Genomic DNA, 54,382 nt, shown 5'->3' on the forward strand with positions numbered 1-54,382 from the left:
CGCCCGTGTTGTTGATGACCCGCCGGATGGTGCCGACGCCGCCGAGCGACACCGTGACCATGTTGTGGAACCGGACGCCTGACCGGACCGGCACCTCGAAGGCTCGTGCGTTCGCCACCGCCGGGTTGACGTTGAAGAACGCGTAGCTGCCCAGCCCCCAGGCCTGGTGGTCGGTCACGGCGTCGCCCACCTTGTACGCCGCCCAGCCCTCGGTGGAGCCGTTCATGTAGGCGGCCTGGTTCGGCGGGTCGTACGGCATCTCGTTCTGGTAGAAGTACGTGCGCCCGCGCTCGCCGTTCCAGATGGTCTGGTACTGCTGGTAGTGCTCGACGAACAGGCCGTACATCGTCACGTCGTCGCCGTTCACGATCAGGCCGTTGCGGCCGGTGTTGACCGTCCAGCCCACCGTCCCGTTGTTGCCGTGGTCGGCCCGCCAGATCCAGGCGTGGTCGCCGATGACGTCGTCGCTGTTGACCTCCATGCTCACCGCCGCCTTGCCCGCGATGGAGCCGCCCACGCGGATGAACACGTCGGACAGCACCGTCGGGTTCGCCGCGTGGTCGGCGGACGAGCCGGTCGGGCCGACCTGGAGCAGCACGTTCGAGCTGGTGGTCCCGGCGTCGAACATGATGCCGGCCAGGCGCACGCCGTCGACGTCTGCCACGTTCATGGCGTTGATGCCGCCCTGCGGCACGAAGGTGGCCAGGCCCAGGCCGAGCACCACCGTGTTCGCCCGGTTGACCTGGAGCGTCTGGTTGAGCTGGTAGGTGCCCGGGGTGACCAGGAGGTTCTTGCCCGCGGCGAGCGCCGCGTTCATGCTCGCGGCGGTGTCGCCGGGGCGCACCACGTGGAAGTCGCTGATCGGCAGGGACTGTCCGGCGGGGTTGCCGTTCGCCCAGGTGGTACCCGTGGATCCGGTGCGCACGGCCGGGACGAACACCCGGTAGGAGCCGTTGTCGTCGACGTAGAGGTACGGCTTCTCGGCGACCTTCGGGGTGGCGGCGATGGTCGTGTATGGCGGGTTCGGGAAGCTGTTCGACGGCGCTCCCGTGCTGCCCACGAAGACCTGGTTCCAGTTGGAGCCGGCCCAGCTCGACATCGTGGAGTTCCGCGTGAGGAACTGCTGCTGGGTGCCGGAGTTGATCTGCCCGTCGATCTTCGAGTCGGCGATGAGGCCGCCCGACGACCAGCCGCCGTCGGACAGGGCGAGGTTGCCGCGCAGGTGCATGCGCCGGTAGGGCGCGGCCTGGGAGACGGACCAGCGGTCGTTGCCGTCGGCGGGCGTGACGGACAGGCCCTCGGCGGCGCGCCAGAAGTTCTGCGTGGCGTTCTGCGAGCCGTCCGGCCACCAGTCGGCCTCGACGTGCACGTGGCCGTTGATGTTCACGTCGTCCGGCACCAGGCCGAGGCCCGCGACCTGCGTGAAGAAGCCGACGTTGGCGTCGACGTCGTACGAGCCCGGGTAGAACAGCATCGCGTGCCGCTGGGGGCCGAACTGGTTGGTCTCCTGGGCGTCGAAGACGCTGTTGAGCTTGGCCTGGACCGCCGCGTCGGACATCGAGGTGTCGAAGACCGCGACGTTCGGGCCGAGGTCCGGGTTGGCCGGGTTGGGCAGCACCGGGTCAGGGTTCGGTCCAGGCACGGAACCTCCGTTGTGGGACCACTTCTGGTTGGCGGCGCCCGTGCAGCTCCAGAGCTGGACCCGGGTACCGTTCGCCGTCGCACCACCCGCGACGTCCAGGCACTTGTTCGCAGCCCGGTTCACCAGGTCGCCGGCCGCGGTCAGGGTCCACTTCTGGCTCGCCAGCGAGCCGAAGCAGTCCCACAGGTGGACGACGGCGCCGTCCGCCGTCGAGCCGTTCGCGACGTCGAGGCACTTGCCGAGGCCGCGGACGGAGCCGTCGTCGGCCAGCGTCCAGGTCTGATTGGCGTTGTTCGGCGTGCAGTCCCAGATCTGGGGCCGGTTGCCGTTCGCGGTGGACCCCTCCGCGACGTCGAGGCACTTGCCGCTCGCCGAGCTGACCAGCGTGCCGGTCGTCGCGGCGACCGCCCCCGGCGGGGCCACGACGCCCAGCAGGCCCGCGAGCACGACGGCGGCGAGGGCGCCCACCGCTTTCCGAACAGATGACATGACGGCCTCCGGCGAGTTTCCGCCGCCGCGTCGGTGCGGCAGCACCTCACCATAGAGAGAAACTTACTGACCTGTCAGTTGTGGAAACCCCCTATGCGCGGGCGACCGACAGCGTCGCGCCAGCGACGCTGTCGGTCGATTGGAATGGGGCAGCGACTGCCTGTCAGCGCCGCCGAGGCAGCGGCCGCGGCTCCTCCGGGTCGCCGTCCACGCCAGCACCGACACCCGCGCCGACACCGACCGGGGTCCGGGCCGGGGCGAGCTCCGCCTCGTCGGCGGTCGCGCGGCAGTAGACGCGCTTGCCGCTGCCCTTGCAGAGCTCGTTCAGCCCGGCGGCGAAGGCGTTCAGGTCCTCCGGGTCGGCACGGCGGAAGCGGCGAGACAGCGACCAGTGCTTGACGACGTCGTCCAGCGTCGCCGGGCGCACCATCCCGAACAGGGACACCAGGTGGTTGGACAGGCGGATCACCAGCCGGGCCCCGTCGGCGCTCTCGGCGACGAGCTGGGCGCTGCGCAGACCGTCGTCCCCGACCGGGCCACCGAGCAGCCGCTCGAGCTGGCCCAGCACCGATGCGGGGTCGACCACGTGGGATCCCACGCTGCCGTCGATCTCGCCACCGTCGATGGTCAGGGCTGCTGTCTCGTCGTCCGCGACCGCGAAGTACTCGAACCTCATGCGCGCATCTTTCCGCATGTCAGGGGGTGCTCGGTGCCACTTTCCGCCTGATGCCTTCGCATCCCGCGAAACGGGTCGCCGAGATCAGCCCTCCGCGTCGAGCACCGTGACCACGATCACACGCCGGCCCAGGCCACGTACTCCTGGCGCTGCCGCCCCAGACCGTCGATCTCGGTCTCCACCACGTCTCCCGGCTGCACGTACGGGAACCGGCCCGACAGCGCCACACCCTCCGGCGTACCCGTGAGCAGCACGTCGCCCGGCTCCAGCACCAGGTACTGGCTCAGCGTGTGCACGAGCACGTCGACGCCGAAGATCAGGTCCGCCGTCGTGGAGTCCTGGCGCGGCTCGCCGTTCACCCACGACCGCAGGCGCAGGCCCGCGGGGTCGGCGCCGTCGGCCTCGTCGGGCGTGACCAGCCAGGGGCCGAACGGGGTGAACCCCGGCGCGCACTTGCCCTTCGACCACTGGCCGCCCGATTCCTCGAGCTGCCACGTCCGCTCGGACAGGTCGTTGGCGACGGCGTACCCGGCGATCACGTCCCGGGCCTGCTCGGGCGAGTCGAGGTAGGAGGCGCGACGGCCGATCACGACCGCGAGCTCGACCTCCCAGTCCGTCTTGGTGCTGCCCCGCGGGATCGTGACCGTGTCGTACGGCCCCGCGATGGTGTTCGGCGTCTTGAGGAAGATGACCGGCGCCTGTGGCGGCGCGGACCCGGACTCCGCGGCGTGCGCCGCGTAGTTCATGCCGACGCACACGATCGCCGACGGCCGGGTCACCGGCGAGCCGAACCGCACGCCGTCCGTCTCCACCACGTCGAGCGTCCCCGCCGCGAGCGCCGCCCGGGTGCGCGCGACGCCGTCGGCCTCGAGGAACGCACCGTCGACGTCCGCGGTCAGCGGGGTCAGGTCGTACCAGCTGGTGCCGTCGTGCACCACTGGGCGTTCCTGGCCGGGGGTTCCGATCCGGGCGAGCTTCATCCTTGCTCCTCTGTCTTGGGCTCCGCGATAGCGGTGGGAGCTGACCCACCGGGCACGTCTTCGGCGCGTTCGGCCGGCAGACCGTAGACGCGCCGGGCAGTACGGTGCCAGACAGCCGCCTGCTCGGTGGACGTCAGTCCAGCCAGCAGACCGGTCAGCGTGTCCACCCACTCGGCGTAGCGCGTGGCGAGGAGGCTGACCGGCCAGTCCGACCCGAACATGAGCCGCTCGGGTCCGAAGGCGTCCAGCGCACGGTCGACGGCGGGCCGCAGGTCCTGGCTCGACCAGTCGGTCCAGGATGCCTCGGTGACGAGGCCGGACAGCTTCGCGGTGACGTTGGGGTGGGCGGCGATCTCGCTGAGGGCGTCCGCCCAGCCGGCGAGATCACCGCCGTCGGCGGGTCCCGGGTCCGCGAGCGGTGGCTTGCCCAGGTGGTCCAGCACGAACGAGACCTCTGGCAGGTCGCGCACGAGCCGGCCCACGCCGGGCAGCTGCTCGTGCCTGGTCACGAGGTCGATCGTCAGACCATGCTCGGCCACTGCCCGCATGCCCCGGCGCAGGTCCGGGCGGTCGAGGTAGCCGGGGTCGTGCTCCGCCTGGACCATCGACCGGACGCCCACGAGGTGTCGGCCGCCAGGCCCGGAGCGGAGCCGGGTCAGCGCGCCGGCCACGCCGGGGTCCGCGAGCTCCACCCAGCCGACGACGCCCCGGATCACCTGGGCGGCCTCCGCGACGGCGAGCAGGTCGACCGTCTCGGCCTCGGTCGGCACCGACTGCACCACGACGGTGCCGGTCACGTGCTGCCCCGCCAGGGCGGCCGTCAGGTCGTCGGTGGTGAAGTCGGCGTCGATCGCCCGCATGGTCACCGGGTCGATCCAGGGCTGCGGCGTCCGCGTGCGGACCCACAGGTGGTGGTGCGCGTCTATCCGCTCCATCGAGGCGTCTCCTGTCTCCGTGCCCGGAGCACAGGCTAACGGCGCGTGCCTCAGTTCGTGCGGGAGGCCCGGACCAGCGCGACGCCCAGCGCCACCAGGATGGCCGCGGCCAGGCCGATGGACCCGACCGTCGCGCCGGTCGCGGCGAGGTTGGCGGAGCCCGGCCCTCCCGCGCCCGATCCCGGGGCCGGACCGGCCGACGGCTCCGGCGTCGGGCCCGGAGTGGGGCCCACGCTCGGAGTCGCACTCGGAGTGGGGCTCGGTACGGGCACCCGCACGACGGCGAAGTGCTCCTCGAGCCAGTTCTCGCCGGCACCGGTCACCTCTACCGAACGCTCGGTGACGTCAGCGGTGTACCCGTCGGGCACGGTCAGCGTGATCACGTAGTCGCCGGGCGCCAGGTCACCGGTGAAGTACCCGCCGGCGTCGTCGGAGGCCAGGGTGATCGACCCGCCGGGACCGGCCACCGTGACCGTGGCGCCGGCCACGGGGGCGTCGGCGTCGTCGGTCACCGTGCCGCCGACGGAGCCGGGACGGGACAGCCCGAAGTCCAGGTCGGCCAGGTCTTCGGTCGCGACGGTGACGTCGCGTGCTTCCCGCCCGTCGGCGCGGTACCCGTCGGGCGGCGTCACGCGCACCGTGTGGTCGCCGGGGAGCACACCGTCGAAGACGTAGGCGCCGTCGGCCGCCGTCGTGGTGCCGACCGTCCCGTCCGGGCCGGTCAGCGTCACGACGACCCCAGCGAGCGGTTCCTCGCCCACCGTCACCGTGCCGGAGAGCGACGCCGGCGCCCGGACGACGAAGTCGTTGCCGGTGCTGGCCTCCTCCTGGCCGACCGCCACCGTGATGCCGGCCGGCGAGGTGGCCGTCACGTACCCGTCGGGCAGGTCGCTCAGTGCGAACGTGTAGTCCTGCGGCCGGTCGTCGCCGGCGTCCCACCCGACGTCGTCGATCAGGTACTCGCCGGCCGAGCTCGTCACGGCGGTGAGCGGGGTGCCGCCGCCGACCGGCGTGAGCGTGACGGTCGCACCGGGGACGGGGGCGTCGTCGTCGGTGAGCACCGTGCCGCTCACGGCGACGGGCCGGACCTCGCGCGCCGGCAGGTCGACGCCGGTGGCGTCGGCGGAGCTGAGGTCGATGTCGTCGACCGCCCGTTCGCCGAAGGGGATCAGCCCGTGCGGGTAGGCGTCGCCCGCCTCCGGGAGGGTGGTGAGCTCCACGCGGTAGCCGGGCGCCGCGACGTAGCCGGGGAAGATGTACTGGCCGCTCTCGTCCGACGTCGCGGTGCCGAGCTCCGTACCGTCCGGGCCGAAGAGCGTGAGCGTCGCACCGGGAACGACCCCCTGCGGCGCACCGCCCGCATCGACCAGGTTCACGGTCCCGGCGATGTCGCGGGCCAGGGACGCCAACCACGTCTGGTACACCGGGAAGCCGCTGCGCTGGTAGAACTCGACGGTCAGGCTCGCGATCGGCGCGGTGGGCCGGAACCAGCCGGCGGCACCGGACGTGTCGGCGGCGGCAGCGTTGCCCAGCAGCTCGCCGGTGGCCGGGTCCCAGGTCGGCACGTCCTCCGGCGCCCCCGCGCAGGACGGCGACCCCGCCTCCTGGCAGTAGTTGAAGCCGCCCTGCCAGCCCAGGTCCGCGCCCGCGAGCAGCCGGCCGTCCGCGCCGCGTGCGGTCACCACCGCACGGTCGGCGTCGATGTCGCCCAGCATCAGCGCCCAGCCGCCCGCCGGCGTCGGGCGGGTGAAGGTGTAGGTGGTGGTCGACGGCGTCGTCGGCCGGTCGGCCTGCGGGCGGAGGTTGAGGTACTGCTGGTCACGGCTCGATCCGAAGGCCTCGCCCGGAGGCGTCGCCGGGCCGAGCCACGACGACGCGCCGGAGACGACGCCGACGCCGCCCCGCGAGTCGGAGGTCACCGTCGCGACGGGGAAGCCGCCGGCCGGCAGCCGCACCGTCGTCGACCAGTCGCCCGCCGATCCGGCCAGCGGCTCCCAGTCGGCCCATCCGGCGGACGTCTCCGCGGTCGCGGACATCGCTGGGACGACGGCGCTCAGCGCGGCAAGCACTACCGCCGCGAGTACGCCCAGGCCCGCTGGGGTGTGCTTCACAGTCGAAACGCTAAGAGAGAACCGGCGCGGCCGCGCGCGGACGGCCGCGCCGCGCCTCACCCGCCGTTCGACTGGCGGATGCCGTCGGCGAGCGCCTCGAACTCGTAGACGAACCCGCCCGCCGTCCCGCTGACCGTCATGTAGGCCTCGGTGGTGCCCGGTCTGATGGCGATGTTGGTGGCCGAGGTCAGCCCCTTGGCCCGTGGCGGCAGGGAGACCGTCGTGAGCAGCTCGCCGGTCGGGCTGTAGACGAAGATCTTGGCCTGGCCGTGGACGCCCTGGTAGACGTTCCCCGCGGCGTCGACGGCGTTGGAGTCGATCTGCGTGTGCCCGCCGTCGACCTGGACGGCGGGGTGGGCAGTCGTCACCTCCGTCAGGCCTGCATCGAGCCGGAAGTAGTCGAGCCGGTTCTCGGTGTGCTGGCTCACCCACAGGCCGTCGTAGTCCGGGGTGAACGAGATGCCGTTCGGGGCAGGCAGGTCCCGCGCGAGGACCGTCGCCTCGGCCGTCTCCTTGTCGATCCGCACGACACGGCCCTGCGGCTCCCACGAGGGATCCGCGTACCCGGTCGTGTCGGTGACGAAGAGGTTGCCGGACTCGTCGAACGCGACGTCGTCCGGCCGCATGGGCTCGCCCTCGACGTCGCCCGCGAAGAACGCCCGCCGATCGTCGCCGTCCGCGGTGATGCTGTCGATGCCGCCGCTCACGAAGTCGGTGAGGTAGAGCCTGCCGTCGTGCGGGCTGAACTGGGCGGACGTGTACGCGCTGGTCTCGTTCGTGTACACCGGGTCGACGTCGCGGGTGTCGACGTTGATCCGCAGCACCTTGGGCTCGCCCGCCGGGGCGGTCACGTCGACGACGAACAGGCTGCCGTCCGGGCCGAAGGTCGGGCCCTCGAGCAGGGTCATCCCCGTCGCCTCGTGCACGGAGGTCACCTGGACCAGCCTGGCCGCCGTCCGCTCCGGCGCGGGGTCGGGATGCCGCCCGCCCGCGGCGGCGTCGGCGGTGCCGGGGGCGGCGCAGCCGAGCAGCAGGCCGACCGCCGCGAGGGCGGGCAGGGCGCGGGCGGGCAGGGCGCGGGCCGGCAGGGCGGCACGGACCGCGCGGACACGCGCGGAGCAGGCGGCCGGCGTCCGGTGCACCGTCACCGGCCCGCCACCAGGACGTCGCCTATCTCGTTCGCGCGCCACTCGCGCAGAAGGCGGTGGAACGCGACGGGTCCAGGGCCGTAGGAGAAGCTCGGTCCCGTGCTCGCGCCCTCTCGGTTGTAGTAGCCGGGGGTGCACTCCGCCTGGAACGCGCTGTTGTCGTGGGCGGCGTCCCGGATGGTCTGCGCCCAGCCCGCCTGCGCGTCCTCGCTGGGCTCGATGTAGCGGGCGCCGGCCGCGCGGCCCTCGGCGACGACGGCGGCGATGTGCTCGGCCTGCTCCTGCAGGATGTGCGTGAAGTTCACGGAGTTGGCGTTCTGCAGGGAACCGAGGTGGAAGAGGTTCGGGAAGCCGTGGCTGTAGAAGCCGTGCAGCGTCTGCGGGCCGCGCCCCCACGCCTCCAGGAGCGCCTGTCCCCCCTTGCCGCGCACCGGCATGGTCCCGGACAGGACGCCGGAGACCCCGACCTCGAAGCCGGTGGCGAAGATGACGCAGTCGACCTCGTACTCGACGTCGCCGACCACCACCCCGGTCTCGGTCATCCGGGTGATCCCGCCGAAGTCCGCGGTGTCCACGAGGGTGACGTTCGCGCGGTTGAACGTCGGGAGGTAGACGTCGCTGAACGTCGGCCGCTTGCACATGTAGCGGTACCAGGGCTTGAGCAGCTCGGCGGTCGCCGGGTCGGTGACCTCGTCGTCGACCCGGGCGCGGATCTGGTTCATCTTCGCGAGGTCGACGAGCTCGTCGATCCGCTCGCGCTCCTCGTCGGACACGCTCGTGTCGACGGCTCCGGTGACGACCTTGCGCTGCAGCTGCGCGGTCGACGTCCAGCCGTCCTGCGTCAGGTCCTCCTCGACGGGCTCGCCGGAGACCACCGACAGGAAGTTGTCCATGCGCTCGCGCTGCCAGCCGGGCCGGAGCGAGGCCGCCCACTCCGGGTCGGTGGGCCGGTTGTCCCGGACGTCCACCGATGACGGCGTCCGCTGGAAGACGAAGAGGTGCTCGGCGTCGCGTGCCACGAACGGGATCACCTGGACCCCGGTCGCGCCCGTACCGACGACGGCTACCTTCTTGTCGGCGAGCCCCGTGAGGCCGCCGAACTGGTCGCCGCCGGTGTAGCCGTAGTCCCACCGGCTGGTGTGGAACGTGTGGCCCCGGAACGTCTCGATGCCGGGGATGCCCGGCAGCTTGGGCTCCGTGAGGGTGCCGGACGAGGTGATCACGAACCGGGCGTGGATGCGGTCGCCCCGGTCGGTCTGGACGACCCACTCGTCGGCCCCCTCGTCCCAGTCCAGGGCGGTCACGCGGGTGTGGAAGACGGCGTCGCGGTACAGCTCGAACTTCTGCGCGATCGCGACGGCGTGCTGCCGGATCTCCTCACCGGGCGCGTAGCGCCACTCCGGCACCGCGCCGACCTCCTCCAGGAGCGGCAGGTACACGTAGGACTGGATGTCGCAGTGGATGCCCGGGTAGCGGTTCCAGTACCAGGTGCCGCCGAAGTCGCCCGCCTCGTCCATCATCCGCAGGCTCTCGACTCCGGCCTCGCGCAGGCGGGCGCCGGTGACCAGTCCCCCGAATCCGCCGCCGACGACGAGCACCTCCACGGAGTCGGTCAGCGGCTCGCGCTCGACGCGCGGGGTGTAGGGGTCCTTGGCGTAGTAGCCGAAGGAGCCCGCAGCGCGACGGTACTGGGTGGCGCCGTCGGGGCGGATGCGGCGGTCGCGCTCGGCCGCGTACCGCGCGCGGAGCGCGGCGACGTCCAGCTCCTCGACGACCGGTGACTCCTGGGGTGAAGTTGTCATGGGACGGACGATAAACTTAACCCGGTCCTAAGTAAATAGGTTAGCCTGATCCTAAGTAAATACGGCCGGGCGGCGGCGCACGAACTACGGTGGGGACGTGACAACGACCGGGGACGACGCCGAGCGCGCGCGCCTGACCGAACAGATCCGGACGCTCAGCGTCGCGTTCGAGACCGGCGCGCTCCCCACCCTCCTCAGCCCCTTGCTCACCGTCGAGCTCACGATCCAGCAGCTCAAGGTCCTCACGATGCTCGTCACCACCGACGACGGCATGACGAGCAGCGGGCTCGCCGAGGCTTTCGGCGTCTCGATGGCATCGATGTCCGGGCTGCTCGACCGCCTCGTCGCACAGGGCATGGTCGAGCGCACGAGCGACCCGCACGACGCGCGCGTCCGCCGGATCCACGCCACCGAGCACGGGCGGTCCTCGATGCGCCGCCTGGTCGCCGCGCGCCCGGAGCTGGCCGACGAGGTCCTTCTGCGCATCCCGCTGGACGACCTGCGGGGCCTGGCCCGAGGCATGGCTGCGCTGGGCGAGGAGCTCCGCCGCCTCCACCACCCCGACCGTTGAGTGCTGGATATTCGCCCCTCCGGCACGTCCGGAAGGGCGAATATCCAGCACTCAACGAGTCCGGACGGTTATTGCGCGAACTCGCGGGCCCGGATCTGGGCCAGGTGGGCGTGGACCAGCGGGAGGACCGAGGCGCCCTCGCCGCTCGCCGAAGCGACCCGCTTCATCGAGCCGGCACGTACGTCACCGACCGCGAAGATGCCCGGCACCGTCGTCTCGAGGCTGGCCGGGGGCTGGCCGTCGACCCAGAACTCCCGCGGCACGTCCCGGCCCGTGAGCACGAACCCCCGCTCGTCGAGCGCCACGCCGTCGGGCAGCCACGAGCAGTCAGGCTCAGCGCCGAGCAGGCAGAACAGGCCGTCGGCCAGCGTCTTGAACGGCTCGCCGGTGTCCAGGTTCTCGAGCCGGAGCCATTGGAGCCGCCCCTCCCCGCCGCCGTCGGTGACCACGGTCCGGGTCCACACCTGGATGTTCGGCGTCGCCTCGATCTCGCGGACCAGGTAGGCCGACATCGTCTCGGCCAGGCTCTCGCGCCGGACCAGTATCGTCACCGCGCCCGCGAACTTGGCGAGATGGATGGCGGCCTGCCCCGCTGAGTTGCCGCCACCGATCACGTAGACGTCGCGGTCCTGCAGCTCGCGCGCCATCGACGTCGCTGCGCCGTAGTAGACGCCGGCGCCCACGAGGTCGTCGACGGCGGGCACGCCCAGGCGGCGGTACTTCACGCCGGTGGCGATGACGACGGTCCGGGCGCACATCTGGGCGCCGGCGACGTGCACGTGCTGGTGCTCGGGCTCGTTCGCCGGTCCCGGCTCGATCCGGATCGCCGGGCGCCCGGTGAAGAACTGCGCGCCGAACCGGCCCGCCTGGATGCGGGACCGCTGGGCGAGGCGCATGCCCGAGATCCCTCGCGGGAAGCCGAGGTAGTTGCGGATCATCGAGCTCGACCCGGCCTGGCCACCGATGGCGTCGCGCTCGAGCATCACCGTGGCCAGCCCCTCGGACGCCGCGTAGACGGCCGCGGCGAGACCCGCCGGGCCGCCACCGACGATGGCCACGTCCGCGATCACGCCGTCGGGGATCGAGTCGAAGCCGCCGTAGATGGCCTCGGTGACCGCGGCGGGTGTCGCCGCCGAGAGCACGCGGCCGGTATGGGTGCGCACCAGCGGTAGCTCCGCGCCCACCCCGGCGGCCTCGACGATCTCCTGCGCAGCGTCGTCACCCGGCGCGAGCGACCGGTACGGGAAGCCCAGGCGCTCCAGGAGGTCCCGGACCGCCGCCGCGGCACGGTCGCCAGGCTCCGCGACCAGGTCGTTGATGGTCACCAGCGGCCGCCCGACCGACCACCCCCACTCCGACAGCAGCTCGATCAGCGCGGTGTGGAACTCCTCGTCGCGCGGGCCGCGCGGGATGACGACGAACGTGTCCATGTCGCGCCGCAGCGCCGCCGCCCGCAGGTCGTCGATGGCGTCGGCGAAGTCATCGAACCACACGAGCGCCACCCGCCGTGCCGTCGCGACGATGGCGGGCACGTGGTGCAGGAACTCGATCGACGTGCCCTCGTCCAGGACGTGCTCCGCCGCGACCATCGCGATCTGCGCGCCGTCGCGCACCAGGTCCCGCGCACGGTCCAGGCCCGCGTCGAAGCCCGGGGCGACCTCTATCCGGTAGTCCCGGTCGTACCGGGCGCGGAACTCCTGCTCGACGACGTCGGCGTGCTCGCCGACGACCAGGAGGATGACTGGCCTGTCGCTCATGGCGCAAGACTAGACGCGGCTGGGCTCGGTCGTACGGGCCGGGGCGCTCAGGCGGCGGCGCCGGGCGGGGTACGGCAGCGGGTGGGCCACCATGTACGCCGCGCCCTTGCAGATCAGCTCCTTGTACCTGGCGGCGAGGCGCCCGCCGGGCGCGGCCGGCTTGGCCCGGTCGTCGGCGGTGACCAGCTGGATGACGGCGTCCTGCCGGCCCAGGCTGATGCACTGGTGCACGTAGCCCAGAGGCGCGTTCGGGAGCTTCCCGCCGGTCAGGCGCGCGGCGATGGAGTCGGCCGCCTGCCAGGCCATCGGGATGCCCGAGGCGCACGACATCCGCAGCGGCGTACCCAGCGGGCCGTCGGCCAGCGCCGCGTCGCCCACCGCGTAGACGTCCGGGTGGGAGACCGACCGCATGGTGCCGTCGACGACGACCTGGCCGCTCGCCGAGACCCGCAGGCCCGTCGCGGCCGCGATCGGGTGCACCGCGAACCCCGCCGACCACGCGGTCACGTCCGCCGGGATCGTCGTGCCGTCGCCGGTCAGCACCTCGGTGGCGCCCACCTGCTCGACGTCGGCGTGCTCGTGCACGGTGACACCGAGCCGGTCGAAGACCGTGCGCACGTGCCGCTGCCCGGCCGGCGAGAGCCAGTCGCCCAGGTCGCCCCGGACCGCGAGCGCCACGTCCAGGTCGCCACGTGCCTCGGCGAGCTCGCTCGCCGCCTCGATGCCGGTCAGCCCGCCGCCGACCACGACCACCCGGCCGCCGGGGGCCAGCTCGGCGAGCCGGTCGCGCAGCCTGAGCGCGCCCGGTCGGCTCGCGACCTCGTAGGCGTGCTCGGCGACGCCCGGCACACCGTGCTCGGCCATCGAGCTGCCCAGGGCGTAGACGAGCGTGTCGTAGCCCAGCTCGGCCGAGCCGCCGTCGGCCGTGCCGCCGTTGGCATCGCCGCCCTCGGCATCCGTCAGGGCGACCACCTTGCGGTCGACATCGACCGCGGTGACCCGCGCGACGCGCAGGGTGACTCCCGTGCCGGCGAGCATGTCGGGCAGCGGCCGCGGGCGCAGCTCCTGCCCGGCCGCCACCTGGTGCAGGCGGACCCGTTCGACGAAGTCGGGCTCGGCGTTGACGAGGACGAGGTCCACGTCGTCGGCGTGCAGGCGCCGTGCCAGGCGGCCTGCGGCGGAAGCGCCGGCGTAGCCGGCGCCGAGGATGACGATGCGGTGCTTCATGTGATCACTCAGCCTGTCGCGGGATCGGGTCACGGGATCGGTCATGCCACCTGAACCAGATGGCCGGCCGATCCCTGACACCCGCGGCTGTGAGCCCGGTCACCAGCCCTTGATCAACGGCTCCCCGTGGTCCGACGCCGCCCACTGCCGCGCGGCGCGGCCGAGCTTGTCCCGGTTGACCTGGCTGAGTACCGCTGCGATGCCGTCGGTGGTGGCCTCCAGCGTCATGACGCCGATGAGCTCGCCGTCCACGACGGCGACCAGCGCCGGGCTGCCGTTGGCGGTCCAGGCGTAGATGTCCGGGCTGCCGCCCAGCGCCGCCCGCTTGGCCTCGGCGGGCTTGAAGAGCCCGCGCAGGAACTTCGCGACGGCCTCGGCGCCGAAGAACGGCTTGGTACGCGCCGGGACCTTGCCGCCGCCGTCGCCCACGCCCATCGCGTCCGAGGTCAGCAGCCTGATCAGCGGCTCCGTCCGGCCGCTCGTCGCGGCGGCGAGAAACTCCTCCACGACCTGCCGGGCCGCGGCCTGGTCGACGTCGGCGCGGGACCGCTCGGTGGCCAGGTGCTGCTTGGCGCGGTGGAAGATCTGCTGGCTGCCGACCTCCGTGATGTCGAGCATCTCGGCGATCTCCGCGTGCGAGTACGCGAACGCCTCCCGCAGCACGTAGACGGCGCGCTCGTTCGGGGTGAGGCGCTCCATCAGCACCAGCACCGCCGTCGACACGGAGTCGCGCTGCTCCGCGGTGTCCGCCGGACCCAGCATCGGGTCGCCGCCCAGCACCGGCTCCGGCAGCCACTGGCCGACGTAGACCTCCCGCCGGGCACGCGCCGACCCCAGCTGCGTGAGGCAGAGATTGGTCAGCACCCGGGTCAGCCAGGCCTCCGGCACCCTGATCTGCGCGCGGTCGGCGGCCTCCCAGCGCAGGAAGACCTCCTGGACGGCGTCCTCGGCCTCCGCAGCGGAGCCCAGCAGGCGGTAGGCGATGGCCTCGAGACGCGGGCGGAAACCTTCGAAGGCCTCCAGCTCGTCGGGCCGCAACGACTCCTTGGTCATGCGCCCGACCCTACGACGTCGGCGGAGCGGGCCGCTGCGGCCCCGAGCGACCGGAAAGTTCGCCCGCGGGCAAGGGCCGGTTCCACGCGCCACGGGACGGCCTGCGGCTCTACGCTGATCCCACCATCGAGCCGGGCTCGCCGGCCCGGCTCCAGGTCGCCCGGACGGGAGTCAGCATGTCCTTCACCACTCGTGGTTTCTCCGGCCGCAGACGTGAGCCGGACGCACGCCTCCCACCCGGTCAGACGCTGGTCCAGGACTGGCCGGTGCTCAGCGCCGGACCCACCCCGCGTGTCGACACCGCGGACTGGGAGCTCACGATCCGCGACGAGACCGGCGCCGACCACCGCTGGAGCTGGGACCAGTTCCTCGCGCTCGGCGTCGAGGACGTCACCGTCGACATCCACTGCGTCACCCACTGGTCGAGACTCGACATGGCGTGGCGTGGCGTCAGCCTCGACAAGGTCTTCGAGAACGTCGAGTCCGAGCACGAGTTCGTCATGGCGCACTCCTACGGCGGCTACACGACGAACATCCCGCTGGAGGACCTGCTGGACGGCAAGGCCTGGATCGCCACCGAGGCGGACGGCGGGCCGCTGGACCCCGAGCACGGCGGCCCGGCGCGTCTGCTCGTGCCGCACCTGTACTTCTGGAAGAGCGCCAAGTGGCTCCGCGGGTTGACGATGATGCCCGACAACGACCCGGGCTTCTGGGAGCAGTACGGCTATCACCTCTACGGCGACCCGTGGAAGGAAGAGCGGTACTGGTGAGCGCGCAGCCCGCCGCCTCGGCCCGAAGGTCGCGGCCGCGCGCCGCGTGGCACGTCGCGACCGTCGTCGAGACCCGCCACGAGACGCCCGACGCCGCGCGGCTCGTCCTCGACGTGCCCACGTGGCCGGGAAGCGAGGCGGGCTCGCACCTCGACGTGCGCCTCACCGCTCCGGACGGCTACCAGGCGAGCCGCTCCTACTCGATCGCCTCGTCGACCCCGGCGGGGCAGGTGGTCCTCGCGATCGACGAGCTGCCGGACGGCGAGGTCTCGCCGTTCCTGGTCCGCGAGGTACGGCCCGGCGACCAGCTCGAGCTGCACGGCCCGCTGGGCGCGTTCTTCGTCTGGCGGCCGGGCGAGAGCACCCGTCCGGTCCAGCTCGTGGCGGGTGGCTCCGGCGTCGTCCCGCTGTACGCCATGGCCGCCGCCCACGGCGCCACCGGCGACGACTCGCCCTTCCGGCTGCTGTACTCGGTCCGGACCCCGGCCGACGTCTTCTTCGCGGACGAGCTGGCCGCACTCGCCGGACCGGCCTTCGGACTGGACCTCGTCTACACGCGAAAGGCCCCGGACGGCTGGCCCGATGCCGTCGGGCGGCTCACCCGGGAGTCGCTCGCCGCCCGCACGATCCCCGCGGCGGAGCAGCCGCGGGTCTATGTCTGCGGCTCGACGGGTTTTGTCGAGACGGTCGCCGGCTGGCTGCAGGAGCTCGGCCACCCGGCGGCGGACATCCACACCGAGCGCTTCGGAGGTCTTTAGATGACGAACCATCTTGACGGCAATGTTCTCGCGGGCGCGCTCTCCGAGGTGTTCACGGCCGACGTGACCTCCGCGCGCGCCCGCTGCGGCGGCTGCGGCCGGATGGGCGCGCTCGCCGAGGCCATGGTCTACACCAACGCGCCCGGCCTGGTGGCTCGGTGCGCGGGCTGCGACCAGGTGCTGGCCACGATCGTCGACACGGGCGACCGCCTGATCCTCAGCCTGGCGGGCCTGAGCGCGATCGAGCTGACCCGCCCCCTCTCGACTCGTTGAGTGCTGGCTATTTGCGCTCGTACGGGCCGATCCGGCGCAAATAGCCAGCACTCAACGGGCAGCTAGTGGGACGTGAGGTAGGCGTCCAGGCTCGCCAGGTCGTCGGTGTTGATGTGGTCGACGCCGGCGGCCGCCAGCTCGCTCCACACCGCCTCGCGTGCGGCGCCCGGCTGGTCGGGCGTGGCCCAGAACCGGACCCGGTAGCCCGTCGCGTGCGCCTGGCCCACGAACGCGTGCAGGCGCTCCCGCTCGGCGGCGGGCATCGGGCCCACGCCCTGCCAGGTGAATAGCTTGGTCCAGTTGTCGCTGACCAGCGGCATCAGGTTCGCCGGGAGGCCGGAGCCGAGGTCCGTGGAGCGCCCGTCGTAGAACGCGTACCGCACGGGCTGCGCACGCATGGTCTCCAGGGGCCGGTTGCCGCTGATGACGGCGGTCACCGGGCCGGTCTTGACCCGCCCGTGCACGGAACGCGTCATGAGCCGCGCGTGCTCGGCGAGCGCCTCGTGGACGGCGGCGTAGGTGGTCTCGCCCTCGGACTTGATGTCGATCAGGAGCTGCAGGCTGCCGTCCCAGCCGGGGTATACGCTCCGGCCGCGGCCGCGCGTCAGGTCCTGCAGCGGGTCGAGGTAGAGGCTCTCCAGCGTCCGGCCGGGGTCGACGTCGACGAGGTCGTGCGCGACGAGCAGCTCGCCGTCGACCAGCCAGACGTCAGCCTCGACGCTCGTGAAGCCGTGGGACAGCGCGTCGTACAGCGGGCGCTCGTGCTCGTAGTCGTTGTGGGCGTGCGCGGCGTCGTGCGGCTCACCCAGGTCGACGCCCCGTCCGGGCGAGGTGGCCGACGCCGGCGTCGCCAGCCCCGCGAACAGGGTCGCGGCCGCGAGGGCCGCGCCGACGATCGTTCTTCCGCGCATTGTCGTCTCCATGTACCTGCTGGATGCCTGCTGGCTGGTCAGCTCATGCAAGCGCCGGCCGCTGACGAACGGGTGAACTGGGGACGACGGCGAGCCGTCGGCGAGCGGAACCGCTCCGGCGGACCCGATGAGGCCTGATAGAATGAACATCAGTTCATTGAACCTGGCGAGCAGCCACGAGGAGGCGTGATGCCCCGCACCACCGCACAGAACGAGGCGCTGAGGACCGCAACGCGAGAGACCGTGCAGACCGCGGCGATCCGCGTCTTCGCCAGGGACGGGTTCACCGCCGCGAGCATCCGGACGATCGCCGCGGAGGCCGGCCTGAGCGTCGGGTCCATCTATCGCCACTATGCGACGAAGCACGAGCTGTTCGACGAGTTCCTGGTCCAGGCCACCACGGGCCTCGCCGCGGCGGCGGCACGCCTCGAAGGACCGGGCTCGCCGATCGACCTGGTCCGCGAGTTCACTACCGCCTACCTGGCTGACCTGGCCGCCGACGACGGCGCAGCGGAGTTCTCCGAGGTCGTCAGCCAAGGGTTCAGCACCGACACCCCGACCGGGACGAGGGCTCGGCTCCTTGCGCCGCACCGGACGCTCTGGCAGGCCTTCTCCGCCGTCGTACGCCGCGGCCAGGAGGCCGGACAGCTCGCCGACGGCGACCCCGACACCATGACCGTGTGCTACTTCGCGACGCTCTCCGGCCTCACCACGATGCGCGTCGCTCTACGCCACGACGTGAACCTGCCCAGCGCCGAGCTGGTGCTCCGCACGCTCACAGCAGCCACACCGACAGCCACACTCACAGCAGGGAGCGACGATGATTGAGGTCAAGCGCGGCGACGAGCTGGGCGAGCCGTACCGCCGCGGGATCACGGAGGTCCTCGTCCGCGGCTTCGCCGAGGACTTCGCCTATTTCTCCGACGACCCAGGCGTCCTCACGGACGCCTTCGAGCACATGCTCCTGCTCGACCGCTTCTACGTCGCCGTCGTGGACGGTGAACCGGCGGCCATCGCGTCCGTCACCGAGGGCACCCAGGAGTGCTTCGCCCCGCGATGGGACAGGATCCGGCAGCATCTCGGCCCCGTCCACGGGACGATGAGCTACCTCGTCGTCCGCAGCCAGTTCCTCGGGGCGTACGACGGCGCGCGGGCCGGCCTCGCGGAGATCGGCTTCGTCACCACCGCCCCGCGGTTCCAGGGACGCGGCGTCGCCACCGCGCTCATGCGCCACCTGATGGCACTGCCGGAGTACGAGGAGTACGTCCTCCGCGACATCAAGGACACGAACGCCCCAGCCCTGGGCCTGTACACGAAGCTCGGCTTCGCCGAGTCCGTCCGGCGACCGGTCCGGTTCGCGAAGCGGGCAGGATTCGCCGCGTACGTCTCCATGAGCCTCGCACAGGACTGATCGCCAGTGGCCCAGTGGTGACAGGGACGCGCGTCGCCCCTGGGCATGGGTACCTCTTCCCCTTTCGGGATGTTCAAGGAACTGCAAACATCTCCCTAGCCGGTGCGGAATACCGCACCGGCAGGCTGAACCACCGGGTCCGTGACCCGTTGAGGGGAGAACATTCATGAGGAGAGCGCCTGCGCTTCTCGCGGTGATCGCTTTGATGGCCTCGATGTTGGCTGCCGTGGTGGGTGTGGCAGCACCTGCGTCCGCCGCGGCCAGGGATGGCAGCTGCGACAGCGGTGAGTTCTGCTACTACTACAACAGCGACAACGCGGGGTCCGTCTCGGACTTCGCCGGGTCGATCAGCGACCTGGGCGCCACCCAGCCGTCGTGCTACGACTTCAAGAGCTCCGGCGGCGGCCAGGGCGAGTGCGTGAAGAACAACGCTGCCTCGGTGTGGAACCGCTCTGGCGAGACGGTCCGCGTCTACTTCAACACCGCGTTCGGCGGCATCTACCAGAACATCGGCGCGGGGTACAAGGGACAGCTCAGCGCGGACCTGTACAACAACAACGCCTCGCACCAGTTCGTCGGGACCGCCGGGACCGACACCGGCGCCCGCAGCGGCACCTGTGAGACCGGCGAGTTCTGCTACTACTACAACAGCGGCAACACGGGGTCGATCTCCGACTTCACCGAGTCGGCGGGCAGCTACGGTGACGCGCAGCCCGTCTGCTACGACTACAAGGGTGCGGGCGCCGGCCAGGGCGAATGCATCAAGAACAACGCGGCCTCCGTCTGGAACCGGTCCAGCAAGACCGTCCGCGTCTACTTCAACAGCAACTACGGGGGCTCCTACCAGGACGTGGCCGCCGGGTTCAAGGGCCAGCTCAACAGCACCCTCTACAACAACAACGCCTCGCACCAGTTCGTCGGCGCCACGGCTCCGGGCGGCGGCTCGCGCAGCGGCACCTGCGAGACCGGCGAGCTCTGCTACTACTACAACAGCGGCAACACGGGGTCCATCTCGGACTTCACCGACTCGGAGGGTGACTACGGCGCGACGCAGCCGTCGTGCTTCGACTACAAGGGCGCAGGAGCCGGCCAGGGCGAGTGCATCAAGAACAACGCGGCCTCCGTCTGGAACCGGTCCAGCAAGACGGTCTGCATCTACTTCAACAGCTACTACGGCGGTTCCTCGCAGAAGGTGGCTGCGGGCTTCAAGGGCCAGCTGAACAGCACGCTGTACAACAACAACGCCTCCCACAAGTTCATCACGACGGCCGACTGCCCCGTCTCCAGCGGCCCCGTCGACCCGGGCGAGCCCGGCGGGGACACCAGCGGTGACTACGCGCAGAAGGTCGAGCGCGTCATCCAGGCCGCGCTGGCGCAGACCGGCCAGGGCTACACGTACTCGTGGGGCGGCGGCAACAAGTACGGCCCGACCTACGGCGTCTGCTGCAGCCCGGGTGGCTACGACGACCGGAACCGGTTCGGGTTCGACTGCTCGGGCCTGACGCAGTACGCGTTCTGGCAGGGCGCGGGCGTCGACATCGGCACCTACACCGGTGCGCACCTGAGCAAGGGCACCAAGGTCTCGATGAGCAACCTCCAGCGCGGCGACCTGATCATGTGGGGCGGCTGGTCGAGCACGTACCACGTCGCGATATATCTAGGGAACGGAAAGATGGTCGAGGCGTCGTCGCCCCGGACCTCGACCAGCGTGCACGTGACGAACGTCTACGGCGGTGACTTCGGGATCCGCGTGAACATGTGATCCTTGCGCCAGAGCGGACGGCACGGTCCTGTCACCGAATCGGTGACAGGACCGTGCCGGTCCCGTATCCGGGTCCGCTCACTTCTTGATCGCGTACCGCAGCAGCACGAGGCCGTTCTCGAACCCGGTGGCCTCCAGCAGCTCCAGGTCCTGCCGGTCCTCGAAGACGTGGGTGCCCTTGCCCCGCGACGTCGGGCAGACCCGCAGCTGGACCTCGTCCACCACACCGGCGTCGAGCAACGAACGCATGAGCCGCAGGCTTCCCCACAACCAGATGTCCTTGCCGCTCTGCTCCTTCAGCTCCCGGACGGTCGCCACCGCGTCGCTCGTCACCGTCGCGGCGGGAAAGTCGCCCCAGGGGGCGTCGTCCAGCTTTGACGACGCGACGAACTTGGTGAGGCCGTTGAGCTTCTCGCCGTACTCGCCCTGGTCCTTCGCCTGCGGCCAGTAGTCCTTGGACATGGCATAGGTGTTCGCGCCGAGGATCATCGTGTCGACCGAGTCGATGAACTCCATGACGTTCGTCTTGTACGGGCTCTTCTCGTCCTCGGTGAAGGGCGCCACGGTCACGAAGCTGAGCCCGCCGTCCTCCTCCGCCGCGATGTTGTCGACGGTGACCCACTGCTGGACTATGAGCTTTCGCATGGCTTGTTCCTCCGGTTCGGCGCGGCCCCTGCGGCCGCCGTCAACCCTGGGACGGAGCCGACGACGAGTTCTCGACATCCACAGCCCTCAAGATTTTTCTCGGCGCCACGGACGCGGGCACCGCTCCGCGCTACCGGGATCTGGGACGGGGAAGCCCCGCGCCTGGGCCCCGAGGAGCTCACCGAGAAGAGTCGCCACCAGGCCGTGATCCGCTCGGCCTTCCCGCGTAGGGCTTCGGGCGTCAGACGCCGTACAGGACGGTGGTGTCGCCCTCGGTCCAGGCGTTGTCGACGGTGAGGTGCTGGATGACCCAGGCGTCATCCTGGCGCACGAGGTCGACGTTGTACCGGTTGGTCATCAGGACGTGGCGTGAGTGGTCGCCGCGCGGCAGGTGCTGGCACGCCACGATGGCCTCCAGGCTCGCGGTGTCGCCGTCGACGCTGGCCCGCGGGTTGCTCACGGAGTGTGTCGTGTCCAGCTTGCTGAGCGAGTCCGCCAGGGCTGCGGCGATCGTCTCCTTGCCGTTCACCTCTGGGTAGTCGAAGCCGGCCTTCCTCGTGGCGGGCCCGAAGTCTGCCACTGCGTCGTTGGCGAACGCCGACTCGAGCAGGGCTCGGTCGCGCAGGTCGAGACCGGCCGCGTAGCGGTAGAGGGCTTCGACCACGGCGAGCTTGTCCGCTGTTGCCGTCGGGGTGGTGGTGCTGTCGATGACCGACATGACGCTTCCTTGTCTGACGATGCGATGGTGAGACCAACGTATCCCTCTAATCGACACCTGTCGAATAGGGTGTGTGTCGGAAGCGCTCAGGGAGTGGAACGTCATGTACGGTGCGGCTCATGGTGAGTGAACGGCCCGCGGTGACTGGTGAGGACCCGCGGTTCACGCGCTCGCGACAGGCGATCGCGGACACGCTGGCCGACCTCATGCAGCGGACAGACACGTGCCCTTCGGTCTCCACCCTGGCGGAGGCCGCTGGGATTCACCGTGCGACGTTCTACAACCACTTCGACTCGGTCGAGCACGCCGCGGTGCACGTGATCACGAGCGACTTCCGCGCCCTGCGGGCCCTCGACTTCGGTGACCGCCAGCTCGGCGCCGACCCGGCCTCGGTGGCGTTGGCGACGCTGAACACCATGCTCGAGACCCTTCGGCGACGCAGAAGCCTCTTCCTGCTGGCCTCGATCTGGCAGTCACCGAGCGGGCTGATGGGCATCGGGGACCTCCTCGTGGACCAGATCCGGAATTTTCGGCACGAGTTCGGCGGCGAGGATCAGCAGTCCGACGCCGACAGTGCCGTCGAGGACATCTACACAGCCTGCGGGATGAACGGCGTCCTGTCGGCCGCGCTCGGGGACAGTCTCGACGACGAGCCGGAGGAGATCGCTCGCCGCCTGTACGCCGCCCTGCCCGACTGGATGCAGCACCCACGGACGGCGGCGCCATGAGGAGCTCCCGGTCTGACCCTGCCGTCCGCCTGCTGGCCGTCACGCTCGACTGCCCAGATCCCGCTGCGCTTGCCCGGTTCTACAGCGGGGCCCTCGACCTGCCCATCACGGTGTCCACGCCTGGCTTCGTCCTGGTCGGCCGCGAGGGCTCGCCCGGGTTGGGTTTCTACCGGGTGGACGACTATCGCCCACCGACCTGGCCGGACTCCGCCGTGCCGAAGCAGGTCCATCTCGACCTGGGAGTGGACGACCTGGATGCGGCCCAGGCCCGGCTCCTCGCTCTGGGGGCCGTCGAGCCCGAGGTGCAGCCGCTACCCCACAAACGCCGGGTTCTGCTGGACCCCGCCGGCCACCCGTTCTGCATCACCCTCTGAGAACGGGCCGAGCGCCGCGCTGAACGTCGCGCCCATGTCCGCTGGATCACACGACCGGGCTCGCTTTGCGGACCCAACCTGTCCGGGTCTATCCATAGCGTGCAGGTGAACCGGGAAAGGCCCGGCCTGCGAGAGGAACCTCAGCTATGAGTGGACGACTGCTGGTCTACGGCGCGACCGGGTACACCGGTCGTCTAGTCGCGGAGCGGGCGGTGCAGATCGGTCTGGACGTGACGGTGGCCGGACGGGACGCCGGAAAGGTCCGCGAGCTGGCAGGCGTGCTGGGCGTCGCGTCTCGCGTGTTCGACGTCGATGACGTCGACGCGGTGCGCAGCGCACTGCAGGACGTCGACTGTGTGCTCAATGTCGCCGGACCGTTCCGGCACACGGCCCGTCAGCTGATGGACGCGGCCATCGAGGCCGGCGTGCACTATCTCGACACGACCGCCGAGTTCGAGACCTTCGCGCTGGCGGAGTCCAAGGACGCCGAGGCGTCTCGTGCCGGGGTCATGGTCATGTCCGGGACCGGGTGGGACGTGGTGCCGAGCGACAGCCTCGCCCTGCACACCGCCCGCCGGGTGCCCGATGCCGAGAAGCTTACGATCGCACTGCGCGTGACCGGCGGCTTCTCCCGCGGCTCGCTGGCCAGCTCTGCCGGAATCGAGGACCTGGGCACCCTGGTACGCCGGTCCGGCGAGCTGACCCGGCTCGACGCGGGCGCCACGCGGTCGTTCGACTTCGGGAACGGCCCCGAGGACTGCGTACCGGTCCCGATGGGCGACCTGATCACCGGACTGCGGTCGACCGGCATCGGGAACATCGAGGTGTTCCTGGGCACCGACGCCGGCTTCCCCGACGTCGACGACGCCAGCGCTGGCCCCACCGCGGACGAGCGCAGCCAGGGCCGCTACCTGGCGCTGGTGGAGGTGACCGGCCGGAACGGTCAGGTGGCGCGGTCGCTGATCGACACTCCCACCGGTTACACGTTCACCCAGCTGAGCTCGGTCGAGATCGCACGCCGGGTGCTCGACGGGCAGTTCACCGCCGGGTTCCAGAGCCCCGCCTCGGCCTACGGTCCGGAGCTGGCCACCGGTATCGCGGACACCACCATCGTCGACCTCTGACTGGCGCGGGCGGGCGACCGAACACGCACCACGGTCGGGGGTGGCACGTCCGCCGCCCCGGTCAGATGTTGCACTCGACCAGCGCCACGGCACGTCGTCGTACCGCCTCGCGTACGGACTCCGGGGACAGGACCGTCAGCGGAACCCCCAGACGCATCAGGTACTCCCCGAGGGACTCCGCGTCCGTGCCGCCGATCCGCACGATCGTGGCCCGCGGTCCATCGGGCTCGTGAGTACCTGCGGTGGGCGGCACCGCACGCATCGCGTGGTCGAGCGAGAGCGGCAGGCGCACGGTCGCGTAGAGCGGGTAGTCGCTGACGAGCATCTCGGCGACGAGCTGTGCGGCGTCGGGCGGGTTCTGCAGGTGCACCACCCGGCCGGTGGGGTGGACGTCGATCACCCGGTCGGCGCGGAAGGTCCGCCAGGCTCCCCTGGCCACGTCCAGCGCCACGAGGTACCAGCGGTTCCCGGTGAAGACCAGGCGATACGGATCGACGTCACGCACCGTGTCGGTCCCCTGCATGCTCCGGTAGGACAGCGTGATCCGCTCGCTGCGCCGGCAGACCTGCGCCAACCCGGCGAGCATCCCGGACGAGAGCGGTTGCCCGCAGACCCTCGTGGTGTGCTCGAAGACGTCGTCCATCGCGCCGAGCCGGGACGCCACCCGCGCCGGTAGGAGCTGGCGCAGCTTCAACAGCGCCGACAGCACCGCCTGGTCATCGCCGAGCACCCTGGTCTGCGCGGCCTCGCGCAGCGCCACGCTGACGGCCAGCGCCTCCTCGTCGTCGAGCACGAGGGGCAGGTGGCTGCGACTTTCCCTGAGCCGGTAACCACCCCAGTGGCCTGGATCTGACTCGACGTCGTAGCCGAGGTCACGCAACCGGGCGACGTCTCGGCGCACCGTCCGCTCCGTGACGTCCATGCGCTGCGCGAGCTCGCCGGCCGTCCAGCTCGTCCGCGACCACAGGAGGGACAGCAGCTGGAGCAGCCGCGAGGAGGTGCTGATCACGACTGTCCAACACGGCCGGCCCCGGCCGTAGTCCGCGAGGTCCGGCCGCGCCGCCGGGGTGTGCCGCGCCCAGGCAGCCACACCCCGGGTCCGCGGCCGGTCCGCGCGTAGCCTCGAACACATGGCAACGAGAGAGAACGCGTTCGGGGAGTTCCTCACGGCCCAGCGTGCCCGGGTCTCCCCGCAGGACGTCGGCCTGCCGACGGCCGGCTCCCGGCGGGTCAAGGGTCTGCGGCGGGAGGAGGTGGCCGTCCTGGCGGGGGTCAGTGCCGACTACTACGCACGCCTCGAGCAGGGTCGGGAGCGGACGCCGTCGGCCCAGGTCGTCGAGGCGATCTGCACCGCACTGCAGCTGGGCCCGGACGCACAGGCGCACGCGTTCCGGCTGGCCCGCCTGACACCGGCCACGCTGCCCACGAACGACCAGGTAGGCCCGGACATGCTGCGCCTGCTCGACAGCATGCCGAACGTCGCCGCCTACGTCGTCAACCCGGCATTCCGGATCCTGGCCACCAACCCCGTGGCCGGGGAGCTGCTCGGCGCCGAACAGGCCGCCCAGGGAGCCGTGCCCTTCCTGTTCACCAACTCTGCCTCACGCCGGTACTTCATGGACTGGGAGCACATCGCGCGCGCCGCGGTCAGCGCGCTTCGGCTGGCGGTGGGATACAGCCCTGTGCACCCGGAGGTGTCCGCACTGGTGACCCGGATGGAGAAGGAGAGCCCGGACTTCGCACGGCTGTGGCAGGACCACCGTGTGACCGGCCTGAGCGCGACGACCAAGCGCATCGACCACCCCGCCGTCGGGCAGCTGGAGCTGGTCTACCAGACGTTCGAGAGCCGGGACGCACCGGGGCAGCAACTCACGGTAGCCACTGCGGCGGCCGGCTCGCCCAGCGCCGACTCCCTCGCACTCCTCGGCACCATCGCGGCCGACCGCGCGGCTTCCACGGAACACGCCGACCCGAAGTAGGGCCCCGGAAACCAGGGAGTGCCACACCTAGGGAGCCACTGCCTTCTCCACCGCCGCAGTGCACCGCAGGCTGGAGCCGTACCGGACCACCGGTGCGCACCACACCACGAGAGGGCACTTCGATGGCACAGGTTCTGGAGATCACCACGCTCCGCCCCGCACCCGGGCTCACGCCAGAGGACTTCGTCACCGCGAACGCGGACATCGACGACTACCTGCGGCGGCAGCCCGGATTCCAGTGGCGGCGGATCACCGTGCGCGACGACGGCACCGTCGTCGACATCGTCGCCTACGACAGCATGGCCCACGCACGGGCCGGCGCCGGTGGCATCACCGGCGAGATGGGCGACTCCCCCGTCCACGCCACGATCGACCACACGAGCGTCGACTGGCAGCTGACCACTGTCCTGCACGGCGTCGAAGCCTCCGCCGTCGCGGGGAGCTGACCAGGTGTGACCGGGCGCTCACCACTTCCCGGACCGGATCTGTCCGGGAAGCGACCTAGCGTCGAACCACGTTCACGACCGAGAGGAATCGACATGACCGGCATCAAGTCCTCCACGACAGGCAGTGGGGCCGAGCACGACCCGGCCCAGCAGACCCTGGCCCACGCCGACGCCACCGCCCTGGAGGTGCGCGCCCTGTACGAGCAGATCGAGCAGCGCATCCTGCAGCGCACCTGGACCCTGCCCGAGCTGGCGGTCGGGTTCACCAACGACGCCGCCTACGTGGGCCGCCTCGTCCTGGCCGCCGAGCGCACCTGGGACATCGACGGCGACGTCGACGCCGAGCTCAAGCACAAGCTCGCCGAATGCATGTGGTGGCTCTTCGTCCTGGCCGACAAGCTCGACGTCGACCTGCCCGCCGCCTATGCCGAGACCATGCAGAAGATAGGAGGTGGGCTCCGTGGCTGAGGCGCTGCCCCTGACCGATCACCTCGCCGCGTCCGACGAGCCGGAGCTCGTCCGTTCGCCCGCGACCCGCTACGTCTTCGTCACGGGGGCAGGAGCCCCGGGCGACGACGAGTACTACCGCAAGAAGGCGCTGGTCGTCGACGTCGCCCGGGTGCTCGCCCCAGCAGCGTCGCCCGGTGCGTCGGATCCGGTGGCCGAGGGCCAGTACTGGTACCCCGAAGGCTCGACGCCGGTCGGCATCGCGGACTTCTACAGCGTGAACCCGGTCTCGGAGCTGCAGTACCGCCTCATGGCCGCCGTCGGAGCCACGACCACCGACAAGGACATCGCGGCTGCTCGTGACGCGGCGGCGAGCCCTTCGGACACGGCGCAGGACCGGCTCGGGCTGTTCGACCTGCCCGAGGAGACCGTCGTCCAGGTGATGCACCACGGACCCTTCGCCGACGAGCTCGCCACGCTCAACCGGCTCGGCCAGTTCGCCGAGAGGGCAGGCCTCGCTCGCAACGGGCCCCACCGAGAGATGTACCTCGACGCCTACACCAGCGAGACCCCGCAGGACACGCTGCGCACGATCCTGCGGGATCCCGTGGCCTGAGCGTCGCCGACCGCTGTCAGGCGACCGGCTCCCAGTCCGAGCAGGCAGCGGTGCCCCAGTGTTGGCAGCGGAAAGCTCCTGGGCATCTCCTGGTGTCTGAACCCCTACGGGGTCGCACACACACCTTCCTCCCAGGCGCCTCGGGATGAACTCCGTGCGAGATGACCGCGCGCTGAGGCGGTACGGGGGCGAGGATCTCACATCCAGGGTGTGGCACTCCTAGGCAGCTGCGTCCTTCCCCGGCCGCGGACGTCGTCGACAAGATCAAGGCCGACGGCGGTAAGGCAGTAGCGCTGGAGCTCGACGTCACCGACACCACAACCTTCCCGGCCTTCGCCACGAGCGTCAGCAGCACCCTGCAGGAGACCTGGGGCCGGACCGACTTCGACCACCTCGTCAACAACGCCGGCTACGGCCTCTACAACCCCATCGCCACAGTCACCGAGGAACAGTTCGACGGCCTGTTCCGCGTGCACCTCAAGGGACCGTTCTTCCTCACCCAGACCCTGCTGCCCCTGATCACCGACGGCGGCCAGATCGTGAACCTCGTCAGCGCGACAAGCCGCGTGGCGACCATCGGTGTCGCGCCGTACGCCAGCTTCAAGGGCGGCCTCGAGGTCCTGACCCGCTACATGGCCAAGGAGTTCGGCGACCGCCGGATCCGGGCGAACTCGATCGCCCCCGGCACCATCCGCACCGAGCTGGGCGGCGGCCTGAACGACGAGTTCGAGGCGCAGCTAGCCGGCCGCACCGCACTGGGCCGGGTCGGTGAACCCGAAGAGGTCGGTGGTGTCATCGCGAGCCTGCTCTCCGACGACAACCGCTGGATCAACGCCCAGTCGATCGAAGTTTCCGGAGGGTTCGACATCTGACGCCCGGCCGTGGCCTCTTGCGGGTCAGCCCTTCCGCGTGCTCGATCGCATTCACAGCGCGGTAGGAGTCGGCCCACGTCGTGCGGCGGTTCCACCACAAACCCTCCAGGCAGTAGCACGAAAGGGGGCTTCGTCGACATCCAGCGGAAGGCGGCTGGTCCGAACGCATCCTGATGGCCGAGTTCGCAGGAACGCAGACCAACCCGTTCGCACATGGGCCTGCGTTGCTCTGGTTCGTGTAGGTCCTACGGTGGTCAGGAGACGACAACCTTGGAGGCGGAGACGTGACCGACGACCTCGAACCCGGCAAGCAGGCTGGCAAACAGCCCGGCGCGCACCCTGACCTGGAGTCCCGGTACCGCGCCGACCTCGCCGCGCTCAACGAGCGCCGGCTCGACGACCTCGTGGAGCACGTGCACGACGAGCTGACCTACAACGGTGCCAGGGAGAAGCGCCTAACGGCGACACACCGGGCCCACCGAGATAGTCGACCTAGAACGGAAAGAGCAGTGCGTTTCTGTTGCGGTGCTCAAGTTCTACAAACCTTTCAGGCCCGGAGATCCGCAGATCTCCGGGCCTGACTTTGTAGCGGGGGCAGTGTTGAGTCTCAGGACATCCCGGACAGCGTGTCTCCAGACATCCCGGCCACCGCCGAGCACGATCAGCAGGTATGTCCAAGGCCCGGCTGGTCATCACCGCCGTCACCCGCGCCCACCAACCTGTCGCCCAGGTCGCCCGCGAGTACGACGTGGCCCGCTCCTGGATCTACGAGCTCCTGGCCCGCTACCGCGAAGAAGGCGAAGCAGCATTCCAGCCCCGCTCACGCCGCCACGCCGGACGCCTGCACCACATCGGAGTCGGACGAACCTACGCCGGAACCTACGTCCTGATCCTGGCCGAAGACCTCAACATCCGGATCATCGACGCCGCCACCGGCGAAATCCTCCGCGACTTCGTCCTCGACCCGACCAAGGACTACCAGCCCACAGGCCGACCACCCGGACGCCTTCGGTCAAGATCGTCAGCCGGCTCGCTTCCGAGGCGCGAACGTACTGATCACGGCGAACAGCTGCCGTTGCCGAACGCTGTCTCGGCGGGCTCCGACATCCGCGTAAGTCTCGCGTCCTCGGCGACCTGGCTGGTCGGATGGGCCGGAACCTCGCATACACCGTCGATGCAGACGGCGGCGGTTGGAACCTGGAGCTCGACGATCCGATCGATCTCGGTCCTGCTCATGCGACCTCTTCGCCCTTCTGCTCGACTAGCTGTCGCAGGACGTCCGCGAACGTCGATGGGTCCTGCGCGCCTGAGACGCCGTACTGGCCTTCGAACACGTAGAACGGCACACCCTGGATGCCGAGCTGTCGAGCACGGGCCTGGTCTGCCTGGACATCGTCGACGTGCCGGTCGTCCCTGAGGGCGGCCAGGGCGTCCTCTCGGTCAAGCCCAAGTTCCGCTGCCAGGTCGGCGAGATCCTCGTCCCGGCCGACGTGACGACCTTCTTCGAAGTGCGCGGCCAGGAGCCGTTCGACCATGTCGAGTTGGCGCTCTTGCGTCTTGGCCCAGCGGATGAGCTGGTGGCCCTTGTTCATGTTGGTGTGTAGAAGGATGTCGTAGTCGAAGTGGAGCCCGACCTCGCTGGCCGCTCCGACGATCCGTGCCAGGAGTGGTCGCACCTGGTCCGCGGAGAAGCCGCGGATCTCGAGGTAGTCCTGTTCGCTGCCCTCGAAGTCCTGCGGCAGATCTGGCGCGAGCTCGAAGGCGTGGTACTCCACCTGGACCGGGATACCGGACTGTGCGACGGCTTGTTCGAACTTGCGCTTACCGATGTAGCACCAGGGGCAGGCGATGTCTGACCAGACGTCGACCTTCACGGGCGAGACCTCTGATGTCCGTTCAGTGGTCATGGTGTTCCTCTCTGTTGTGATCCTGGGTGTGCTGCGCTGCTGCTGATAGTCGAGCTAGCACCTTTCAGACGCTGCCGGGGCGAACGAAGTAGGGCCAGCCGCGCAGGTGGTTGATGAACCTCTCGCTGATCCCGCCCTCGCGCAGGAAGCTCGCTTCAACAGGGAGCTTTGGCGTCGCGTACTCCGGGTCGGCCTGAACCTGCTTGGGGCAGTCGCGCTGCAGGATCCCGCCGCGGCCGATCAGGACGAAGTCACAGCCCTCTTCCAGCATTTCTGAGGCGCGTCGGGCGGTGGTGATCTTGCCGGCGGCGCCGATTCGAACTCCTCTCCGTGGGATCTCGGTGAAGACGCTGAGCATGCTGCGTCCACGCATGGGTCCCTCCTGCACGATCTGCGTGGAGTCCCACAGTGCGAGGTCGAGGTAGTCGATGAGCTCTCGATCGAGGATGTCTGCGGTGATGTCTCGGAGTTCTTCGAGCTGGAGCCCGTACCGCTCGATGGACAGACGCCATCCGATCTGGAAGTCGGGGCCGGTTGCGCGCCGGATCCCCTCCATGACCTCGAGGGTGAAGCGTGCGCGGTTCTCGACGTTGCCGCCGTACGCGTCGGTCCGGTCGTTCATTTCGGGCGACATGAACTCCGACAGGATCCAGCCGAACGCGCCGTGGATGCTGACGCCGTCAAAGCCGGCGCGTTCTGCTCGTCGAGCGCCGGCAATGAAGCTGTCGCGAATGCGCTCCACTTCTTCCGTGGTCAGCGCTCTGACGCCCGGCCATGTCTTGTCGGACGCCGGGAGAGGTACGCCGCCGAGATGGGGGTTGGCGCGCCACCCAGCGTGGTGCAGCTGCACGGCGGAGAGCGTGCCGCCTGCGCGGAGGGAGTCTGCCATCTGGGTGAGCCCTGGGAGGTGCTCGTCGGTGTGGATGCCAAGCTGACGGGCGAAGGCAATACCACCAGCTTCGACGTTGGCGGCAGCGGTCTGCACCAGTGCGTAGCCGCCCTGGGCGAGCTGGCTCATCCAGTCCTGGTCGGCTGAAGACGCGAAGCCGTCGGACTCGCTCTGCTGGTTCGTCAGCGGTGCGAGCATGAAGCGGTTTCGCATCGCTGGGCCGTGGAGGAGGGTGAGGGGTTCGAACAGGTCTGCAACGGACATGGGTGTCTCCGTTTCGGGGTAGCGGAACTTGGGACGGTGCAGCGAGTGCGTTAGGTCTGCGTTCGGACATCAGCGCGTCATCGGCCGGCGATCGCATCGAGGTAAGCGTTGAGCGCGTGGAGGTTCTCGGACAGGAACGCGACTCGCTCGGCCATGCGGTTCCGCTCACGGCGGATATTGCCGACGAAGTCGCGGGCGTCGTGTTGAGAGCACGCCGCTTCCGCCAGGCACGGCAGGACGGCTCGTACGATTTCGGTGGTCAGTCCTGCTTCGAGCAGTCCGCGGATCTGCCGGACACGCGCGACGAGTGGTTCGTCGTAGGAGCGGTAACCGTTGTCTTCCCGTCGTGGACGGAGGAGCCCCTGCTCTTCGTAGTAGCGAAGGAGCCTGGCAGGGACCCCAGTACGCGCGGAGAGCTCTTTGATCCTCACTGCATCACCGCCGTAGCGTCAGTTGGTGGTGTCGAGGCGCGGGGGTATCGCGGTATAGCGCCGGAGGCTCGAGCGATGAGGCGACTGACCATCTCATCGGTCGTTGTGTTTTCGCCGGGCCGGTTCGGTTTGCCCCGGCCGTGGTAGTCACTGGAGCCGGTGACGATCAGGTCGTGCGCCGCCACGATTCGCCGGAGATGCTGCACTGCGTCGGCTGCATTGTCGCGGTGACCGAGTTCGAACCCGCCGAGCCCCGCGGCGATGAGACGTTCGATGTCCGCCGTTGGCATCAGCCCGTCGGCGCCCGATGCCGCGGGATGGGCGATGATTGCGACTCCCCCGGCCTCAGTGATGAGCCTGACCGCGGTCTCCGTTTCCGGCGCGTACAGCGCTTCGTAGTACTGGTGGGTCTCGGCGAGGATGCTCTCGAACGCCTCCGACCGGGTCTGGACGATGCCACGTGCGACCAGCGCATCTGCGATGTGGGGTCTGCCGACGGTTGCGCCCGGGTTGGACTGGGCAACCACATCCGCCCACCCGAGGTCGTAGTCCTTGCTGATGTTGCGGACGATCCGTTCCGCTCGGTGTTTCCGGTCGAGCCGGATCCGCGCTGCTTCGTCCTGCAGGGCCCGGTTCTCGGGATCGAAGAGGTATCCGAGGATGTGCAGCGTGCACGGCCCGTGCTTCGCGGAGAGTTCGATCCCGGGCAGAAAGGTCATGCCGAGCGCCACTGCGCTATCACCGGCTTCACCCCAGCCGCTGGTGCGGTCGTGGTCGGTCAGCGCGACGGTTCGGACACCGTGCTCGTAGGCGCGTCGGATCACGTCAGCAGGGGTGTCCGTGCCATCAGAATGGTTCGAGTGCAGATGGAGATCGGCCGGGCCTGCGAAACGGCGGAGCGCTGGCGCTTGGTGACGTGCGAACCCGGGGATCGAGTTCATGGCGAACGGTCCTCTCGTCGTCGTTGCAGTTGGCGCGTTCGGGTGGTGGGACAGGCTGATAACCGGCCCCGCCATGGCCGCGGTGGAGGTTCCTGAGACATCGTGGAACCTTCACATCAGTGTGAAGGCAAGCGAGGGGACGCCGATCGCGGATCAGGGCATGTCCGAGCGGACACGGTTTCGGCACGATTGCTCCGGTCTTGCCAGGAGCAAGGGGCGCACTCGTCCACAGCGAGAGGACAACGGCTACCGCGACTGCGACGAGTCGCTGGTACGCAGGGTGCAGCCGATCCGGGCGCTTCTGGACGCGGGCTTGACGACCGGGATCATCGGGGATGTGCTGCCACCCGGGCGACACCGCGAGCTCGAAGTTCGACGCTCGGACTTCGCCCGGCGGACCGCGAACGAGAGGGGCCGCCCACAGGAGCGAGCGTCCGTGATGGCGGAGAATCTGCAAGCACTGGATGACTATGTGAATCTCGGCAGGGCGGAAGGCCTAGCCGCGCCCGCCCGGTACACCTAGCCGGCTCCGCGACAACAGGCTCTGCGACCGTGAGTGGTGCGTGACCTGCTCGGCGCGCGGGAGCCGTCCCGAGCTGAGGCGTGCGGCCCAGCGCCGCCGGAGAAGCGCGCCAGGAATCCGCCAGCAAGGTGCCTCGTGCGCTGTCCCGCGCCCCTGCGTCTTGCATGCCGTTGCCCATCGAGCTGCCTCGACCGGCAAGAGCTCGTCCGTGACCCTGCCGACAGGCACGTGCACAGGCTTGCATTCACATTGATGTGAACGTTGGACGATCTTCCGGCTCCATGATCATGGGGCGTCGCTTGAGGCCAAGTGCGCACTTTCGGTTGCGCCACGCCAGAAGAGGAAGAGTCGTATGACCAAGATGCAGGACACTCTGCCGAGTGCTCCACGGAGGGAACGCCTCCCCATAGGGGCACTGATCGCTCTGTTCACCGCGGGATTCATCACCACCCTGACCGAGGCGTTGCCCGCCGGTGTGCTGCCGCAGATGAGCGATGCGCTGGGGGTATCCGAATCCGTCGCCGGACAGACCGTCACCATCTACGCTGTCGCGACGATGCTCACGGCGATCCCGGTATCTATCGCGACTACCAACTGGCCCCGACGACGACTGCTCGTGCTCGCACTGGCAGGATTCCTCGTGGCCAACCTGGTGACCGCGATCTCGCTCGATTACGCCGTCACCATGGTGGCGCGCTTCATCGCCGGTGCCGCATCCGGGGTGACATGGAGTCTGCTCGGTGGGTACGCGCAGCGCATCACACCCGCCGCCCTGAAGGGACGTGCGATGGCCTTCGCCTTCGCAGGAACCCCCGTCGCGCTATCCCTGGGCGTGCCAGTAGGGGCCATCCTCGGCCAGCTCGTCGGATGGCAGCTGACGTTCGGACTCATGACCGTTCTCACCGGCCTGCTCATCCTCTGGACCCTGTGGAAGCTGCCGGACGTTCCTGGACAGCCGGCCGGCGAGCGACTCCCGCTCATGCACCTCCTCCGCATCAAGGGCCTCCGCACGATCCTGCTGGTCACCGGTGTGTACGTTCTCGCGCACACCATCCTCTACACCTACATCTCCCCGGTCCTCGCGGGTGTCGGCCTCGAGGATCAGGTCCAGTGGATCCTTCTCGACTTCGGGATCTTGTCGATCGTGAGCATCTGGCTTACGGGCATCTTCGTCGATCGTCATCACCGCCGCCTCGTCATCCTCAGCACTGCGTTCTTCGCTGCAGCCGCGGTCGCCCTGACGCTCTGGTCGGTGAATCCGATCGTGGACTACATCGCCGTCGGTGCGTGGGGTCTGGCCTTCGGCGGGGCGGCCACGCTGTTCCAGGGCGCACTGATGGCGGCGTCCCGAGAACACGCCGATGCCGCCCAGCCCCTGCAGGTGACGATGTGGAACGGCGGAATCGGACTGGGCGGGCTGATCGGCGGACTACTCCTCGCAGGTCTCGGCTCGGAGTCGCTCATGATCGCCGTCGCCCTGCTCGTCCTCTCCACCGTCGTCGTAGTGGTCTTCGCCCGAAGCCATGCGTTTCCTGGAGACCGGGATCGACGCCAGGCAGGTGAGCAGCAAGTCTTCTCGTCACCCCGGTAGGTGACGCAGGACGGTCGGGCACGCTGGCACTGACCACCCCGCCCCGCACACGACGAGGGCCGCCGATCCCAACGGGACGGCGGCCCTCGTCACCACACTCTGCACATCGCTCCTGCGGCGCCCTCGCGACCCGCCAACGACGGTTGCCGCTCAGGCCCTCACGGTGGACACCTCTCGCCCGAGTAGGCGGTGCGACCTGCCTGCCGCTCGCCAGATCCCCCGCTCTAACCGGCAATGCTAATATTGTCGGTTAGGCAGCGATGCGCACCATCGAACAACGGGACCGATCCCGGAGGACGGCTCATGCACACACACCAACCGCAAGGTCAGTGGCACCCCGGCGAAGCGGCGATGCACAGCGTTCTCGGGGTGCCCCCGCAGGACAATCCGACGATCCCGGGCCTGCCCAGCGCATACGCACTCTGGATGACGCGCAGCCCGCTTCTCGCACTGGGAACCGTCGATCGGGCCGACCGGATCTGGACGACGGTCCTCGGAGGAAGTGCAGGAGTGATCAGGCCCCTTGCTGAAGGAGTGCTCGCATTGAGATCGTCCGCACATCTCGAACCCCGAAGTGAGGCAGACGGCTTCGGGTGGGCGGGGCTCGATCCCGTCCTGGAGGCACTGTTCTCGAGCACCCAGGACGGGAGCGTCGTCGATCACGCCGGAGGGAAGATGGTCGCCGGTCTGGCGATGAACCTGGAAGAGAGGACGCGAGTCAAGCTCGCAGGCCGGATGCTCCGTGGGATCGTCCTGGCGAACGAGACGGCGACGATCGAGACCGATCTGGAAGATCCGACCCGTGTGGACGTGCAGATGGCCGTGGCCATCGAGGAGACTCTCGGCAACTGCCCGAAGTACCTGAACAGGAAGACCGTCTGGACCCACATGGCATCCCCTCGCCTGGTCAGCGACTCGCTCCCGCTGGCCCACGAGGCCGTGGACCTCATCGGCAGGTCGGACATCTTCTTCCTCTCCAGCCGGCACGGCGCGGAGAGCATGGACACGAACAACCGGGGCGGGGCGCCGGGGTTCGTGCGGGTCTTCAGCAATTCCACCGATGAGGGGGTGAGCCTGGTCTACCCGGAGTACTCGGGAAACCGTCTCTTCCAGACGCTCGGAAATCTGCAGACCGATCCGGCTGTCGGGATCACCTTCCCCGACTTCGAGACCGGGGACGTTCTGTACCTCACCGGGCGAGCAGAGGTTCTCATCGGCGCCGAGGCGACAGCGGTGCTGCCCCACAGCAAGGTCGCCGTCAAGGTCACGGTGGAGGCGGCCCGCTTCGTGAGCGAAGGGCTACCGTTCCGAGGGCGCCTGTTGGACTCTTCTCCGTACAACCCGCCGGTGCGCCAGTTGGCAAGAGAGATCCGCGCGACAGACGATTTCACCGAAGCCATCGACGGCGCGGATGGACGGTCCAGGGCAATCGCGATGGCGACCTTGATCCGCTCGTCCCGGATCACTCCTACGGTCTCTCGCCACACCTTCCGGCTGTCGCCCGATCCTTCCTCCTCGCGCGCGATGGAAGAGTTTTCACGCCTCGCCCTGTGGCGGCCGGGGCAGCACGTCACGCTCGACTTCTCGGCTCACCTCGATCGGGGATGGTCGCACATGCGCGACCACGACCCCACGTCGCTCAACGACGACTACATCAGGTCCTTCACCATCTCGAGCGCACCCGTGCGTCGATCGGCACAGACGGACGCGGACCGGCCGGACTCCTTGGACGGAGTCGAGTTCGACATCACGGTCCGAAAGCACGGGCCGGTCACGCGCTTCCTGACGCGATGGGTCCCCGGATCAGAGCTGACGGTTCCCGTCCTCGAGTTCGAAGGAGAAGAGGATCTCCAGGCACCGGATGAGGACCTCGTCCTGGTGGCCGGCGGCATCGGGATCACACCCTTTATGGCGCGCGTGGGAAGGAAAGCCGCATCCGAAGGGTCCTTGTCGCTCCTGTGGAGCCTGCGAGCCGATGATCTGCCGCTCGCTGTCGACCTCCTCGAACACGCCGGCGGGACGGAGCTGGGGGTCTCTCTGTTCGTGACCGACGCCGTGGACGCAGGCAGGCAGAGTGCTCTGCAGACGCTGGCTCGACTCGGGGCCGACATCCACACCAGAAGAATCAGACGGAACGACGTCGTGGGCGCCGGAACCGAGGGGCGCAGGCGATTCCGCGTGTGCGCCGGAGCAGGGTTGCGAAGGTCTCTTCTGGAATGGCTGGACGGCGAACACGTGAGTGTCGTGAACTTCGACTACTAGAGCGCTGTTGCCAGCGGCCCGGCACAAGAAGCGGTTGGAGGTACACGTATCGCGGATCCAAGGTCCCGTCACACGCTTCCGAGCAGCCCCTCACGATCCATCCCGGCCGAGAGCGCATGCCGAGCGCCACGTTCCTTCATCGTCCGTGTGTCTCGGTCTTGCTAAGGTAGAACCTTGACACCCATGTGAAGGAAGATCCGGGAGGAGCCCGATGAGAATCAAAGAGCTTGCCGACCGCGTCGGAGTCTCCACGCGGCTCCTTCGCTACTACGAGGAGCAGGGTCTGCTGTCGCCCCGGCGTGAGGAGAACGGGTACCGCGTCTACGACGAGGCGATGGTCGCCCAGGTCGAGCAGATTCGAGGTCTCCTCGGGGCCGGTCTGACGACCGAGATCATCCGCGAGGTGCTGCCATGCCTGGCCGAGGCCGCGTGCTCCAAGTACGACGATCCGGACTTCGTGCACAGGATCGCCGTCGAACGGGATCGCCTCCAGGAGCGCGTCGCCCTGTTGTCACAGAATCTGCGAGCCCTGGACAGCTATCTGAACGCCGTGGCCGAATCGCGCGTCGCTTGATCGCGTGCCGCCCCGTCATCCTGTTTCGTCGTGGAGGAACTTCTCCAGCACGAGGTTAAAGGAGGAGGGCTCCTCAAGGTAGGGCAGATGGCCGCTACTGGGGAAGCGGTGCGGGTGGGGGTGCCTGGCTAGCGCGAGCAACTCTTCGGTGCACGATGCGGGAACGAGGTGGTCCTGTTCTCCCACCATGATCTGGACCGGGATGTCGAGCTCGACGCGCCGCGCGTGGTCGAGCGGGGGAAGCGTGAGGTAGGCATTGACCAGGGTCAGCCGTCTGGCGAGGTCGGGCCGCCGCCCGGCGAGCGCGATCCCCACCCGTGCCCCCATGGCCAGCCCCACGGTGGAGACGCACTCGACACCTACGTGGTCGAGCACGGCCGCGGCGGCCGCCCAGTAGTTCTCGAATGCAACGCCCATGCCCGAAGATCGCCCATGACCGGGCATGTCCAACGCGATCACTCGGTGGTGCAGCGCCAGGGCACGGCGCTGGTGAAGCCAGTTGTTGGCGTTCCCTCCGAGCCCGTGGATGAAGAGGACGGCATCACCTGTTCCCTCGTCCGTATAGTGCAGGACTTCTTTGCCCCAGTTCAGTTGCACGGCCATCCTTGCTTCGGTTGGGAGACGCGCCACATCCCGGGGTCGACGCGCGACACCCGGGATGCAGCTCTGTCGTGACTGACCTCAGCTGATCTTGCGCCCGAGGAAGTCGTGGATGAGCGGGAACACCTCGTCGGCACGGTCCTCGAGCAGGAAGTGCCCACTGTCGAACACGTGGAACTCGATGTCCTTCAGGTCGCGCTTGTAGGGGTGGGCGCCCGCCTCAGGGAAGATGACGTCGTTCGAGCCCCAGACGATGAGCGTCGGCGGCTGCTTGTCGCGCAGCCATTCCTGCACCGCAGGGTAGAGGCCCGGGTTGGTGCCGTAGTCGAGGAAGTAGTCGAGCTGGATCTCGTCGTTGCCCGGCCGGTCCATCAGCGCCTGGTCGGTGATCCAGTTGTCCGGCGAGATGCGCGAGAGGTGCGCCATGCCGTCGGTGTACTGGAACTTCGTCGTCTCGATGGTGAGCAGGCTGCGCAGGGCGTCGCGGTTCTCGTCGCTCTGGTCGGCCCAGTAGCGCTTGATGGGCGCCCAGAAGTCGTTGTCCAGCCCCTCGTCGTAGGCGTTGCCGTTCTGCACGATCAGTGCGGTGATGGCGTCGGGGTGTGCGAGCGCGAGGCGCCAGGCGGTCGGTGCGCCGTAGTCGAAGACGTTCACCGCGTAGCGGGTGATGCCCAGACGGTCCAGGAGCTTCTGCACGTGGTCGGCCGCGTTGTCGAAGGTGTACGCGAACTCGGTGTGGTCCGGGGCAGAACTCTGACCGTAGCCCGGCAGGTCGGGCGCGATCACGCGGAAGCGATCGGCGAGGTAGGGGATCAGGTTGCGGAACATGTGCGACGAGGTGGGGAAGCCGTGCAGCAGCAGCACGACGGGTGCGTTCCGCGGGCCGGCCTCGCGGTAGAAGATCTCGATGCCGTCGAAGTTCTCGACCTTGTACTCGACGACGGGAACGGGCGATGACGTGGTCACGGTGATTCTCCTTGTGAGAGGGGTTATGGAGGTGAGCTCACAGCGGTGTTGCAACCGCCAAAAAATCTGTGAACGGTTAGGACCGTAGGCAGATCGTCTCTAACCTGTCAACATCACTTAGATGGTAAGATGGGCGGATGTTGGAACGACTGCTGGTCGGCGAGACGATCTCGCTCGACCTCGTGAACACCGAATGGATCGCCGACGGCGACCAGGTCGACTTCCTCGCCGCAGAAGGAGCGCCCGAGCTCTGGCTCCGCGAGTACGGGTTCGACCCGGGCGAGGAGGACGTCGATGCGCTGCGGGCCTCAAGGACCGCGATCCGATCGCTCCTGGACTCCCCCGGCACGGACGCGGATGCCCGCATGAACGCAGTCCTGTCCCACGGGCGCGAGAGCATCACAGTCACGGCTGGACGACCCACGACGACGCCCTCCGTGGATCCGGGGTGGGGCGCGGCCTGGCTCACGGCACGGGCATTCACCGAACTTCTCGCGACGCATCCCGACCGGATACGACAGTGCGCCCATCCGGACTGCGTCCTGTACTTCTACGACACCTCGAAGAACGGCCGCAGACGCTGGCACTCGATGGAGACGTGCGGCAACCGGACCAAGTCCGCTCGTCACTACCGTCGCTACGTGAGCGACGAGAAGGCCAAACAACGCGCCGAGAGCGAGGGGGCGAAGTGAGGAACCGAGTACTGCGCAAAGTCGCGGTGACCGGGATCGGTGTCGTGGCGCCCGGCGGTGTCGGGGTCGAGGCGTTCTGGGCGAGTCTCTTCCAGAGCGCGCCGCCGCGCACCGTCCGGACGATCGAAGAGTTCGAGGCCTCCGAGTGGATGGACCATCGCACGGCGAGACGACTCGACAGGGTCTCCCATCTCGCCGTCGCAGCTGCCCACGAAGCCCTCACTGATGCAGGGCTGCTCGCGGATCCCGCGGCTGCACCCAGCTCCACAGAGTCGCAGCTCCTGACGGACGGCATCGATCAGACGCGCATCGCGATCACCCTCGGCACCGGCATAGGCGGAGTGGACACGCTCGAGGCACAGATGGGCGTGCGAGCCGAGCGCGGAGACCGGCTGGTGTCACCGTTCACCGTGCCGATGACGATGCCGAACGCCCCCGCAGCGGCGCTGAGCCTCCGGTACGGCATCCAGGGGCCGGCGCAGACGATCACCACGGCCTGCGCATCAGCCACCGACGCCATCGCCATGGGTGCACGCCTTATCGCAGAAGGCCGCGCCGACGTCGTCCTCTCCGGTGGAGCCGACCACAGCCTGACTCCGACATGCGTCGCCGGCTTCCGCAACATGCGGGCCCTGAGCCCCACCGGGTTCTCCCGCCCGTTCGACACTGCCCGAGACGGGCTCGCCGCGTCGGAGACGGCAGGGATCCTCGTACTGGAGCCTCTGGAGTCCGCCCTGGCTCGAGGGGCACGGATCTACATGATCGTGGCCGGATCCGGCTCCACGTCGGACGCGCATCACCTCACCGCGCCCTCCCCCGAGGGCGCAGGGGCGCTGCGGTGCATGACCGAGGCGATCGACGACGCGGAGCTCGTCCCGTCCGACGTCGCGCACGTCAATGCCCACGGGACGTCGACGCCCGCGGGAGATCTCGCTGAAGCCCGCGCCATCGCGACGCTGTTCGGCGCGCACCGCCCACCCGTCACGAGCATCAAGGGCGTCACCGGCCATTCGTTCGGCGCCGCGGGCGCCGTCGAGGCTGTAGCAGTTGCCATGACGTACGCAACCGCCACACTCCCCCCGACGGTCGGGGTCACCGACCCAGATCCCGAGATGGATATCGACATCGTCACGACAGGGCGCGCGTGGGAGCCGGGTCCGGTCATCTCCAACTCGTTCGGATTTGGTGGGCACAACGCATCGGTCGTCTTCACTCCCCCACCGGCCGCCAGCTGAACGAGGTCCGCGATGCGAGTCTGGACCCGGTCGCGACGTAGCCCACTACGGGTTCGGCCGGGGCGCCACATTCCTCTTCATGAAGGTCGGCCTACATAGGGTTAGCCCCGTGCAAGCTTTATTCCGCAGGACTTTCTGTGCCGGGGTAGAAGTATGACTCCCAGGTGTGGAACCTCACGTTCAGCTTGCCACTCGGGTCCGCTCGGCTTTTCGTGCCCGTGCGGCAGCCCGCTTGACTGCCTCGTCGAAGGAGATCTCTCCGCGCAGGGCGCGGCGGGCATCAGCGCGAACCTGAGTTCCGTTCGCGGCGTGCCCTGCGGCGGCCAGTGCCCCGTCCGCAAAGCGGATCGACTCCTCGACCTGTGCGGGTCTGGTGTCGGCGAGGTGCTCGACGATGGAGCGACATTCCTTAGCGGGCATGCTGGGCAACACACACCGCAACGCTCAAGGAGACTTGTACCTGAGACCGCCCGGTTCAATGCTCCGATTCTCGTGCCGCGCCCGACACCCCGACCAGCGTGTATGCCGGGCGCCACTTCGCCCAACCGGGGGCAATGTGGTGAGTTTCTGGTGACCTGGATCAAAACCGAAGGGCCCTAACCTGTGCATCTGCACTGGTTAGGGCCCTTCCTTTGTAGCGGGGGCAGGATTTGAACCTGCGACCTCTGGGAGCCGAAAAGAGCCCCCGTGCCGCTACTCCTCGACTTGGGAAAGCCTGGATTCCCTTGGATTTCCAAGGATTCTCCTTGCTGACCCTCCGAGCATACCCCGGAACACTTCGGAACAGCAGCGGCTATTTCTGGAGACTAAGTGGATGCCAGTCAAGTCCCGGTCCTGTCCGGCTCATCCTCCCTTGATCGCCCTGCGGCGATGCGGTCGGCCGCATGATGCAGCGCATGGCGGGCTTCCGGGGTCCACGGCGCAGCGACGAAGACGTGGAATGCAGCGGGGTAGATCCGTAGGTCCACCCTGGTACCAGCGGCCTTGGCCTTGGCTGCGAACTTCTTCGCATCGGGCAGGAAGATGTCGTGACCCCCCTGGTAGATGGAGGTCTGCGGCAGGCTCTCAAGGGTGTCGAATAGCGGACTGACGAGGGGGTCGGTGATGTCTCGGCGTCCCGCCCAATCCGCTCCCGCGGCGGCGAGCCCCTCCGGAGCGAGGATGGGGTCGAGGCCGGTGACGGCCGCGATACCGGGATTGCTCATCGTGACATCGACCCACGGGGAGAACAGAAGCAGGCCGTTCGGCGCCCGTATGCCCTTCTCCCGGTAGAGAATCGCCTGGCCGATGGCCAGGCCCGCCCCGGCGGAGTCACCGACGAGGAACACCGGAGCGCTCCCGGCCCGCTCGGACACTGTCCGATAGACATCTTCGAGAAACTGGTAGGCGTCGTCGGCCGTGTGCTCGGGCGCGAGGCCGTAGAGCGGAACAGTGACCCGAGCCCCCGTCCCGTGGATCAGCGCCGCGATGATCTGCCAGTGCACGCCAAGCAGCGGGTGGATGTAGGCGCCGCCATGGGTGTAGACGAGGTCGGTTGTGACGCCGCCCGTCCTCGGGGTCAGCATGATGACCTCGTGGCCGCGGACCGTATCGGCGGTGACGGAGAAGGAACGCCGCAATGCTTCCGGGACAGGAGCATCCGGGCGGGAGCGGGAGGCGGACTTCCGCATGCTCGCGACCGTGCGGAAAGGATTCGGTCTCAGGCGCAGCAGTGCGCGCGTCAGGTCCATGGTCAATGACACGGTTCGCTCCTGGGAGGGCTTTGCGCCACCGTAATCCCGTTCGCCTTCGCGAGCGTCATTGACGCCGGATTTGTCGTCAACGTTCGACAAGGATTCCGTCGGTGTCGCAGTAGAGGTGGGCTCCTGGCCGGATCTCGGCTTCTCCTATGGTCACGACATCGTCGACGGTTCCCTCGCCTTTCTTGCGGCTCCGGCGGGGATTGGTGCCTAGTGCCTTGACCCCGATGTCGAGCCGGGCGAGCTGGTCCCGGTCGCGGACGGCGCCCAGGATGACCAGTCCGGACCAGCCGTTGTCCAGTGCCCGACGGGCCATGTTGTCGCCGAGGAGCGCGCACCGCAGGGACCCGCCGCCGTCGACGACGAGGACGCCGCCTGCGCCGTCCGATGCGACCAGCTCCTTGAGGAGCAGGTTGTCCTCGTAGCTGCGGAGGGTCCTGGCCGGCCCGTGGAAACTGGTCCGGCCTCCGAAGGAGATGAACTGGGTGGTCACCGATTGCAGCGTGTCGCCGTGCTCGTCGTACAGGTCAGCAGTGCTGACCTGAGGGGCGACGCTCGAAGTGGAGGTGCTGTCGAAGGAGGTGGTCATGCTGTCGTCCTGTCTTGTGTCGTGGAGCCGGCCTCGAGGGTCCGGGCGAGGATGGCCGGGATAACGCCGCCGTGGCGCAGGAGCTGGACCTCGTGTGCGGTCTCGACCGCGGCCTGGGCGAGGAACGTCGTCGCCGTCCCGTCGGCGCGTCGCAGCGTCACCGGAACGTCGGCATGTGTGCCCAGTTCGTCGGCACGAGCGTCGACGGTCACGGTGTCGCCGACCGCTGTCCGGTTGACCTCGTCGCGCCACCGTTCCGGGACGATGAGGGGCAGGACTCCCATCCCGACGAGGTTGGAGCGGTGGATCCGCTCGAACCCGGAGGCCAGTACGGCGCGCACACCGAGCAGACGCTGCACCTTGGCCGCCCAGTCTCGCGAGGAACCCATGCCGTACCGCTCACCAGCGATCACCACCACCGGTTCGCCGTGTTCCGCGTAGCGCGCGGCGGCATCGAAGATCGGCATGACTTCGCCGCTGGGAGCGTGCACCGTGTGTGCGAGCGGGGCATCAGGAGCGAGTGCGTTCCGCAGCGACCTGTTGGCGAACGCGCCACGGACCATGACCTCCCAATTGCCTCGTCGGGAGGCGAACACGTTGAGATCGTCGCTTGGCTCCCCCCGCTCGACGAGGTAGTCGGCAGCGAGGCTGTCGGCCGGTATCGCGCTGGCGGGCGAGATGTGGTCGGTGGTGACGTCGTCGCCGAGGACCAGCAGGGGGTGGGCGGTGTACTGGCCGAGCATGTTCGACAGGTCGTCCGCGAACGGCGGCCGCACGAGGGTCGTCGAGCGCTCGTCCCAGGGGAACAGGTCTCCTGTCGGGGCGTCGATCCGGGCCCACATCGGGTTCACCGTCGCGTGGGCGAAGTCGCGCGCGTAGTCCCCGGGGCTGATCGCGGCGGCGGCGGTCGCCTCGATCTCGGCGTGGTCGGGCCAGATGTCGGCGAGGCGGACGGGTGTGCCGTCCGGCGCGGTGCCGAGCACTGCGGAGGTGATGTCCACTGCCGCGTCGCCGGCCAGGGCGAACGCCACGACGAGCGGTGGTGACATCAGGAAGCCCAGGTCGAGGTCCGGATGGACCCGACCGGGGAAGTTCCGGTTGCCGGACAGGATCGCCACCGGGGCGCTGCCGCGCTCCTGCCCCGCCAGGACTGCCGGGGTGAGCGCTCCCGAGTTGCCGATGCACGTGGCGCAACCGAACCCGACGATGTCGAACCCGACAGCGGCCAGGTCGTCGGTGAGGCCCGCACGGCGAAGGTAGGTCGCCGCTGTCGGCGACCCCGGCGCGAGCGACGTCTTCACCCAGTGCGGAACGGTCAGGCCGTGCCGGCGTGCGTTCCGGGCCAGCAGTCCGGCGGCGATCAGGAGCGCCGGGTCGGTGGTGTTCGTGCAGCTGGTGATCGAGGCGATCGCGACCGGGAACCGCGGGAGCTCGCCGTCTGCGGCAGGCACGGGTGTGCGCCCGCTCGCTGAGTGCAGCAGCGCTGGGACCTGCTCGGGAGTGTGCCGGTCCTGCGGCCGGCGAGGGCCGGCCACAGAGGTGACCACCGTGGACAGGTCGATCTCGACGGTCCTGGTGAAGACGGGCTCCGCCAGCGGGTCGAACCAGAGTTCCGTGCGTTCGCAGTACTCGCGCACGAGCCGGATGTGCTCCTCGCTGCGGCCGGTCTGCCGCAGGTAGTCGAGCACCCGGTCGTCGACGGGGAAGTAGCCGGTGGTGGCTCCGTACTCGGGAGCCATGTTCGCGACCACGGCCCGCGTGCCGACTGACAGCGTCGAGACGCCCGGACCGTAGAACTCCACGAACTCGCCGGTGACGCCCACCGCGCGCAGCTCCTGCGTGACGGTCAGCGCGAGATCGGTACCGAGCACACCGGACGGCAGGGCGCCCGCGAGCCGCACGCCGACGACGTCGGGGATGCGCAGGGACATCGGCATGCCGAACGTGACCGTCTGGGCCTCAAGCCCGCCGACACCCCAGCCGAGCACCCCCAGACCGTTGATCATCGGCGTGTGGCTGTCAGTCCCGATCATCATGTCGGGCACGATCCAGGTACGGCCTGCCCGATCTTCGGTGGTCACCACCGTCGCCAGCTGCTCCAGGTTGATCGTGTGCATGATGCCGGTGCCCGGTGGGTTGACGTGCACGTTCGCCATCGACTCGGCCGCCCATCGCAGGAACCGGTACCGCTCGCGGTTGCGCCGCAGCTCGTGGCGCATGTTGCGCGCGGGCGCGTCGGGGCGGCCGTACTCCTCGACTGCGAGCGAGTGGTCGATCGAGACCTCGACCGGGAGCACCGGGTTCAGGCTGCGCGCGTCACCCCCTCGGGCGGCGACCGCGTCACGCAGAGCGGCGATGTCGACCAGCGCGGGCGTGCTGGTGGTGTCGTGCATGAGGACACGACTCGGCCAGAACTCGATCTCGGCGCCGCTGGTACGCGTTCTCGTCCAGTCGCGAAGCGCCGCCAGGGCGCGCTCACGCTCCTCGGGCGCGGATCGTCGCACGATGTTCTCCGCCAGGAGGCGTAGGACCGTGGGCAACCGCCGGCCGTCGCGCCCGAGCACCGCGGGAAGGTCCACGTGCACGGCCTCGCGGGTACCTTCGCCGTCCGTCAGGGTCGGTGTCCCGATCGGGACAACCTCGTCATGTGTCATACGCACCTGGGCTCCGTTCGTCTCCGATCTTATAATCTATACGATGTAGTGAGGCGGTACGCTGACCCTGCTGCACAGCACCGACGCGGTGCGGCTCCGCCTCGCCCCAAGGAGCGCGCGTTGCCCGGCATCCTCACCAAGAACGACTACGCGTACACCGAGCTGCGGTCGCGGATCCTCTCGGGCGAGCTCGCCGCGGGCGCCGTCATCCCGCAGGGCGAGCTCGCTCACCAGCTCGGGCTGAGCACCACGCCGCTGCGGGAAGCGATTCGCCGCCTGACGTCCGAGGGCCTGGTCGAGCTCTCCGCCCACCGTGACGCCCGGGTCGCAGGGCTCAGCGCCGGCGAGGCGAAGCACCTGCACGAGGTGCGCGAGCGGATCGACCCGTTCGCGGCAGCCCTCGCCGCCGAGCGACGAAATCCGCAGGATCTGGCCGATATCGAGCGTGCGCTCGACAACCTGGTCGCCATCCGGGCCGACTCCAGCGTCGAGGCACTGCTGAACCACCGTGAGTTTCACCGGGCCGTGTACCGGGCATCTGGCAACGACGTCCTCGTCGACATCCTCGAACGCCTGTGGGACAAGGCCGACCGGTACCGGCTCGTAGGGCTCCGGGCGGGCGGACCAGACGAGCGCGGCGACGAGGTCGTGGCGCGGGTCGATTCCGAGCACCGCGCGATCTTCACCGCCGTCGCGGACGGCGACCCCGTAGAGGCCGAGCTGGTCACCCGGATGCACATCCGCAGCAGTCTCGTCCGTCGTGCGATCTCCGCCCTGGAGGACGCTGACGCCTGAGCCGTCTCCCGCGAGACTGGACGAGCACCGCTATATCTTATAAGTTGCTCCGAATCCGGGTGGTCCTCAGCCCGGTCCTCGAGACAGCAAAGGTGCTTCCTCATGGCAGCGGAGACGCAGCAGACACGGCGTGCCCCGACTCCGGCCCGACTCGTCGCAAGGATCTTGGCCGGCATGGTCGCCATCGCGATCGCCGGGTACGCGTTCGCGGACGCGGCACGCGGAGGCAGCGGCCAGGACGCTCGCAACAACCTGACGATCATCGCGCCCGCCGGCGCCGGGGGCGGGTGGGACAGCGCGGCGCGTGAGGCCCAGCAGGCTATCCGCGCGAACGGCATCGCGAACAACGCCCAGGTCGTGAACATCCCTGGTGCGGGCGGCACGATCGGCCTGTCCGAGCTGACACAGATGTCAGGGGACTCGTCGACGCTCATGATGATGGGCATAACGATGCTCGGTGCGACCCATGTCAACGGGTCGGACGTGAGCGTCGACGAGGTCACCCCGATCGCCCGGCTGACCGACGACTACGACGTCGTCGTCGTGCCTGCCGACTCCGAGATCATGACCATCGGTGACCTCATGGAGCAGTGGCGCGCCGACCCGAACGACTTTCCGTTCGGCGGCGGGTCGCTCGGCAGCGTCGACCAGATGATCATCACGCAGATGGCCAGCCAGGACGGCATCGACCCGACAGCGGTGAACTACATCGCCTACTCCGGTGGTGGCGAGCTTGCCGTGTCCCTGCTGTCGGGCACCATCAAGGCGTCCGTGAGCGGCTACCAGGACTTCGCCGACCAGGTCGAGGCCGGAAACCTGCGCATCCTCGCCGTGTCCGCACCCGAGCCGGTCCCGGGGATCGACGCGCCTACCCTCATCGCGGAGGGCTACGACGTCTCGCTGACCAACTGGCGGGGCCTGGTCGCGCCGCCGGGTATCTCCGACGCCGAGAAGGCCGAGCTGGAGTCCATCGCCGCCGAGTTCATCGATACCCCGGAGTGGCGTGACGCCCTCGCGCGGAACCAGTGGACGGACACCTCGCTGATCGGTGACGACTTCGCCAGGAATCTCGACGAGGAGACCGAGCTCGTCGACGGCATCTGGGCCGAGCTCGGCTACTGACCACGAACCCTCAGGAGCAGACAATGACCGTCTTCGTCGCCTACGCGCACACCCCCGAAGGGCAGGCCGCGCTCGAGCGCGGTGCCCAGATCTCCCGCCGGGAACAGCTCCCTTTGGTCGTCTTCGACCTGGAGGCCGCCTCCGACGCGCCCGACCGTTCGATCCCGGCAACAGTCCCCCTGCCGGACGGTGAAGGACTGGACGTCCGCTGGCTGGCCCGCGACGCCCGGAGCAACGACGCCACCGGAGAGCTCATCGACCTCGTCCATACCGTCGAGCCGGACGTGGTGGTCGTCGGGGTCCGTCCGCGCACCTCGGTGGGCAAGTTCCTGCTGGGCTCGAACGCCCAGCGGATCATCATCGACTCCCCCGCCCCGGTCCTCGCAGTGAAGGCAGACCGTCATGAGAAATGAGACCAGCACCCCGGCGACCGACACCCGACCGTCGATCTGGGCCGGACGCAGCGAGCTGGTCATGGCGGGGCTCGTGCTCGCGCTCGCGATCTACCTCAACGTCGGCATCGTGACGATGACTGTCCCGGAGGGCGCTGAGGCCCCTGGGCCGAAGTTCTTCCCGATGCTGCTCGTCGTCGTCCTGTACGCCCTCGCCGCGCTCCTGACCGTCCAGCACTTCCGCAGCCCCGTGGACGGCCGGCCCGGCAGCGCAGGCGGTACCACCGACACGACCGACCCTGCGGACAAGGTCAGCAGCAACTGGCCGACCCTGGGCACGGTGGTGGCCGCGTTCGCCCTGTTCGCGGTCATCCTCAACCCGGTCGGATGGATCTTCTCCGCCGCGCTCTTGTTCTGGCTCGTGTCCCGCGCGCTCGGGAGCCGCCGAACGTACTTCGACATCGGCCTCGCCCTGGTCTTCGCCTGCGCGATCCAGGTGGCGTTCTCCGCCGGCCTCGGCCTGAACCTGCCCTCCGGCGTCCTGGAAGGGGTCCTCTGATGGAATCCTTGTCACTCCTCATGGGCGGCCTGGCCGGCGCCCTCACACCGATGAACCTGCTGTGGGTGGTCGTCGGCGCCCTGCTCGGCACCGCCGTCGGAGTCCTGCCCGGCCTCGGATCGTCGATGGCTGTCGCGCTGCTGCTGCCCGTCACGTTCAGCCTCGACCCCACCGGCGCGTTCATCATGTTCGCAGGCGTGTACTTCGGCGGGCTCTTCGGCGACTCCACCATGGGCATCCTCATGAACACCCCCGGCGGGTCGACGGCGATCGCCACGTCCTTCGAGGGCTACCGCATGGCCCAGGCCGGGCGCGCGCCCCAGGCACTCGCCACCGCCGCGATCGGCGCGTTCATCGGCGGGATCATCGCCACCACGCTCGTCGTCTTCTTCGCGCCCTCGCTGGCCGACCTCGCGATCATGTTCGGCCCGGCCGAGTACTTCGCGCTCGCCGTCTTCGCGTTCCTTGCGACCTCCTCGGTCGTCTCCGACTCGATAGTCAAGGGGCTCGCCGCCCTCGCGATCGGCCTGTCGCTCGCCGTGGTCGGCATCGACGGCATATCCGGTGCGCAGCGCTTTACCCTCGACGTGCCGTCCCTCTTCGACGGCATCAGCATCATCATCATCACGGTCGGTATCCTGGCCCTGGGCGAGGTGCTGCACGTCGCGGCCCGACACGGCCGGAGGTCCAGCCACACCGGACCGCCAAGATCCACGGGAAGGCCGTACCTCTCGCGCCACGAGTTCCGCGAGGCGCTGCCTGCATGGCTGCGCGGCACGGCTTTCGGTGTGCCGTTCGGCATCATCCCCGTGGGCGGGGCCGAGGTGCCGACCTTCCTCGCCTACGGCACCGAACGACGCCTGGACGCCCGACGCAGGTCCCCGCAGTTCGGCAAGGGCGCGATCCGTGGCGTCGCGGGGCCGGAAGCGGCGAGCAACGCCACCTCGGGCACCGCGATGGGCGCCCTGCTCGCCATGGGCCTGCCGACGTCGGCCACCGCCGCCATCATGCTCGCGGCCTTCCAGCAGTATGGCCTCCAGCCCGGGCCGCTGCTCTTCGACCGCAACCCCGACCTGGTGTGGACACTGCTGGCAAGCCTCTTCGTCGGCCTCGTGGTGCTGCTCGTGCTCAACCTGCCGTTCGCGCCGATGTGGGCCAAGCTGCTGCTCATCCCCCGCCCGTACCTCTACGCGGGCATCACGGTGTTCTGCGCGCTCGGCGTGTACGCGACGGCCGCGTCGATCACCGACCTCTTCCTCGTCCTCGGGATCGGCTTCGTCGGCTTCCTGCTGCGGCGCTACCAGTTCCCGCTCGCACCGGTCCTGATCGGCGTGGTCCTCGGCCCGCTGGCCGAGACCAGCCTGCGCAACGCACTGCTCTCCAGCGGCGGAAACCCGAGCGTCCTGGTCGGTTCACCAACCACCTGGGTGATGTACGGGCTCTTCGTGATCGTCATCGGGTACAACGTGCTCCAGCGCGTACGTGCCCGGGCCCGCCTCGACACCTGAGCGACGGGGCCGCTCGCCCGGCTTCGGACGAGCGGCTCCCCCGCTTCAGCGGCGGCCGTCACGCGGCCCGGTGTCGTCGCCCTGGCCGAGTTGTTGGACGTGGTCGAGCCACCGCCCGACCGTCCCCAGCTCCTCTGGCGAGAACCCGGAGGTCAGGCGCTGGTTGAGCTCGGCCAGGACGTCCGCGGCCTCGGCCGCGGACGTCCTGCCGTCCTCGGTGATACCGACCCGCACACCCCGCCGGTCGTCGGGATCAGCTTCCTTGATCACCAGGCCCGCCTTGGCCAGGCGATCGATCAGGCCGCTCACACCGGACACGGACGAGTTCAGCTGACGGGCGATCTCACCGACCGGCGCACGGTCGTTCTTCGCCAGGTGAAAGAGCACCCCGGCCCCAGCGGCACCGACGTTCCCGCGTCCCGCCCGGGCGTCGATCCAGCGCCGTACGCTTCGCTCGGCGGAGAACAGCTGCAGGACGAGCCGGGGCCGGCGTCCTCCTGTGGCCGTCATGCTCCCGCCTTAGCTCCCTGCGGCGGAGCCGGGCGAGTGCGGAACCACTCGACGATCTCGGTCCAGACGGGCTCGCCGACGCCGCGGCGCAGCAGCCCGTGGTGACCCACGCGATCCGCTCCGATGTCGTCCGGCGCGTAGGTACGTCGCTCGAGCGGCGCCGACACCAGGTGATCGGTGATCGCGTCGATCTGGGCAGGCGTGGCCCAGGGGTCGTCCGCGGCCCCGATGGCCAGGACAGGAAGTTTGACCCGGCGCATCCGCTCCGCGGCCTCCATCGTCGGGTCCTCGAAGAAGTAGTCGGTCCGCCGGGTCCAGGGCGCCCAGTCCTGGACGACGCCGGCCGGGATGTCCTCACCGAACCCGGCCAGCCGCGAGGGCGCGTAGCCGAGGACCTTGCTCAGCGTCGGTGCCAGGGCGAAGAACATCCCGACGCGGAACCGCTCGCTGCGGTCGTCGATCGCGGCCGTGACACCTGCGTGCGACGACACCATCGCGAAGCCCGTCAGGCCGTCGGTCCCGTGTCCGAGCGCCAGCGCGTGGCCGCCCACACTGTGGCCGACAGCGAAGTGCGGCACCTCGGACAGCCGGGCGCGAGCCCATGCCGCGACCGCCGGGACGTCCTGCGCCATCCAGTCCCGCATGCGCAGCGACCGGTGCTCGCGCGGGTCGCCCGAACGTCCCAGGCCCCGGTAGTCGTACGTCACGGTCGCGAACCCGTTGCCGGCCAGGAACGCGGCGAAGGACCGGTAGAACCGCTGCGGCGTCGCCGTCGCCGAGTGGACCACCACGGCGCCGTGCACCTCGCCTTCCGGTAGCCACAGTCCTCCGGTGACCTGCTGGCCCTCCGCGACCGGGATCTGCACGTCCACGTGTGCCACGGCTTCATTAGTTCGCATGCGAACAACCTAGCCGACGCCGCTCAGCGCGGACAACCGCCTCCCCTGCAGTGGATCCGATCAGCTCCCGGCCGGGGCGGCGGCCGGCGGGAGGGCGCTCTCGATGAGCCCTTCGATGGTCTGGGCGACGAGGTCGAGCGCGCGGGTTGAACCTTCCGCCCGGCAGATCGCCACGCTGCCCTCGACGGAGGTGACGATGAGCAGTGCGAGCGACTCGGCGGCAGGTGCGGTCACGCCATGCTCGCGCAGGCTGGCGCTCAGGGCGTCGCACCAGTGGACGAACGCGTCCCCGGCCGCGGCCACGGCCTCTGCAGCCTCGCCAGTGCGAGGCTCGGTGACCGCGACGGACAGGACCGGGCAGCCCGCCTCGAAGTCGCTGTCGATGACGATCTGCCGCCAGAGCGCCAGGAACTCGCGCACCCCGGCCGCCGGGCCCTGCTCGAGAGACTGACGCAACCGTGTGCTCACCCGCTCGTCGGTCAGCTGCACCGCCTCCAGCGCGAGCTGGAGCTTGCCGCCCGGGAAGTAGTGGTAGGTCGAACCGAGCGGTGTGCCCGCATGGCGGGCCAGGTCACGCATGCTCGCCGCCCCCAGGCCGCGCCTGCTCATCAGGTCCGCGGCACCCTCGACCATCCTGGTCCGCAGCTCTGCGCTCATGGCCGCCTCCTGTTCGCTCCTGCCCTAATTGACCCGCGGCCGAGCCTACCGTACGGTTATGACGATCGTTATATAACGATCGTCATAGCGCTAGGGGAACCATGACCGTCATCACCGTGACCGCACGGGAGAACCGCTTTACCGTCGAGCAGCGCCGCGAGCTGGCCCGAACGCTGACCGACGCCGTACTCGTACCCGAGGTCGGCCAGCTCGCGGAGCCTGCTCGCGCCGGCTTCCAGGTGCACTTCCTCGATCTGCCCACCGACCGGCTCGCGATCGGCGGCGCGCTCGCCGCGGACACCGGGGCCGACGTGATGCGCATCGACGTCGCCGTCATGGACAGCCACTGGCCCCAGGACGTACGCAGCCGGGTGATCGAGAACGTGTTCGCCGCGCTGACCGCCGCGACCGGCGAGCCGAAGCCGTCTCCCGCGTGGTGGGTCAACTTCCGGGTCATCGACGAGGGCAGCTGGGGATCACGTGGACGCACGCTGTCGGTCCACGACCTCCTGGACAGCGGCGTCTTCACCGAGGAGAAGGCCGCAGCGGTTCGCGCGACAACCCCACGCTTTGCCGGCTGAAGGCCGATGCCCCGTCATGGAAAGGACCTCATGCGCGAGCTGACCCTCGTCCGGACCGGTCGACTGGAGTGGCGCGAGAGGCCTGCGCCGGAGCTCGCCTCGTCGACCGACGCGCTGGTCCGGCCGTTCGTCGCCAGCCGGTGCGACGGCGACACCCTGCCGCTGCACTGGCCCGCCCCCCGCCCTATGCAGGCCGGCCTGAAGCTCGGCCTGATCGACCCGGTGGTCGCATCGATCGTCGGGCCAGTGCCGTTCCACGGCCCGTTCGGCATCGGGCACGAGTGCGTCGCTCAGGTCACGGCAGTCGGCGCCGACGTCGTCGGAGTCCGCCCGGGTGACATCGTGATCGTCCCGTGGTCGGTGTCGTGCGGAAGCTGCTACGAGTGCCGGCTCGGGCTGACCGCGAAGTGCTCCACCATGCGCGCCGAGAGCCCCGGCGGCACGCTCGCCGCGTTCGGGTTCGGGTCCACCTCAGGCGCATGGGGCGGCATGGTCGCCGACTCGCTGCGCATCCCGCACGCCGACCACATGCTCGTCAAGGTCCCGACCGGCGTCGATCCGCTCCGGGTCGCCGCGGCCAGCGACAACCTCGCGGACGCCTGGCGCACCGTCGTGCCCCCGCTGCGCCTGCGCCCCGGAGGGCGGGTCCTGGTGATCGGGGGTGGCGGCAAGAGCATCGGCCTGTACGCCGCAGGGCTCGCCGTCGCCCACGGGGCGTCCGTAGTCGACTACTTCGACAACGACGACTCCCGGCTGGAGGTCGCCGAGTCGTTCGGCGCAACGGTTCACAAGGTCCGGAGGTCGTTCCGGAGGATGCTGCTGCCTCGTACCACTGGCCGGTACGACGTAGCCGTCGAGGCGTCGCCACACCCACAGGGGCTGCGCGACGCACTCCGGGCCCTGCGCCCAGGAGGAATCTGCACCGGCACGGGCTACTACCTCTCCCCCGGCACCCGGCTCCCGGCGATGGACATGTACGCCACCAGCGCGACCCTCAACATCGGCATCTCACACGTCCGGCCGCTCCTGCCCGAGCTGCTCGACTTCATCGCCTCCTCGGACTTCCCCGCGGAGCGAGTCACGAGCATGCTCGCCGACTGGGACGACGCGACCGACACCTACGCGGCGCACACCACCAAGCTGGTCCTGCACCGCCCACCGCTCGATCTCGGCGACCGCTGACCGCCTCGGCGCGTGTCAGCGCGCCTGGTTCGCGCCGAGTACCGCAGTGGTCGCGAAGAGCTCGCGGAGCGCGGCGGTGGCCGTCTCGACGACGG

General features: G+C 69.4%; 57 protein-coding genes and 1 pseudogene (2 of these 58 cut by a window edge). 29 read left to right on the forward strand and 29 right to left on the reverse strand.

What is annotated here, in order from left to right; all coding sequences use genetic code 11:
• The 7 genes from ACFO6V_RS20915 to ACFO6V_RS20945 all read right to left on the reverse strand — a co-directional run.
• Positions 1-2,131, reverse strand: the 5' portion of a protein-coding gene (locus ACFO6V_RS20915; RefSeq protein ID WP_377138848.1) for a ricin-type beta-trefoil lectin domain protein. It extends 50 nt beyond the left edge of the window; 2,131 of the gene's 2,181 nt are visible here — the first part of the coding sequence; the start codon lies at positions 2,129-2,131; the stop codon falls past the left edge of the window.
• Positions 2,132-2,294: 163 nt separating this feature from the next.
• Complete coding sequence (locus tag ACFO6V_RS20920; RefSeq protein WP_377138851.1) at positions 2,295-2,807, reverse strand: hypothetical protein; 513 nt, start codon at positions 2,805-2,807, stop codon at positions 2,295-2,297.
• Positions 2,808-2,923: 116 nt separating this feature from the next.
• Complete coding sequence (locus ACFO6V_RS20925) at positions 2,924-3,787, reverse strand: fumarylacetoacetate hydrolase family protein (RefSeq protein ID WP_377138854.1); 864 nt, start codon at positions 3,785-3,787, stop codon at positions 2,924-2,926.
• Positions 3,784-4,722, reverse strand: coding sequence for an amidohydrolase family protein (locus ACFO6V_RS20930; RefSeq protein ID WP_377138857.1), 939 nt, complete (start codon positions 4,720-4,722; stop codon positions 3,784-3,786). Before ACFO6V_RS20930 ends, ACFO6V_RS20925 begins: the two co-directional genes overlap by 4 nt.
• Positions 4,723-4,772: 50 nt before the next feature.
• A complete protein-coding gene (locus tag ACFO6V_RS20935; RefSeq protein ID WP_377138859.1) occupies positions 4,773-6,833 on the reverse strand; it encodes an MSCRAMM family protein in 2,061 nt (686 codons plus the stop codon).
• Between the two features lie 56 nt (positions 6,834-6,889).
• Positions 6,890-7,981 (reverse strand): SMP-30/gluconolactonase/LRE family protein, encoded by a 1,092-nt coding sequence (locus ACFO6V_RS20940; RefSeq protein ID WP_377138862.1) that lies wholly within the window; start codon positions 7,979-7,981, stop codon positions 6,890-6,892.
• Positions 7,978-9,783: a flavin-containing monooxygenase gene (locus ACFO6V_RS20945; protein WP_377138865.1), complete on the reverse strand. Its 1,806-nt coding sequence runs from the start codon at positions 9,781-9,783 to the stop codon at positions 7,978-7,980. Before ACFO6V_RS20945 ends, ACFO6V_RS20940 begins: the two co-directional genes overlap by 4 nt.
• 97 nt (positions 9,784-9,880) lie before the next feature.
• Here ACFO6V_RS20945 and ACFO6V_RS20950 point away from each other — a divergent pair, with 97 nt between their 5' ends.
• A complete protein-coding gene (locus tag ACFO6V_RS20950; RefSeq protein ID WP_377138868.1) occupies positions 9,881-10,354 on the forward strand; it encodes a MarR family winged helix-turn-helix transcriptional regulator in 474 nt (157 codons plus the stop codon).
• A 68-nt stretch (positions 10,355-10,422) separates the two neighbouring features.
• On the opposite strand, the gene ACFO6V_RS20955 is transcribed toward ACFO6V_RS20950, so the two are convergent.
• From ACFO6V_RS20955 to sigJ, 3 genes are all read right to left on the reverse strand, one after another.
• Complete coding sequence (locus ACFO6V_RS20955; RefSeq protein WP_377138870.1) at positions 10,423-12,111, reverse strand: NAD(P)/FAD-dependent oxidoreductase; 1,689 nt, start codon at positions 12,109-12,111, stop codon at positions 10,423-10,425.
• A gap of 9 nt (positions 12,112-12,120) precedes the next feature.
• Positions 12,121-13,338, reverse strand: coding sequence for an NAD(P)/FAD-dependent oxidoreductase (locus ACFO6V_RS20960; RefSeq protein ID WP_377138873.1), 1,218 nt, complete (start codon positions 13,336-13,338; stop codon positions 12,121-12,123).
• 99 nt (positions 13,339-13,437) lie between these two features.
• Positions 13,438-14,391, reverse strand: coding sequence for an RNA polymerase sigma factor SigJ (sigJ, locus tag ACFO6V_RS20965; protein WP_377138876.1), 954 nt, complete (start codon positions 14,389-14,391; stop codon positions 13,438-13,440).
• 176 nt (positions 14,392-14,567) lie between these two features.
• On the opposite strand from sigJ, the gene ACFO6V_RS20970 reads away from it, so the two are divergent.
• From ACFO6V_RS20970 to ACFO6V_RS20980, 3 genes are read left to right on the forward strand one after another with little or no spacing between them, the layout of a single operon-like run.
• Positions 14,568-15,161 (forward strand): molybdopterin-dependent oxidoreductase, encoded by a 594-nt coding sequence (locus ACFO6V_RS20970; protein ID WP_377138878.1) that lies wholly within the window; start codon positions 14,568-14,570, stop codon positions 15,159-15,161.
• A complete protein-coding gene (locus tag ACFO6V_RS20975; protein ID WP_377138881.1) occupies positions 15,158-15,919 on the forward strand; it encodes a ferredoxin reductase in 762 nt (253 codons plus the stop codon). The genes ACFO6V_RS20970 and ACFO6V_RS20975 overlap by 4 nt, the downstream gene beginning before the upstream one ends.
• The gene (locus tag ACFO6V_RS20980; protein ID WP_377138883.1) at positions 15,920-16,192 is read left to right on the forward strand and encodes a DUF6510 family protein; all 273 of its coding nucleotides are present in this window, start codon (positions 15,920-15,922) and stop codon (positions 16,190-16,192) included.
• 62 nt (positions 16,193-16,254) lie between these two features.
• Here the strand turns inward: ACFO6V_RS20980 and ACFO6V_RS20985 are convergent, their stop codons facing one another.
• Entirely contained in the window at positions 16,255-17,103 is an 849-nt protein-coding gene (locus ACFO6V_RS20985) for a phosphatidylinositol-specific phospholipase C/glycerophosphodiester phosphodiesterase family protein (RefSeq protein WP_377138885.1), read from the reverse strand.
• A gap of 189 nt (positions 17,104-17,292) precedes the next feature.
• Between ACFO6V_RS20985 and ACFO6V_RS20990 the strand changes: the two genes are divergently transcribed.
• The 3 genes from ACFO6V_RS20990 to ACFO6V_RS21000 all read left to right on the forward strand — a co-directional run bounded on the left by ACFO6V_RS20990 (position 17,293) and on the right by ACFO6V_RS21000 (position 20,276).
• Entirely contained in the window at positions 17,293-17,931 is a 639-nt protein-coding gene (locus ACFO6V_RS20990; RefSeq protein ID WP_377138887.1) for a TetR/AcrR family transcriptional regulator, read from the forward strand.
• Complete coding sequence (locus ACFO6V_RS20995) at positions 17,924-18,514, forward strand: GNAT family N-acetyltransferase (RefSeq protein WP_377138889.1); 591 nt, start codon at positions 17,924-17,926, stop codon at positions 18,512-18,514. The genes ACFO6V_RS20990 and ACFO6V_RS20995 overlap by 8 nt, the downstream gene beginning before the upstream one ends.
• Positions 18,515-18,680: 166 nt before the next feature.
• A complete protein-coding gene (locus tag ACFO6V_RS21000; protein ID WP_377138891.1) occupies positions 18,681-20,276 on the forward strand; it encodes a peptidase inhibitor family I36 protein in 1,596 nt (531 codons plus the stop codon).
• Positions 20,277-20,354: 78 nt separating this feature from the next.
• Here ACFO6V_RS21000 and ACFO6V_RS21005 read toward each other — a convergent pair whose 3' ends face one another.
• Complete coding sequence (locus ACFO6V_RS21005; RefSeq protein ID WP_377138894.1) at positions 20,355-20,921, reverse strand: dihydrofolate reductase family protein; 567 nt, start codon at positions 20,919-20,921, stop codon at positions 20,355-20,357.
• A gap of 241 nt (positions 20,922-21,162) precedes the next feature.
• Positions 21,163-21,639, reverse strand: coding sequence for a nuclear transport factor 2 family protein (locus ACFO6V_RS21010; RefSeq protein ID WP_377138896.1), 477 nt, complete (start codon positions 21,637-21,639; stop codon positions 21,163-21,165).
• Positions 21,640-21,758: 119 nt separating this feature from the next.
• Here ACFO6V_RS21010 and ACFO6V_RS21015 point away from each other — a divergent pair, with 119 nt between their 5' ends.
• From ACFO6V_RS21015 to ACFO6V_RS21025, 3 genes are all read left to right on the forward strand, one after another.
• On the forward strand, positions 21,759-22,367 hold the full coding sequence (locus ACFO6V_RS21015) for a hypothetical protein (protein ID WP_377138898.1): 609 nt from the start codon (positions 21,759-21,761) through the stop codon (positions 22,365-22,367).
• Positions 22,364-22,741 (forward strand): VOC family protein, encoded by a 378-nt coding sequence (locus ACFO6V_RS21020; protein WP_377138901.1) that lies wholly within the window; start codon positions 22,364-22,366, stop codon positions 22,739-22,741. Before ACFO6V_RS21015 ends, ACFO6V_RS21020 begins: the two co-directional genes overlap by 4 nt.
• A 146-nt stretch (positions 22,742-22,887) precedes the next feature.
• Positions 22,888-23,865, forward strand: a complete 978-nt coding sequence (locus ACFO6V_RS21025) for a saccharopine dehydrogenase family protein (protein ID WP_377138903.1) — start codon at positions 22,888-22,890, stop codon at positions 23,863-23,865.
• A 61-nt stretch (positions 23,866-23,926) separates the two neighbouring features.
• Here the strand turns inward: ACFO6V_RS21025 and ACFO6V_RS21030 are convergent, their stop codons facing one another.
• Positions 23,927-24,874 carry a helix-turn-helix transcriptional regulator gene (locus tag ACFO6V_RS21030; RefSeq protein WP_377138906.1) on the reverse strand — a complete coding sequence of 316 codons (948 nt, stop codon included), beginning with the start codon at positions 24,872-24,874 and terminating at the stop codon, positions 23,927-23,929.
• 121 nt (positions 24,875-24,995) lie between these two features.
• On the opposite strand from ACFO6V_RS21030, the gene ACFO6V_RS21035 reads away from it, so the two are divergent.
• The 5 genes from ACFO6V_RS21035 to ACFO6V_RS21055 all read left to right on the forward strand — a co-directional run bounded on the left by ACFO6V_RS21035 (position 24,996) and on the right by ACFO6V_RS21055 (position 28,225).
• Entirely contained in the window at positions 24,996-25,844 is an 849-nt protein-coding gene (locus ACFO6V_RS21035) for a helix-turn-helix domain-containing protein (protein ID WP_377138909.1), read from the forward strand.
• A gap of 122 nt (positions 25,845-25,966) precedes the next feature.
• Positions 25,967-26,290, forward strand: coding sequence for a hypothetical protein (locus ACFO6V_RS21040; RefSeq protein WP_377138912.1), 324 nt, complete (start codon positions 25,967-25,969; stop codon positions 26,288-26,290).
• A gap of 93 nt (positions 26,291-26,383) precedes the next feature.
• On the forward strand, positions 26,384-26,758 hold the full coding sequence (locus tag ACFO6V_RS21045; RefSeq protein WP_377138914.1) for a nucleoside triphosphate pyrophosphohydrolase family protein: 375 nt from the start codon (positions 26,384-26,386) through the stop codon (positions 26,756-26,758).
• Positions 26,751-27,353, forward strand: coding sequence for a GyrI-like domain-containing protein (locus tag ACFO6V_RS21050; protein WP_377138917.1), 603 nt, complete (start codon positions 26,751-26,753; stop codon positions 27,351-27,353). The genes ACFO6V_RS21045 and ACFO6V_RS21050 overlap by 8 nt, the downstream gene beginning before the upstream one ends.
• 227 nt (positions 27,354-27,580) lie before the next feature.
• Positions 27,581-28,225 carry an SDR family NAD(P)-dependent oxidoreductase gene (locus tag ACFO6V_RS21055; protein WP_377139182.1) on the forward strand — a complete coding sequence of 215 codons (645 nt, stop codon included), beginning with the start codon at positions 27,581-27,583 and terminating at the stop codon, positions 28,223-28,225.
• A 254-nt stretch (positions 28,226-28,479) separates the two neighbouring features.
• On the opposite strand, the gene ACFO6V_RS21060 is transcribed toward ACFO6V_RS21055, so the two are convergent.
• Positions 28,480-28,644, reverse strand: coding sequence for a hypothetical protein (locus ACFO6V_RS21060; protein WP_377138920.1), 165 nt, complete (start codon positions 28,642-28,644; stop codon positions 28,480-28,482).
• Between the two features lie 251 nt (positions 28,645-28,895).
• On the opposite strand from ACFO6V_RS21060, the pseudogene ACFO6V_RS21065 reads away from it, so the two are divergent.
• Positions 28,896-29,054: pseudogene (locus tag ACFO6V_RS21065) on the forward strand (helix-turn-helix domain-containing protein); the annotation flags it as partial.
• A 227-nt stretch (positions 29,055-29,281) separates the two neighbouring features.
• Here the strand turns inward: ACFO6V_RS21065 and ACFO6V_RS21070 are convergent.
• From ACFO6V_RS21070 to ACFO6V_RS21090, 5 genes are all read right to left on the reverse strand, one after another.
• On the reverse strand, positions 29,282-29,461 hold the full coding sequence (locus tag ACFO6V_RS21070; RefSeq protein ID WP_377139197.1) for a hypothetical protein: 180 nt from the start codon (positions 29,459-29,461) through the stop codon (positions 29,282-29,284).
• Positions 29,458-30,132, reverse strand: coding sequence for a DsbA family oxidoreductase (locus tag ACFO6V_RS21075; protein ID WP_377138923.1), 675 nt, complete (start codon positions 30,130-30,132; stop codon positions 29,458-29,460). The genes ACFO6V_RS21070 and ACFO6V_RS21075 overlap by 4 nt, the downstream gene beginning before the upstream one ends.
• Before the next feature lie 64 nt (positions 30,133-30,196).
• On the reverse strand, positions 30,197-31,285 hold the full coding sequence (locus ACFO6V_RS21080) for an NADH:flavin oxidoreductase (RefSeq protein ID WP_377138925.1): 1,089 nt from the start codon (positions 31,283-31,285) through the stop codon (positions 30,197-30,199).
• 77 nt (positions 31,286-31,362) lie between these two features.
• On the reverse strand, positions 31,363-31,716 hold the full coding sequence (locus ACFO6V_RS21085; protein WP_377138928.1) for a MerR family transcriptional regulator: 354 nt from the start codon (positions 31,714-31,716) through the stop codon (positions 31,363-31,365).
• Entirely contained in the window at positions 31,713-32,657 is a 945-nt protein-coding gene (locus ACFO6V_RS21090; protein WP_377138930.1) for a PHP domain-containing protein, read from the reverse strand. The genes ACFO6V_RS21085 and ACFO6V_RS21090 overlap by 4 nt, the downstream gene beginning before the upstream one ends.
• Here ACFO6V_RS21090 and ACFO6V_RS21095 point away from each other — a divergent pair.
• The 4 genes from ACFO6V_RS21095 to ACFO6V_RS21110 all read left to right on the forward strand — a co-directional run bounded on the left by ACFO6V_RS21095 (position 32,656) and on the right by ACFO6V_RS21110 (position 37,607).
• The gene (locus tag ACFO6V_RS21095; RefSeq protein WP_377138933.1) at positions 32,656-33,180 is read left to right on the forward strand and encodes a MerR family transcriptional regulator; all 525 of its coding nucleotides are present in this window, start codon (positions 32,656-32,658) and stop codon (positions 33,178-33,180) included. The genes ACFO6V_RS21090 and ACFO6V_RS21095 overlap by 2 nt on opposite strands.
• Positions 33,181-33,532: 352 nt before the next feature.
• Complete coding sequence (locus tag ACFO6V_RS21100) at positions 33,533-34,771, forward strand: MFS transporter (protein WP_377138935.1); 1,239 nt, start codon at positions 33,533-33,535, stop codon at positions 34,769-34,771.
• 426 nt (positions 34,772-35,197) lie between these two features.
• Entirely contained in the window at positions 35,198-37,033 is a 1,836-nt protein-coding gene (locus ACFO6V_RS21105) for a pyridoxamine 5'-phosphate oxidase family protein (protein WP_377138937.1), read from the forward strand.
• Between the two features lie 211 nt (positions 37,034-37,244).
• A complete protein-coding gene (locus ACFO6V_RS21110; RefSeq protein WP_377138940.1) occupies positions 37,245-37,607 on the forward strand; it encodes a MerR family transcriptional regulator in 363 nt (120 codons plus the stop codon).
• A gap of 15 nt (positions 37,608-37,622) precedes the next feature.
• On the opposite strand, the gene ACFO6V_RS21115 is transcribed toward ACFO6V_RS21110, so the two are convergent.
• Both ACFO6V_RS21115 and ACFO6V_RS21120 read right to left on the reverse strand, forming a co-directional pair.
• The gene (locus ACFO6V_RS21115) at positions 37,623-38,204 is read right to left on the reverse strand and encodes an alpha/beta fold hydrolase (RefSeq protein ID WP_377138942.1); all 582 of its coding nucleotides are present in this window, start codon (positions 38,202-38,204) and stop codon (positions 37,623-37,625) included.
• Positions 38,205-38,288: 84 nt separating this feature from the next.
• Complete coding sequence (locus ACFO6V_RS21120; protein WP_377138945.1) at positions 38,289-39,173, reverse strand: alpha/beta fold hydrolase; 885 nt, start codon at positions 39,171-39,173, stop codon at positions 38,289-38,291.
• 137 nt (positions 39,174-39,310) lie between these two features.
• Between ACFO6V_RS21120 and ACFO6V_RS21125 the strand changes: the two genes are divergently transcribed.
• Positions 39,311-39,865 carry a CGNR zinc finger domain-containing protein gene (locus ACFO6V_RS21125; protein WP_377138947.1) on the forward strand — a complete coding sequence of 185 codons (555 nt, stop codon included), beginning with the start codon at positions 39,311-39,313 and terminating at the stop codon, positions 39,863-39,865.
• Complete coding sequence (locus ACFO6V_RS21130) at positions 39,862-41,100, forward strand: beta-ketoacyl-[acyl-carrier-protein] synthase family protein (RefSeq protein ID WP_377138949.1); 1,239 nt, start codon at positions 39,862-39,864, stop codon at positions 41,098-41,100. Before ACFO6V_RS21125 ends, ACFO6V_RS21130 begins: the two co-directional genes overlap by 4 nt.
• Before the next feature lie 821 nt (positions 41,101-41,921).
• On the opposite strand, the gene ACFO6V_RS21135 is transcribed toward ACFO6V_RS21130, so the two are convergent.
• The 3 genes from ACFO6V_RS21135 to acnA form a co-directional block, all read right to left on the reverse strand.
• Complete coding sequence (locus tag ACFO6V_RS21135) at positions 41,922-42,842, reverse strand: alpha/beta hydrolase fold domain-containing protein (protein WP_377138951.1); 921 nt, start codon at positions 42,840-42,842, stop codon at positions 41,922-41,924.
• A gap of 76 nt (positions 42,843-42,918) precedes the next feature.
• Positions 42,919-43,428 carry a ribonuclease E activity regulator RraA gene (gene rraA, locus ACFO6V_RS21140; protein WP_377138953.1) on the reverse strand — a complete coding sequence of 170 codons (510 nt, stop codon included), beginning with the start codon at positions 43,426-43,428 and terminating at the stop codon, positions 42,919-42,921.
• Positions 43,425-46,082 carry an aconitate hydratase AcnA gene (gene acnA / locus ACFO6V_RS21145; RefSeq protein WP_377139185.1) on the reverse strand — a complete coding sequence of 886 codons (2,658 nt, stop codon included), beginning with the start codon at positions 46,080-46,082 and terminating at the stop codon, positions 43,425-43,427. Before acnA ends, rraA begins: the two co-directional genes overlap by 4 nt.
• 120 nt (positions 46,083-46,202) lie before the next feature.
• On the opposite strand from acnA, the gene ACFO6V_RS21150 reads away from it, so the two are divergent.
• The 5 genes from ACFO6V_RS21150 (at position 46,203) to ACFO6V_RS21170 (ending at position 50,458) form a co-directional block, all read left to right on the forward strand.
• On the forward strand, positions 46,203-46,877 hold the full coding sequence (locus ACFO6V_RS21150; protein WP_377138955.1) for a GntR family transcriptional regulator: 675 nt from the start codon (positions 46,203-46,205) through the stop codon (positions 46,875-46,877).
• A 174-nt stretch (positions 46,878-47,051) separates the two neighbouring features.
• On the forward strand, positions 47,052-47,999 hold the full coding sequence (locus ACFO6V_RS21155; RefSeq protein WP_377138957.1) for a Bug family tripartite tricarboxylate transporter substrate binding protein: 948 nt from the start codon (positions 47,052-47,054) through the stop codon (positions 47,997-47,999).
• A gap of 23 nt (positions 48,000-48,022) precedes the next feature.
• Positions 48,023-48,412 (forward strand): universal stress protein, encoded by a 390-nt coding sequence (locus ACFO6V_RS21160; protein WP_377138960.1) that lies wholly within the window; start codon positions 48,023-48,025, stop codon positions 48,410-48,412.
• The gene (locus ACFO6V_RS21165) at positions 48,402-48,950 is read left to right on the forward strand and encodes a tripartite tricarboxylate transporter TctB family protein (protein ID WP_377138962.1); all 549 of its coding nucleotides are present in this window, start codon (positions 48,402-48,404) and stop codon (positions 48,948-48,950) included. Before ACFO6V_RS21160 ends, ACFO6V_RS21165 begins: the two co-directional genes overlap by 11 nt.
• A complete protein-coding gene (locus ACFO6V_RS21170; RefSeq protein WP_377138964.1) occupies positions 48,950-50,458 on the forward strand; it encodes a tripartite tricarboxylate transporter permease in 1,509 nt (502 codons plus the stop codon). The genes ACFO6V_RS21165 and ACFO6V_RS21170 overlap by 1 nt, the downstream gene beginning before the upstream one ends.
• Before the next feature lie 45 nt (positions 50,459-50,503).
• Here ACFO6V_RS21170 and ACFO6V_RS21175 read toward each other — a convergent pair whose 3' ends face one another.
• Genes ACFO6V_RS21175 through ACFO6V_RS21185 form a run of 3 tightly spaced genes read right to left on the reverse strand, consistent with a single transcriptional unit; the run spans position 50,504 to position 52,524 of the window.
• Positions 50,504-50,968, reverse strand: coding sequence for a MarR family winged helix-turn-helix transcriptional regulator (locus tag ACFO6V_RS21175; protein WP_377138967.1), 465 nt, complete (start codon positions 50,966-50,968; stop codon positions 50,504-50,506).
• On the reverse strand, positions 50,965-51,867 hold the full coding sequence (locus tag ACFO6V_RS21180; protein WP_377138970.1) for an alpha/beta hydrolase family protein: 903 nt from the start codon (positions 51,865-51,867) through the stop codon (positions 50,965-50,967). Before ACFO6V_RS21180 ends, ACFO6V_RS21175 begins: the two co-directional genes overlap by 4 nt.
• A 60-nt stretch (positions 51,868-51,927) precedes the next feature.
• Positions 51,928-52,524: a TetR/AcrR family transcriptional regulator gene (locus ACFO6V_RS21185; RefSeq protein WP_377138973.1), complete on the reverse strand. Its 597-nt coding sequence runs from the start codon at positions 52,522-52,524 to the stop codon at positions 51,928-51,930.
• 101 nt (positions 52,525-52,625) lie between these two features.
• Between ACFO6V_RS21185 and ACFO6V_RS21190 the strand changes: the two genes are divergently transcribed.
• Both ACFO6V_RS21190 and ACFO6V_RS21195 read left to right on the forward strand, forming a co-directional pair.
• A complete protein-coding gene (locus ACFO6V_RS21190; protein ID WP_377138976.1) occupies positions 52,626-53,105 on the forward strand; it encodes a tautomerase family protein in 480 nt (159 codons plus the stop codon).
• A 30-nt stretch (positions 53,106-53,135) separates the two neighbouring features.
• The gene (locus ACFO6V_RS21195) at positions 53,136-54,287 is read left to right on the forward strand and encodes a zinc-dependent alcohol dehydrogenase (RefSeq protein ID WP_377138979.1); all 1,152 of its coding nucleotides are present in this window, start codon (positions 53,136-53,138) and stop codon (positions 54,285-54,287) included.
• A gap of 15 nt (positions 54,288-54,302) precedes the next feature.
• Here the strand turns inward: ACFO6V_RS21195 and ACFO6V_RS21200 are convergent, their stop codons facing one another.
• On the reverse strand, positions 54,303-54,382 hold the final stretch of the coding sequence (locus ACFO6V_RS21200; RefSeq protein ID WP_377138982.1) for a MarR family winged helix-turn-helix transcriptional regulator. The gene runs 439 nt beyond the window's last position; the window shows 80 of its 519 coding nt (coding positions 440-519); its start codon lies beyond the right edge, outside the window; its stop codon occupies positions 54,303-54,305.

The organism is Promicromonospora alba (assembly GCF_042654905.1).
Classification (GTDB): Bacteria; Actinomycetota; Actinomycetes; order Actinomycetales; family Cellulomonadaceae; genus Promicromonospora; species Promicromonospora alba.

What these genes read in the sequence shown, in the direction of transcription:
- ACFO6V_RS21025 (WP_377138903.1), top strand. Translation starts at nt 22,888, where the DNA reads ATGAGTGGACGACTGCTGGTCTACGGCGCGACCGGGTACACCGGTCGT.
- ACFO6V_RS21020 (WP_377138901.1), top strand. Translation starts at nt 22,364, where the DNA reads ATGAGGAGCTCCCGGTCTGACCCTGCCGTCCGCCTGCTGGCCGTCACG.
- ACFO6V_RS20945 (WP_377138865.1), bottom strand. Translation starts at nt 9,783, where the DNA reads ATGACAACTTCACCCCAGGAGTCACCGGTCGTCGAGGAGCTGGACGTC.
- ACFO6V_RS21170 (WP_377138964.1), top strand. Translation starts at nt 48,950, where the DNA reads ATGGAATCCTTGTCACTCCTCATGGGCGGCCTGGCCGGCGCCCTCACA.
- ACFO6V_RS21110 (WP_377138940.1), top strand. Translation starts at nt 37,245, where the DNA reads ATGAGAATCAAAGAGCTTGCCGACCGCGTCGGAGTCTCCACGCGGCTC.
- ACFO6V_RS21070 (WP_377139197.1), bottom strand. Translation starts at nt 29,461, where the DNA reads ATGAGCAGGACCGAGATCGATCGGATCGTCGAGCTCCAGGTTCCAACC.
- ACFO6V_RS21015 (WP_377138898.1), top strand. Translation starts at nt 21,759, where the DNA reads ATGGTGAGTGAACGGCCCGCGGTGACTGGTGAGGACCCGCGGTTCACG.
- ACFO6V_RS21125 (WP_377138947.1), top strand. Translation starts at nt 39,311, where the DNA reads ATGTTGGAACGACTGCTGGTCGGCGAGACGATCTCGCTCGACCTCGTG.
- ACFO6V_RS21035 (WP_377138909.1), top strand. Translation starts at nt 24,996, where the DNA reads ATGGCAACGAGAGAGAACGCGTTCGGGGAGTTCCTCACGGCCCAGCGT.
- acnA (WP_377139185.1), bottom strand. Translation starts at nt 46,082, where the DNA reads ATGACACATGACGAGGTTGTCCCGATCGGGACACCGACCCTGACGGAC.
- ACFO6V_RS21190 (WP_377138976.1), top strand. Translation starts at nt 52,626, where the DNA reads ATGACCGTCATCACCGTGACCGCACGGGAGAACCGCTTTACCGTCGAG.
- ACFO6V_RS20920 (WP_377138851.1), bottom strand. Translation starts at nt 2,807, where the DNA reads ATGAGGTTCGAGTACTTCGCGGTCGCGGACGACGAGACAGCAGCCCTG.
- ACFO6V_RS21010 (WP_377138896.1), bottom strand. Translation starts at nt 21,639, where the DNA reads ATGTCGGTCATCGACAGCACCACCACCCCGACGGCAACAGCGGACAAG.
- ACFO6V_RS20930 (WP_377138857.1), bottom strand. Translation starts at nt 4,722, where the DNA reads ATGGAGCGGATAGACGCGCACCACCACCTGTGGGTCCGCACGCGGACG.
- ACFO6V_RS21090 (WP_377138930.1), bottom strand. Translation starts at nt 32,657, where the DNA reads ATGAACTCGATCCCCGGGTTCGCACGTCACCAAGCGCCAGCGCTCCGC.
- ACFO6V_RS20925 (WP_377138854.1), bottom strand. Translation starts at nt 3,787, where the DNA reads ATGAAGCTCGCCCGGATCGGAACCCCCGGCCAGGAACGCCCAGTGGTG.
- ACFO6V_RS20970 (WP_377138878.1), top strand. Translation starts at nt 14,568, where the DNA reads ATGTCCTTCACCACTCGTGGTTTCTCCGGCCGCAGACGTGAGCCGGAC.
- ACFO6V_RS21095 (WP_377138933.1), top strand. Translation starts at nt 32,656, where the DNA reads ATGGCGAACGGTCCTCTCGTCGTCGTTGCAGTTGGCGCGTTCGGGTGG.
- ACFO6V_RS21100 (WP_377138935.1), top strand. Translation starts at nt 33,533, where the DNA reads ATGACCAAGATGCAGGACACTCTGCCGAGTGCTCCACGGAGGGAACGC.
- ACFO6V_RS20995 (WP_377138889.1), top strand. Translation starts at nt 17,924, where the DNA reads ATGATTGAGGTCAAGCGCGGCGACGAGCTGGGCGAGCCGTACCGCCGC.
- ACFO6V_RS21045 (WP_377138914.1), top strand. Translation starts at nt 26,384, where the DNA reads ATGACCGGCATCAAGTCCTCCACGACAGGCAGTGGGGCCGAGCACGAC.
- ACFO6V_RS20980 (WP_377138883.1), top strand. Translation starts at nt 15,920, where the DNA reads ATGACGAACCATCTTGACGGCAATGTTCTCGCGGGCGCGCTCTCCGAG.
- ACFO6V_RS21185 (WP_377138973.1), bottom strand. Translation starts at nt 52,524, where the DNA reads ATGAGCGCAGAGCTGCGGACCAGGATGGTCGAGGGTGCCGCGGACCTG.
- ACFO6V_RS20985 (WP_377138885.1), bottom strand. Translation starts at nt 17,103, where the DNA reads ATGCGCGGAAGAACGATCGTCGGCGCGGCCCTCGCGGCCGCGACCCTG.
- ACFO6V_RS21155 (WP_377138957.1), top strand. Translation starts at nt 47,052, where the DNA reads ATGGTCGCCATCGCGATCGCCGGGTACGCGTTCGCGGACGCGGCACGC.
- sigJ (WP_377138876.1), bottom strand. Translation starts at nt 14,391, where the DNA reads ATGACCAAGGAGTCGTTGCGGCCCGACGAGCTGGAGGCCTTCGAAGGT.
- ACFO6V_RS21165 (WP_377138962.1), top strand. Translation starts at nt 48,402, where the DNA reads ATGAGAAATGAGACCAGCACCCCGGCGACCGACACCCGACCGTCGATC.
- ACFO6V_RS20990 (WP_377138887.1), top strand. Translation starts at nt 17,293, where the DNA reads ATGCCCCGCACCACCGCACAGAACGAGGCGCTGAGGACCGCAACGCGA.
- ACFO6V_RS21195 (WP_377138979.1), top strand. Translation starts at nt 53,136, where the DNA reads ATGCGCGAGCTGACCCTCGTCCGGACCGGTCGACTGGAGTGGCGCGAG.
- ACFO6V_RS21005 (WP_377138894.1), bottom strand. Translation starts at nt 20,921, where the DNA reads ATGCGAAAGCTCATAGTCCAGCAGTGGGTCACCGTCGACAACATCGCG.
- ACFO6V_RS20960 (WP_377138873.1), bottom strand. Translation starts at nt 13,338, where the DNA reads ATGAAGCACCGCATCGTCATCCTCGGCGCCGGCTACGCCGGCGCTTCC.
- ACFO6V_RS21175 (WP_377138967.1), bottom strand. Translation starts at nt 50,968, where the DNA reads ATGACGGCCACAGGAGGACGCCGGCCCCGGCTCGTCCTGCAGCTGTTC.
- ACFO6V_RS20955 (WP_377138870.1), bottom strand. Translation starts at nt 12,111, where the DNA reads ATGAGCGACAGGCCAGTCATCCTCCTGGTCGTCGGCGAGCACGCCGAC.
- ACFO6V_RS21040 (WP_377138912.1), top strand. Translation starts at nt 25,967, where the DNA reads ATGGCACAGGTTCTGGAGATCACCACGCTCCGCCCCGCACCCGGGCTC.
- ACFO6V_RS21080 (WP_377138925.1), bottom strand. Translation starts at nt 31,285, where the DNA reads ATGTCCGTTGCAGACCTGTTCGAACCCCTCACCCTCCTCCACGGCCCA.
- ACFO6V_RS21075 (WP_377138923.1), bottom strand. Translation starts at nt 30,132, where the DNA reads ATGACCACTGAACGGACATCAGAGGTCTCGCCCGTGAAGGTCGACGTC.
- ACFO6V_RS21000 (WP_377138891.1), top strand. Translation starts at nt 18,681, where the DNA reads ATGAGGAGAGCGCCTGCGCTTCTCGCGGTGATCGCTTTGATGGCCTCG.
- ACFO6V_RS21105 (WP_377138937.1), top strand. Translation starts at nt 35,198, where the DNA reads ATGACGCGCAGCCCGCTTCTCGCACTGGGAACCGTCGATCGGGCCGAC.
- ACFO6V_RS21180 (WP_377138970.1), bottom strand. Translation starts at nt 51,867, where the DNA reads ATGCGAACTAATGAAGCCGTGGCACACGTGGACGTGCAGATCCCGGTC.
- rraA (WP_377138953.1), bottom strand. Translation starts at nt 43,428, where the DNA reads ATGACCACCTCCTTCGACAGCACCTCCACTTCGAGCGTCGCCCCTCAG.
- ACFO6V_RS21160 (WP_377138960.1), top strand. Translation starts at nt 48,023, where the DNA reads ATGACCGTCTTCGTCGCCTACGCGCACACCCCCGAAGGGCAGGCCGCG.